Below are 54326 nucleotides of genomic sequence, written 5' to 3'. Positions count from 1 at the left end.
AAATACGGGACAGAGAGACAGCGGATATTGCTGTGCGTGCAGCCATGACCGGACATCTCGTGTTGTCAACCCTGCATACCCCGGATGCGCTGAGTTCCATCACCCGTCTGCTCGATATGGGGGTAGAGCCGTACCGGGTGGCGGCCACGCTGATCGGCGCCGTCGCCCAGCGATTGGTTCGGCGGGTTTGCGGTTCATGCGTAGGCGAAGGATGTCCGGATTGTCAGCAGACAGGGTATCACGGGCGAACGGGAGTGTTTGAAGTGGTCACGGTGGATGAGTCATTGAGTCGCGGCATTGCGGAAGGATGGCCATCGGAACGGATGCGGAAACATCTGTTGCACCGGGGTGTGCGTACCATCGCCGACCATGTGAAGGAACGGGCAGCAGCTGGTATCACGACGTGGGAAGAGTGTCTTCGGGTGGTGGAGTACATTGAGGAAATGGAAGTGGACGGCGGAACGGTTGGCGATGTTCAGTCGGACGCTCGCTCACCTGCTGGATAGCGGATTCCCGCTGTTGCCCGGCATTGCGATTCTGGCGGAACAACGGGTGATCACTTCCGCACAGGCCGAACGGATCCGGCAAAAGTTGAATGAAGGAGTCAGTTTCTCACAAGCCTTGCGGGAAGAAGGGATGCCACCGCTTTTTCTATCGTTCGTCAGTGCGGCGGAAGAGCACGGAGATTATGGGCAGGGGTTGCATCAGTGCGAAGCGTACTATCACGAGCTTGCGCGCAGGAGACGGGAAATCGGGCAGGCCGTGATCTATCCCGTAATCGTGTTCGTTTTGGTGATTCTTTCGTTTCTTTTTCTGATCACTACTGTCATTCCGCGATTTGCGGTCTTATATGAAACAATGGGTTTGGAATTACCCCCGTTCACGGTCGGAATGATTCGCCTCTATACCTGGCTGAATGATGCTCTGGTGTGGGTGGTGTGGAGTGTTGCTCTCTTGAGTGTGATAGGGATCGGTTTGCGCATGCTGCCTTCCCGGGGACGTACACCGTGGATCGAACGGCTAGTTCGATTGCCGATGGTTCGGCGGATGTTTCGCTATCGTTTTACACACTATTTTTCCATTCAGCTGGGATTGTTGCTGAGGGCGGGCGTTCCGCTCTTGCGCGCATTGGACATCATGCGGGAGTTGACACCATGGTGGTCGTTAAAGGCATCCATTGACCGGGTTCGATCTTGCTTGTTGTCGGGAGAATCCCTGCACAATGCGTTGAAACACGGTGGATCCGATCTGTTATTGCCGACGCTTTCCCAATGGGTCGCTCTGGGAGAGGAAACCGGGCGACTGGATCAAGCCCTGTTGTCGATGGCCAAGGGAACGGAAGTATTGATGCATGAACAAATTCGCCGATTTACACGAAGTTTGGAACCCGTACTCATCTTTTGCATCGGTCTCATGATCGCTGTCACGGTGATGGCGCTGTTTTTACCAATGCTACAGCTGGTGAAAGCCATATAGAAGGGATGTGGACGCATGCGTTCCCCGATCGGGAACCAACGGGGATTCACCTTGGTGGAAATGTTGGTGGTGCTGTTCATCATCGGCGTGATCATCGCCATCGCCTTACCCAACTTGAAATCGGCCGGAGAAAAGGCGCAGGCCCGGGCGTGTCAAGCCAACCGACAACTGATCGGCGCTCAGGCGGACAATTATTACCTGGAGATGGGAAAATACCCTCCCAACGTGGCGGAATTGAAAAAAAGAGGGTATCTCAGAACAGAACCCGTATGCCCCGCCCACGGCAAATATACGATCCAACCGGATGCACCGCCGGAAAAACGGGTTCGTTGTTCGAAACATGGTGAGTAGCCATGTGTTTGATGCTTGGGCGGACATCCATCCCCGGGAAGGAAGGCGGATGGACTTTGTTGGAGATGGCATTGACTCTGGCATGTATCGGTCTGTTGGCCGCGTTGGCATTTCCGGCCGCGGCGCAAATCGGGGAACGGGTGGATCGGGAGATGACTTTGTCCCGCCTGCAATCGGATTTGCGTATGGCACAGCGGTGGGCGGTGAGCCGCGAACGGGAGGTGGTTGTACAAGTGATGAAAGATGGTCGACATTATCGAATTCTCTCCGGTTCCACCGTATGGAGGACGGGTGAAGTGCCGCGAAGATACCGACTGGTCAGCAACTATCCGGGCGGTCGTCTAGAATTTCATCGAAGCGGGCAGGTGCGGGGTGGAACGATTCACCTGATGGAGGGAAACACGGTCCGGGGAAAGGTGATCGTCCAGGTGGCGTCGGGGCGTGTCCGTGTGGAGACGGTACCGTGAAAAAGTTTGGCGTTGAACGCGGTTTCACATTGGCAGAGGTGTTAACCGCGCTGATGATTCTCGGTTTGTTGGCTGTTACGGCCATTCCGGCATTTGCCGAGTTGCGAATCCGACAACAGGTGCAGGATGAGCGCTTTGAAGCCGTTCAGTTGATACAGGAACAAATGGAACGTCTCCAACGGGAACGGGTTGTGCCGCCGGTCAACAGGACGATGGAGATGAGCCGCGCTGGGACGATGTTTCGGGTCACTCTCCACAAAAAGTGGATTCATTCCCGTTTGTTGGAGTCGGAAGTGGTGATACGATGGCGGGACTTTCGGAAACAAGAACAACTTCTTCGTCTGCGCGCCCGTCAGTTTATGCCCTGAAGCGGCAAGCCGGATTTACTTATGTGGAAATGGTAGTGACAACGGCGTTGTGGATGTTGATGCTCCCGATCGTGTTTACCCTTGCGTTTACAGTCGAATCCTCGCTGAAAAAACAGATCGGCCGGGAGCAGTTGCAGATGGAAGCCAATGCGTTTGTCAGTGATATCCGGGATGAAATTCGGGGAGCGGTCAGGGTTCGTTCTGGAACGGACGGTGCTTTGTGGTTGGAGCGCCCCGAAGGGAGTATCGTGCGTTACCAGCTGAAAAAACGGCGGGTCATCCGGAATGTTCGTCATCCCGGTGAGCGTTCCTTCTCCGGGACGACCGTTCTGCTGCACGAAGTGTATTTTCTTTCTTTCGTTCCGGTGGAAGACGGAGTGAAGGTGGAGGTGGGACTGCAAAACTGGTATGCCGACGAAGAAGTGGTTACGTTTGTTCGATGTCGCTCAACTGCAGACAGTCCGTAGTCGGCAAGACGGCTTCGCGTTGCCGGTGGTATTGGCTGTGACGATGACGCTATTCCTGTTGCTGACCGCTGCTGTGAGCAGCTTGTCCGACAACAGGGACGATACGATGTGGCAGTGGGAAATGACGCAGGCGCAGTATGCGGCGGAAACAGGGATTGCCCGGATTCAGACGATGCTGGCCGAGCGGAGAACCGTTCCAGAGACCCTGTCTTTTAACTGGGATGGGACGAAAGTGCAGGTTCGGGGCCAACCGGGCCCGTCCGGTTATTGGAACGTGACGGCCGTTGGAGAGCGGAAAAACGGAGTCGTCCAAACCGTCCGCGCTGTGCTGGAAAACCGGAGATGGACCATCGTCCGATGGGAACGATTACCAACGTCGTCGACACGCTGATGCGAACTTGACTGTCCTGCCGTACAGAGACTCTCATTCGACGGGCCAAGTAAATGCGATTTTGCCGACTGGAAAGTGGAGATCACTGGGCCAAACGCTAATGAAGTGGCAGCGGAAATGGAACAGCCAGTGGTGTCGGGAGATAGACTCGTGTTTAAACACGCCCCCTTGCGGTCATGCTAAGACCGTGGGGGGTGTTGTTTTGTCTTCCAAAGATTTGATACGCATGATGTTGGAACGGATGATCTGGTATGTGGAAACACCGAAGCAGGAACGCAAACAATTGCAGAAAAAGAAAGAGCCGTGGACTTTACGATGGTTTGGCATGCTTCCCATTTCGTTGAGCATGATGATGAACAAGCGAAAGGAACGGATCAGGAGATCATGAACACGTATGATCAAAGCAAGGAAAGTTACCGATTGATCAACCTGGAAGATCGTCCTGATGTGATGCGGACGATCTCACAGGCGGAACAAGAGTTACACCGCTTACTGCAGCAGGACGTCGCATTAGTCGCCTACGTTCGTCAGGCTGATTCGTTATAACGGATCCGAAAATCACCCGCATATCACGGGGCAGTATGTGAAAACCTATGGTCCATGAAGGAGGTGTCCGTCATGGCGAAACGCATCGCTGTGGAAGATGATTTGAAACACGTACAAGAATATCTGCGTCACAATGGTTATGAAGTCGTTCCGTTGAACGCGTCGACTCAGCTTGACACTTGCGATTGCTGTGTGATTTCAGGTGTGGACAAAGATGTGATGGGAATGCAAAACATTGACACGGGCGCACCGGTGATCAGTGCCAAGGGACAGACGGTGGAAGAAGTGTACCGTGCAGTCCAGGAACGTGCGGGAACCTGATACAACACTTCATGCTGTGAATAGCTCAGGTTGACAAACGTCTTCTTCCAGCCAAGCGACCAGGTGTGTCTGGTATTAGGGATTGATGGAGACACCTTGGTGGTCTGTTTGAATAACTTAATGACCGTTTACATGGAGCCAAAGGCTCTTTTAGGTTGTTGACAAATTGCGCGTGTTCCGAAATCGCATGGTGATCACGTAGTCATCAGACCCGGGGAGCCAAAAGGCTCCCTTTTCGTCTGTCTGAAATATGGTATACTCGTATAGGTGGAATGTAGAGAACTCATCCATTATTGTCATAACGCCATCATTTGAGGGATCGATACAAAGGAGCGATCAGATCCATGTTCCATCGAACGGAAACCAGACCCGTTAAAGTTGGGAACATCCAAATCGGCGGGAATGATCAAGTGGTCATTCAAAGTATGACCACCACCAAAACGCACGATGTCAAAGCAACAGTGGAAGAAATCAATCGACTGGCGGAAGCGGGTTGCCAAATTGTCCGTATTGCGGTGCCGGACATGCGGGCTGCGGAAGCCATCCCGTTGATCAAAAAAGAAGTAAACGTGCCGTTGGTGGCGGACATTCATTTTGATTACAAATTGGCGTTGAAAGCGATTGAAGGCGGGATCGACAAGATCCGGATCAACCCCGGTAACATCGGTCGACGTGAAAAAGTGGAAGCCGTGGTCAAGGCTGCAAAAGAACGGGGCATTCCCATCCGGATCGGAGTTAACGCAGGTTCATTGGAAAAACGGATTTTGGAGAAATACGGCTATCCGACCGCAGAGGGAATGGTCGAAAGCGCCCTCTACCATATTGGCATTTTGGAAGAGCTCGATTTCCACGACATCGTCGTATCGCTCAAAGCGTCTGATGTGCGTCTCGCGATCGAGGCTTACAAAAAAGCGGCTGAAACATTCCGCTATCCGCTCCATCTCGGTATTACCGAATCGGGCACATTGTTCTCAGGCACAGTAAAAAGCGCCGCCGGCTTGGGTGCGCTTTTGGCGATGGGGATCGGCTCCACCATTCGGATTTCCTTGAGCGCTGATCCGGTGGAGGAAGTGAAAGTAGCGCGGGAATTGCTCAAAGCTTTCGGATTGGCCGCCAATGCCGCTACGTTGATCTCCTGTCCCACTTGCGGGCGCATTGAGATTGATTTGATCAGCATTGCCAATGAGATTGAGGAATACATCTCCAAAATTCAAGCACCGATCAAGGTGTCCGTCTTGGGTTGCGCGGTCAACGGTCCAGGGGAAGCCAAAGAAGCGGACATTGGGATCGCCGGTGCGCGCGGAGAGGGATTGTTGTTCCGGCATGGAAAGATCATCCGCAAAATCCCGGAAGAGAAAATGGTGGAGGAACTGAAGAAAGAGATTGATAAGCTGGCGGAAGAGTATCGCAAACAGCAAACAGAACAAGGTGCTTAAGTTTCTTCTCTTACGAACTCCGGAATTCCCGGAGTTTTTTTGTTATACATCCTTTCAAATATTGAAATACTGAAGCTGAATTGGTAAAAAGGAGGAAAAACGGTGGGGCGCTTGGCTTTCATATTGGTGATTGTCGGTGCTTTGAACTGGCTGCTGGTCGGACTGTTTCAATGGGATATGGTTTCCGCCATCTTTGGAGGAGACGCCACGCGCGAATCCTCGATTGTCAGTCGGATCATTTATAGCCTCGTGGGGTTGGCGGGAATTTACTCCATCAAATACTTGTTTGAAGATCGGGCACCCGTACGTCAAACAGAATAAATGGGAGTCTCACAACACCGAACACACCCGGTGTTGTTTTTGTTTTGAACGGTTATTCCTGCAGTACAGTTGCCGCTTGTTGATGCGTATATTGAAACAGCAACTGAATGGGTTATCCGGATCGAATCAAAAGGGGGAGGAAACATGAGGCCGTTGATCGGGTTGACGATGTCCCTTAAGGAAGAACGGCGGCAGACGTTGTCTCGGGATTACAGCGATGCGGTCCGAAACGCGGGAGGAACACCTGTGGCGATTCCGTACTGTAATGATCCGGAGGCTGTATCTGAGATGGCAAGTCGTTTAGACGGTTTGGTGTTAACCGGTGGAGGGGATATCGATCCATCGTTGTTTGGGGAAGAGCCGTTACCCGGACTGGGAGAGATTGTGCCGGAACGGGATCGCATGGAGACGGATCTGGTCTGTCTTTTATTGGAAAGGGATAAACCGCTTCTGGCTGTCTGTCGGGGATGTCAGATATTGAACATCGCTGTGGGAGGAGACATGTATCAAGATTTGTATACCCAACGCGACGGTCTGCTTCAGCATCGTCAGCAATCGCCCCGTCACCATGCCACACATGCGATCCAGCTCGTGGAAGGCACCTTGTTGCATCGTTTGGCTCAGGCGGATACTGTCCGGGTTAACAGCTTTCATCATCAAGCCGTTCGCAGAGTTCCCTCTCCGTTGCGGGTTGCCGCACGGACGGTCGATGGTGTGATCGAGGCAATCGAAAGCGCGCGACACCGGTTTGTCGTGGGTGTACAGTGGCATCCCGAATGCATGGCAAAGACGGACGCTTTTTCCCGGAGATTGTTTGAAGCATTGGTGGAAGCAGCGGAACGTCGCTTCGGTCGGAGCGGAAAAGGTGGTGTGATGTCCGTGGGAGAATGAATCCTAGTGGAGGACGACGTCCCGTCACCATCCTCTTGCGACCTCTTTCAGAGTGTGTCGGGTAATTGGATCAAGCGCAACAGATTTTCAGGTGAGTGCCCAGGTTAAACATCATTGATCTCTTTCTAACCGGTCCCCCCAACCGTGCTGCCGTGAAAAGCAGGAAACCGCCCAACGGTTGAACCAGCCGCTGTAGAGCCCCCACCTTTAAGAGTGAGGGCCTCCTTTTTCACCGCGGACGTATTTTGCATTGAACAGAAACAACCGCAACAAGAGATACAATGATGGAACGAGCAAAAACAGGCCCGCAATAAACGCCGTCACCAACGCCACTCCCATCGTGGAGTTGGTCAATGCGGAGTGTATCGTCACATACGGGTACAACAGGTACGGCAGGTGGGAGATACCGTAACCATAGAAAGCGAATGCATACTGCAGCATGACGAGGACGAACGCCCATCCCAACGCTTTACGCTTCCAGATCAGGGTGACCGCTCCGAGGAAGCAGCCCAGGGATAAGGCAAACATCCACCACAGCTCCATGGTTTTGGCAAAATGCTGGGGATTGTGCTGAGACAAACCCACAAAGACGAGAAAACTGGCCAAAATCGTCGGTCCGCTCCAGGCGAGTGCATATTTGCGCAACAGTTCCATGGCGGGACGGTCTTCTGCACGGTGTGCATAAAACGTCAGGAAGCTGGCACTGATATAGAGTACACTTACCAAGGCGAGAAAGACGACTACCCAGGAATACGGGCTGGTCAACAGCCGATCCGGCAAAAAGATGACATCATCGCCTTCTTTGCGGATGAACCCCCCTTCGGAGATGGTCAATACTGTAGACAGAGAGGCGGGGATAAACAACCCGGTCGCACCGTACAGAAACAGATACAACCGACTCTTCCGCGCTCCGTAGTTGGCAAAGGCGTAAAACGAACCACGGATCGCCAGCAACAAGAGGGCGATTCCGCCGGGGAGTAGTAAGGCGGTTCCGTAGTAATACGCTGTTTCAGGAAAAAAACCGACCAATCCGACGAAAAAGAACACCAGAAACACGTTGGTGACTTCCCATACAGGGGATAAATACCGGTCGATGATCTTGTTGATGATGTGTTCCCGTTTGGTTACCGCACTGTAATAGGAAAAAAATCCAGCTCCAAAGTCGATGGACGCCACGATCAGATAGCCATACAGAAAAGTCCACAGCACCATGATCCCGATCCATTCCAGATGCACGGTCATCCACCTCCCTTTCTACAGGATGATGTTGCGGTCGGCCAGTTCCGATTCCGGTGTTTTGTTTCTGAACAGACGGATCAATACGGTCACCGCGATGATGCCCAGAGCGAAGTAGAGGAATGTGAAGATCCAAAACACCGGCAGTGTGTGTTCCGATGTGGTCACACCTTCCTTCACTGTCATCATCCCGCGGATCATCCATGGTTGCCGTCCGACTTCCGCGTAGATCCAACCCGCTTCGATGGCGAGGAAAGATAAGGGTCCACCGGCGAGAATGCCGCGCATCACCCATGGGTGCCATTCATTCCATCCTTTTTTTGCCCATAGGAAGAGGAATACAGCGGAGATAAAAATCAGGTAGAAGCCGATCCCCACCATCAAGTCAAACAGGTAATGAACATACAGCGGCGGCCAAAGGTGTCGAGGGAAATCATTCAGCCCGATCACTTCCGCAGAAGGACTTCCCTTTGCCAAAATGCTCAGGGCCGACGGAATCTCTATACCATATCGGACTTCCAACGTTTCGGGGTCCAGAATGCCGCCCACCACAAGCGGTGCATGGCGTTGCGTCTCAAAGTGCCATTCGGCGGCCGCCAGCTTTTCCGGTTGATGTTTAGCCAGGAACTTGCCGGACAGGTCCCCGGCGATCAAGGTGGCGATGGCGAGGATGAATCCGGAGACCATCGTCAATCGGAGCGCTTTTTGAAAATAGACGTGTTGATGTCCCTTCAAAATGGAATATGCCGCGATGGAAGCCAGCAGAAACGCGCCTGTCAGGTAAGCGGAAGACAACACGTGTGCCACTTTGGTCGGTGTGGCCGGATTCAGCATGGCCTCCAACGGACGGATATTGGTCAACGTACGATTTTTGACGGAAAACCCGGCCGGTGTATTCATCCAAGCATTCACTGTCGTGATAAATACAGCCGACATGGTTGAACCAAGGATAATCGGGATCGATGTCAACCAGTGATAGATCGGTGTTCGGAAACGGTCCCAAGTGTACAGGTAAATGCCGAGAAAGATCGCTTCAAAGAAAAATGCAAACGTCTCCATAAAAAGGGGCAAACTGATCGTGTTGCCGGCCACTTGCATGAACCGGGGCCACAAGAGGCTGAGCATCAAGCCGATACACGTTCCCGTCACAACCCCTACGGCGACGGTGATAACAAACCCACGTGTCCATCTGCGGGCCATGAGGATGTAATGGGGATCTTTCTTGTAAATTCCCCATGCTTCCGCGATGGAGATAAAAATGGGCAATCCGACGCCGATGGTTGCCCAAATGATGTGAAAACCCAGCGTTTCAGCCGTCAACAGCCGACTGATCGTCAATCCGTCCACGCGGTTCCCCTCCTTTGTGATCTCTGATTTATCATACCCTTTTTTTCATATTCTCAGGCCGATGTCACCGAATCGAAAAAACGTTGGCAGATTTGTCACAGATGATTGGTGATTATTTCTTCAAGTATCTTCCTGGGATTGATGCACACTAAAAGACGAAGAGAGGGGGATCACCATGAAACGAGCGGTGATGATCGCGGTGGTGCTACTGTGGGTGTATGGCTGTGGCATCGCCCAGGAACCTCTAAAGTCGGGTCAGTCACATCCGAAAGCGACCCCCACACCGCAAATGTTCATTATGGAAACGGATGGACAACAATGGTCTGTGGATCTGCGCAGGTTTGGATATGATGGAGTCGATCCGACAACGTTGAACCGAGGAGAGTTCCATGCGTGGTTAAAACCGATTGAGGAACGTGTATACCGAGCACCGAAAAACGCCCGGTTTGTCAGCCGGACCATTCAGCCTCACCAGAACGGTCGCAAATTGGATCAACAGAAAATCGACGACTGGCTTGACAACATCCATGAATATGTAAACCAATCTTTGCCCGTACCGTACCGAACGCTGTATCCAACCATCACCACGGAAATGTTGGAACAGATTAAAGAAAAACGCATCGGACGTTATTCCACCTTGTACAATCCGAATCACACCAATCGATCACATAACATCTGGTTGTCAGCCAAGGCTATTGACTATCATGTGGTGGATGTGGGGGAAGTGTTTTCCTTCAATCAAGTGGTCGGACCACGGTTGGTATCCCGCGGCTACAAGCCGGCGCCGATTATCGTGCGTGGTGAGTACACGGAAGGCATCGGCGGAGGCATTTGTCAAACGTCCAGTACCTTGTTCAACGCTGTCGACCAAGCGGGATTGCGTATCATCCAACGAGTGAGCCACAGTAAAGAGGTAACTTATGTCCCGATCGGCAGGGATGCAACCGTCTCGTGGGGTGGACCCGATTTCCGGTTTCAAAATCAATTGAATCAACCGGTACTGATTGTGGCACAGGCACGGTACGGCAGGTTAACTGTGTCGATTTACGGTCCGGAAGAAATTCGGAACCAGCCACACCCTGTACCCGAAGCGCCACGGCAGATACCGGAATCGGAAAAAGTGCCACCGACCCAGCCGCAGCCGTTGGAAAAGAAATCGGAGTATGAAGAAGCACCGATTCCGCCGTCACAACTTCCTCGCTCCTATGGCGAAGGGATGGAAAGTACCTCGCCGGGAAACGCCACCGTGGCTCACTAGATATGTGTCTGGTCATTTCCGTAAGGAGGCAATGTTTTCCCAGGTAAGCGAAGACCTAAGCCAGGCACAGTGAAGACACGGAAAGCGCAGGAATGGAATCGAGTCGCGGTCAATTTCCGCTAAGCGAATCGCACTTTCCCCGGTGTCATGCGCTTCGTGTTGGAGCAGTCATGATCTGCTTCCTTGCAGGGTGCAGGTGTTGCGCGAGCCGGGAAAGCGATGTGTGCTATTACCGTGTGAAAACGACGCATCATGGACAACCCGCCCAAACTGGGCGGGTTTTTTGTTTCTGTTTTTCCATCAGGTGAATTTTGAAGAATCAGTGAGAGATCGTTCTTTTCTGGCCGCATCAGTAAGGAGATGGAAACTCAAGGGGAAAATTTTCATGGCTGGACATTCGTCGTATCTGCTATAATAGTTAACGTGTTTTTGGGTATTTTTCAGCAAAGGAGGCGTTGGATGAAAAAAATCCTTTTGATCGGTATCGGGATTGTGTCCATCCTGCTCCTTTCCGGAACACTGGTCTATGCGATGCAAGAAGATGTGACCATCACCTTCAGCGATAAAGATCAGCCCTTGGTCACCAGTGTGATGGGGGGCACATTGGAAGAGGCATTGGAAAGCGAAGGGTACGACATCCAAAAACTGAAAAAGAAATATATTCCCAGTATTCCGTGGAACCAAACGCTTCCCGACAATGCCAAGGTCCAACTGCTGTGCCAATGCAAAGTTCAGTTGGAGGTCGGCGGTCAAAAAACGGGAACCTATACTACGAAGCAACCTACAGTGGGACAGTTTTTGGCGGAGCGCCACATTGAGCTGAATCGGTGGGATCAGGTGAACGCCCCACTGAATGCCAAGATCACAGACAACATGTTGCTGGTCGTAGACCGAATCGAGAAACGGATCAAAAAGAAAGTGGAGCTTACGCCCTATAAGACGGTGAAAAAAGAAGACCCCAAATTGCAAAAAGGCAAAGAGCAAGTGCTCAAAGAAGGCGTCAAGGGCAAAAGGATCTACGAAGTGGCGTTGATCTACAAAAACGGCAAACCTCTAGTAACAGATGAACGCTTAATTGAAGAAATTCTCCCAGTACATATGCTCGTCGCCGTCGGCACAGGAACGGAGATACCAAAAGAACAAAAAGAGGATACGCAAGTGGCTGAAGAGCATGGCTCTTCCAAAATCGCCGGTTTGGAATATACCAAAACGATGGACGTTGAAGCGACAGGATACACTTCCAGCGGCAACGCCAAAACCGCGACCGGGACCACACCTCACCGCGGAACGGTTGCCGTCGACCCGGATGTGATTCCATTGGGGACCAAAATGTACATTCCGGGTTACGGTGTGGGTGTGGCCGAAGATACCGGCGGCGCCGTCGACGGGAACATTATCGATCTGTATTTCGATTCGGAGCAGGAGGCAATCCAATGGGGTCGTCGAAACGTGACGATTTACATTCTAAAAGATTAGACGTGGGAACCTGCGGCAAAGTTGCTGCAGGTTTTCTTTTTTTATGAAAAACATTGTCGAGAGCATACTGCAATGCTTCCCTGAACCGTCATTTCATGGATTTTTTTGCAATTTTCTTTTGTCTCTTGTGCCCATTTCCGATATACTGAGTGTAAGGAATATCCTTTTGGAGTGTGAACCATGGTTGGTCGAAATGATCCATGCCCCTGTGGGAGTGGAAAAAAATACAAGAAATGTTGCGAGCGTGTCGTTGCCATTCAGGCGGCCGAACAACTTCGTGAAAAGCGGGAAATCCAGATCAAAAACGAGATTCTCAAGGATCTGAAGGAATGGTTTGAACGACACGTTTCGAGGGAAGAGGAGAAAAAATGGGAGGAACGTTTTAAAGAGATTCTGCGTTTTCCATCCTCCAAACCTCTTCCTTCGAGATATTCTCTCGCTTATCGATTTTGGTTGATGCTGGATACACCGTGTGTCGACGGGCGTCGACCGATCGATGTGTGGAGAGAGGCGACGAATCTGCCATCGGATCGGTTGGAAGTGGCCGATCAGTTGCGAGATGTTCATCTCGGATGCTATGAGGTGTGTCACACCGGAAATCAGGAAGTGCTGCTCCAACCGATTCTCGGTGAGGGAACATACGTAACCAAGGTATTTGAACCTTTACATAAAGGTGCTGTATTGATCGGACGCCTCTCTCGGCTGGGAAACCGCTACGAATTGTTTGGCCCCTACACCGTGTTTACACAACAAATGAGAGGGGAGATCTTGATGCATCTGGAGAATCAAGTGCCCCGGGATCCGGCGGGAGAGCGGGAGTTCTGGCGGCAAAATGGGTTGCATGTATTGGGTTGGGCCATACATCGTGCCAAAGAATGGGACCAGCTCTCCACTCAAGCACAGGCATCCCAGGAAGAAGCGGCTCCAACTGCTGAAGTCCGTGCCCTGCCTTCTCTGCCGTCGTTGAATGAAGAAGAAAAAGGGCTGCCGGATTTGGTCACCCAGCATTTGGAGCTGTTTTTTATGAACGAGGTCTCCAAATACCAACCACGCACCCAGACGTTGTTTGCACGCTCGTTGGAGTACTTGGTGGAATACATTTCCCTGTATTTTGGGAAATCGTTCACCTGGTCCCGGTTCAATGAGGACGTGCTCGCCCATTTTTGCGGTGTCTGGTATGTTGATCGTGTTGGCGGCAATGCAGTGAAAGCCAAGATTTTTCTCAACACGATCAAACATCTCTTCCGCTGGTTGGATGGCGAAGGGATCGAGACCGTGTATGCCGCTTATCGCAGAGTGTATCCTTCCTTGATCCAGTCGTTGCCCTTGGCATTTGAGGTGAGAAAATGGCTGGTTCAACACGGGGTTCAAGAGCGAACAGCAGAAGAAACAGCCATGACGGGAACCTATTTGTTGGCTGTTCCGCCGTCCGGTCCTGTGTTGTTGGTGGGGAAAAAGTGGTTGCCGCTCAATTTGCGGGGCTTTCCACCGAACTGGGCGGAATACCGTTTTTGGTTGAAGGGAACAGTCGCCAACGACGGATCACTTCATCGGGTGGAGGCGATATATCCGGTGTTGTTGGAGGATTGGGATCAAACGGTGGAGCAAACGATCGAAGAACGGTGAAAAAGCGGCCAAAGGGGAGTGGGCCGCTTTTTTGCTGTGTGAATCAGTAATGGATGGGCAATTGAATGCTTGCGAAAAAATGTGAAACCCTGTCGTCCTATGCGTGCATAAAGTAGGGTATGATGAAAAGGGGAGGGGATCGATTTTTGTCTAATGAGGAACACCATGTCGATTTTTTGCGGTGGAGAAGCATCCGCCAGCGGCAAAAAGAAAGGCAGTTTTACCGGCTGTTGGAGGATGTGCTGACATATGCGGAAAAGCAAACGCTGTTGCGGGAAAAAGTGCGTGCCCGCCATATTTTTCAGCAACTGACCTGTCGGAAACCGGATCAGCCTGAATCATTTTCCGGGTTGGCTGAACAGGTATTCCGTATTTGGTATGCGTTGGATTATTTGAATATCCGTCATCGTCGCCTGATCCAAGAGTATCTCGACGCCGGTGGTGGAATATGGTTGGACAAAAAAAGTCGATTGGTCTGGGCGAGTACACTGATCGCTTCTTTTTACTCTGTTTTTTTCTTGACACGTGCAGGTGAAAACTGGATTCTCCAAGAAATGGCATCGGACTTGCCGCCGTTGACAGCCGATCCTCGTAATTGGCCGACAGAGGAATGGCAGGAAGGGGCGTCTGTAATCGCCCGACCGGTCAAAGTGGGAGTCCAACATTTGCCCGTCGGACCGATACGGGTGATGTCGCCGGAAGAATCGGATGATGTGCGAAGTTGGTTGGAGCGGGTTTACGCCACAAAGAGATCACAACAAACCCATTTGCCATGGCGTGTATTCATGCAACGCCAAGGTATGGGATGGTTAAGTCGAATAGAATCGGGAGGATGTGTTGAATCATGAGTGCAGATTTACATATACATACGACAGTTTCAGACGGACTGTTTTCCCCGGAAGAGGTTGTAAGAATGGCTAAAGATACAGGACTTCGGGCGATTGCGATCACCGATCACGATACAGTGGGCGGCGTGGCTCAAGCTGCGGTAGCGGCGGCCAAACTGGGAATGGAGCTGGTGCCCGGAATCGAAATCAGTACGTTGGCGGACGGTCAGGATGTTCATGTGCTGGGTTATTTCGTGGATACGGAGCAGGAATGGTTTTTGAAGCGGTTGCAATCTCTCCGGAATACCAGGGTAGAGCGCAACCGCAAAATCATTGAGAAGTTGAACGAATTGGGTATTGCGATCACGTGGGAAGAAGTGCAGGCCAAAAAGCGAGGCGCCTCACCCGAGAAGAATATCGGGCGGCCCCATATTGCCGAATTATTGGTGGACAAGGGGGTCGTTCGCTCGATGGATGAGGCGTTTGAACGATATCTGGGTAAAGATGGAGCGGCCTACGTCACCACCAAACGGATTACCCCGTTTGAAGCGATTGACTTGATTAAGGAAGCTGGCGGCGTTCCTGTACTGGCACACCCTGGATTGTATGAAAACGACGCGTTGGTAGAAGAGATTATCAGCCACGGCTTGGCAGGATTGGAAGTGTACCATCCAGATCATGATGAGGAGCGCACTGAACGGTACAGGAAGATGGCGGAACGTCACGGATTGATTATAACCGCCGGATCCGATTTTCATGGTGAACGGCACGGTTCCATGTTTCACGCACCGATCGGCACGAAAACGGTGGCCTATGATCAGGTGGAACGACTCAAAATGGCCGCAAGAAAGTAAAATGAGTGCGTATGATCAATATCTTCCTTCCCCCGTGAATGGTTCCGTCATCGGCACCCGGGCCACTTATTGGGTACCTTTCCCGGTCAAATGTTACGCCAGCTTTTTATTCATCCATATGTGTGTCACGCCCAGCTCCTCATAAGGATTTCCTTCAGCACGGTATCCCAACTTTTCATAGAACGGCCGGGCATGCCATTGGGCACTCAACACCAGACGTTTGGCTCCTTTCCGCTTCGCGTAGGATTCAACGGACTCCAGCATGGAACGGCCGATCCCGGTGCCGCGAAGTTCCGGAAGCACCGCCACACGTTCGATTTTAGCCGTTTTTGGATCCATCCAGCGAAGTCGCAAAGTGCCGACCGGCCGGTCCGCATCATAAGCCAATAGTTGCGTGGCGGACTCATCATGCCGATCCTTTTCCATGATGCGGGGCATCTGCTGTTCATCGACAAACACCTTGCGACGGATACGATGCACTTCTTCGAGTTCTTCGGGTGTTCGCGCTTCTCGAATGTCGGTTTCTGTCTGTTTCAAGTTGAAATACCTCCTTTTTGCTCGTTATTGGTATTCCCGATCTTTCACGGCATCCAACAGGAAAAATCAGATAAAGAAAGAAAAAACAGGGCATCCGCCCTGTCAGGTTGTTGACAAAAGTCCTCGGGATCCGATTTCCCGTCTCCGCTCCGCACTCGACGGGAAGTTCGGACCCGCTTCTCTCAAAAGGGTGGCGTTTTCCCACGAGCGACCTTTGCGCTTGCAAAACAGCAGCAAGAGGGAAAACGCTCTGAAATCGCAGGTTCGCTACCGTGGAAGGTGTCGCTTGCTCCTTCAAACAACTACCCTTTAAATAGAAAGCTTTGATAGACGCTCCAGGAACCGTTTTCAAGCTGATACAACAGGTGAAAACGGTCCACTTCCGTATGAAGATTCAATGAGCGCATCCGCAGACTTCCATAAACATCATGCAATTCGTCTGTGGACATATTTTGCCCGATGGTCAAATGAGGGGTGAACGGATAGCGATGGGGGTGATACAGTATACCGGAGTTGATTTTTTCATGCAGTGTGCGGAGCGGTTGATCATTCTTCACAGCTAAATAGATGACGTTGTTTGTCGGATGGAAGCAACTCACTTTATGAAAACAAATTTCGAAAGGCTGAGACTCTCTTGCCACCTTTTCCAGATGGTCGACCGCCTTATCCAGATTGGCCTCATCCATTTCAAACGCTTCTTTTAACGTGATGTGCGGTGGGATGAGTGTATAGTGCGGGTCATATCGCTTCCGGTAGGAGTTGGCAAAATCTTGGACGTGTTTTTGCGGGAATATTGCAATGCCGTATTTCATTCAAACTCCCTCCTTTTGACAAATTTGCAGGAGCTGTCTACCGTCTGCAGTAGATGAAGGCGAATTTCTTTCCGAAATTTCGCACGAATAAAGAGGCAAGTGAACATGCAACACGATGTATATCCATTATACCCCCTTTTCCTGCTGATAATAAAGGACGTGCGAAAGAAAGGTTTCGCGCGTACACGTTGATCACGGTGTGTGTTATCATGAACATAGGCTCCCGTGAGGGAGAAGGAGAGGAGGGAACCGGATCGTGAAGCGTGTTCACAGTCGTGAAGTGAAACAGGCAGTGATGGAACGGCTGCAGCAACGCGGCGTTACCATCGAAGGGATTGCCGAAATAGTATATCAGATGCAAGCTCCCTACAATGAAAACCTGACGATCGATCTGTGCGTGGAAAGCGTACAGGCCGTATTGGAAAAACGGGAGATCCAGCATGCCATTCTTGTTGGAACTGAATTAGATATTTTGGCGGAAAAGGGGATGTTGTCAGAACCCCTTCAAACCTTGGTGAGAACAGATGAGGGATTGTTTGGATGCGATGAAACACTGGCCCTTGGGTCGGTGTTGGGATATGGAAGTATCGCTGTCACCACTTTTGGCCATCTCGACAAACAAAAAATCGGATTGATCAAACAACTGGATACGAAAAAAGATGGATCTGGTCCTGTCCACACATTTATTGACGATTTGGTCGCCAGTGTGGCGGCCGCCGCATCCAGCCGCCTGGCGCACCGGCTGCGTGATGAAGAGGAAAAAGCGTTTGTGTCACCATCCAAGTAGATATCAGAGTCTTGCTCCGCGTGAAAAAGCGCGGGGCTTTTTTGTTCGGAATCAAAAAGACCCAAGCGCCGCCTGGCACCCGGGTTGATTAGAGGAGGGAACATCTGTCCAATGGCAGATCAGATGGCCTAAACAAACGGGGGAACCGTTTGTGCTATATCTTATGCGCCAAGACGAGTCTTCGTATCCTTCGCGGAAAAAATGTGCCTTAGCCCGCCTGGCATGAATGGAGCCTGGTTTAGGCACAATACCTGAAGAAACTCTTCCGCAGGAGGGAACACCGATGTCTTGCTGGATTTATTGGGCCAAATTGTATGATACGCGTTTTCAGGCACGCTGTTTGGCTGCCCGCATCCAGGAGGATTGGTGGGTCTACGGCTATGACAGCCCTGCCGAGGTTGAAGTGTTTCAATCGAGGCGCGGTCGTTACGGTGTACGTTACTTGTGGGACAGAACTGAGGTTCGGAAAAAAAAATAAAAAAACCTCTTGCATTCCTCTCGAACCTGTTGTATAGTTATAGTTGTCGTCAGCGAAAACGACATAAACGAAAAGATGACGCGGGGTGGAGCAGTTGGTAGCTCGTCGGGCTCATAACCCGAAGGTCGCAGGTTCAAGTCCTGCCCCCGCAACCAAGTATGGAGCTGTGGTGAAGTTGGAGTTCACGCCGGCCTGTCACGCCGGAGGTCGCGGGTTCGAGTCCCGTCAGCTCCGCCATCTTTCAATGGGCCTATAGCTCAGTTGGTAGAGCGGTCGGCTCATAACCGATTGGTCACAGGTTCGAGTCCTGTTGGGCCCACCAGTATGAATACTTTCACTTGGGCAGTTAGCTCAGAGGGAGAGCGCTTCCTTGACACGGAAGAGGTCGTAGGTTCGATTCCTATACTGCCCACCAAAAACACCTCGTATAGAGGTGTTTTTTCTATTATGTGAAAAAATTCCCCGTTCTTGATGGTAGGGGCGAGTCCTGTGATACAATGGGATTGTCCATGCAGGGGATCTTTTGAATACAGTAGAGGGAGACCGTCATGGGAAGACCAATCGTCCTCATCGCAGCCTCATTGTTGGCGGTGTTGTTGATCGTGTTCACACAGCAGGGGGACGAAGTTGGGTGGCGTTCATGGTTGCGGGAATGGCATCAACAGGCGGAAGAACATTCCTCGATATTTCGTTTACCCGCTTCCAAAGCCAACCGCTCCTCCTCCGAAGTCGCTCTGCCGTTCCGGTCAGTGAATGGAACGGTCTATTTTCGTTTGAACGACCTGAAACGGCTACATATTCAAGTCTCTTATCAAGCCAAGGAAGGCATCATCACCATCCGTGAAGGCAATACGGTTTTGGAGATGTTGCGATCAGCACCTGTGTTGAACCGCAACGGAATCTACCTGCCGATGACGGAGCGGCCCGAAGTGTGGGGAAATGAGGTGTGGATTCCCTCGTCCGCTCTGAAGGAGGGCTTGGGAAAAACCATCCGCTTCCAACGAACCGCTGCTTGGATCAGTGTAAGGGATGCGGTGCCGGTTCAATCGGCTCCGATGAAAGATCCGAGCGCATCGTTTTCGCCCGACCAAATGGTTCGATATTTGTCCTTCCTGCAAACACCCATCCGGGGAGCCAAAGTGAGTGAGCGCGAATCGCATTTGCCGGGGGCGCCGCGAGAGTATCGTCACGGCGTACACGAAGGGATCGACTGGTACGGTTATGCGTGCGGGGTGAAGATCGATTCCCGGACCCCTGTCTACGCAGTGGCGGACGGAATCGTGGTCAGGGCGGACAAGGATTATCGAGAAATGTCCGATACCGAGCGGGATCGATTGTTGCGGATCGGTGAGAAAAATAATGGGCAGACACCTCAGTACATTTTGGATAAAATGCGGGGCCGGACGGTTTGGATTCAGCATGACAAAGGTGTGATGTCCCGTTATGCGCATTTGAGCCGGATTGCGGATGGCCTCTACGTAGGACAACACGTGAAAAAAGGTCAACTGATCGGCTATGTCGGCAATTCGGGCACGTATTCGGGAGTGGAACACAACGGCAACGATCTTCACCTGCATCTGGATCTCTTGATTTACGGGGACTGGTTTTGGAAGTATTTCACGCCGGCTGAGCGCCGGTACATCTTGGAGCACGTGTTCAACCACTGAATCTAGGCTCCATAAAATGTTCACATGTTGTTCATCATTTCTTCATCTGTGTCGTTTAGGCTGAATAGGAAGACGCTTGACGGGGGTTGGGCGATAGATGCAACGTCTGGTCCATCGGATTCAGCGGATGGATGTTTGGTTGGTATGTTATGTCAACCGCCAGTGGAAGTCTCGGGTGATGGACTGGTTGATGTGCCGGTTGACCCATTTGGGCGGTGCATTTTGCACGATCACGTTTTTGGTTGTTTGGTGGTTGTTTACTTCCTCTCCGATAAAGCAATGGGCGGTAGAGGGGTTCGCTGCACTGGCGGGCAGTCATTTGGCCGTACGGGTCTGCAAACATTATCTTCCCCGCATCCGGCCTCATTTGCGATTGAGTGAGTTGTATGCGTTTCCTGATGCCTTGACGGACTATTCCTTTCCTTCCGGGCACACGACGGCCGCATTTTCCATCGCCACCGTGTTTGTGCTCCATGTGCCATGGTCGGCAGTGATTTGGTTGCCGTTGGCCTGTCTGATCGGTCTTTCCCGGATGTATCTTGCGCTCCATTACCCCACGGACGTGGTGATGGGAGCTGTGTTGGGTACGGGATTCGCATTGGGTGCCTATACGTTGCTGGGCGCGGGTTGAGGTATTCGGATGGAGTGAGTGAAGAACCGAAAAGTGAGATACGGCTAATCATAAGTCAATTTCGATCCTGAACTGCACCCGCAATGGAGAAGGGTGCGCTTTTTTTATTTGCGGTGGCCACCGATTTTGCCCGCGCGGTCGTAGAAAACACTGGCGGGCGTGAGTGAACGGGCGTACAAAATACTCGTCGTGCCGAACCGTTCCCGAATGTGGTCGATCGCATCGGCCAGCTGTTGGTCTTTGGCCGTACGCCCGAACAGGTCCAGCTGCAGGTTGCGCGCCGGTTCCAAGTTTCCCAAGCTGATCCCAACCAGCCGAATGGGAGTATGGTTCCAATGCCGGTGGAGCAGATGCAAGGCTCCTTCAAAAATCACCCGCCCGATATTGGTGGGTTCCGGCAGGGTATACGAGCGGTGAATGGAAGTGAAATCCATCCCCTTCAAGGTGAGTGACACCGTTCGTCCGGTGGCACCTGCCCGGCGCACCCGACTGGCAACTTCCTCCGCCAGCTCCCGCAAGACGACGCGAATATCCGACTCAGTTTCATAATCCCGGGGCAAGGTGAACTGATGTCCGATCGATTTATTTTCATCCAGTGAATGGGGATCGACAGGGCTGTGATCGATACCGTTGGCTGATTGGTGCAACACGCGTCCGATCACGCCGAAGCGGTGTTGCAGCAGTTCCGGATCGGCATGGGCCAAATCACCGATCGTCCGGATCCCCATTCGGTGAAAATGCCGCTCCATACGCGGTCCGACACCGAACAGCTCGATCACCGGCAAGGGCCAGATGCGACGGGGAAGATCCTCCATCGTCAGCACGGTTAATCCGTCCGGCTTTTCCAACCCTGCAGCCATCTTGGCCATCAGCTTGTTGGGACCGACCCCGATGGAGCAGCGGAGACCCGTTTCCCGAAAGATGCGTTCCTTGATCAGCCGGGCCGTCGTCTTTCCGTCACCGAAAAGGGCTTCGCATCCGGTGGTTTCCACAAATGCCTCATCTATCGAAAAAGGTTCGACCAGCGGTGAAAATTGTTTCAGAATTTCGACGATCCGTACCGAAACCTGCAAATACCGTTCCATGCGCGGTGGAACCAGACAGGCATGGGGACACAGCTCCTTGGCCTGATGGACAGCCATCCCGGTTTTCACACCGTATTTTTTTGCTTCGTACGAAGCGGCCAGCACAATGCCGCGCCGACGGGCAGGATCGCCACAGACAATGACAGGGCGTCCGCGAAGATGTGGGTTGCGCATCTGCTCCACGCTGGCGTAAAAGGCATTCATATCGGCCAACAATACGGTGCGTCGGGCAGTCATCCCGTTCCCTCCTCACGAACGTTTGTTCTTATTTTACCACGGAACAAACAAATGAGGAGAGGAAATTGATGGATTTCCATGCCTATTTTCTGGGATTGAAATACATGACCCGTCCGTTGAACAGGTGCAGTTCAGCTTTCAGGGAACGGGCGAGATATCGAGACAATTCATTGGCTTTGGCTTTGTCTCCATGAGTTGAATCTGCGGGGAGGATGATTTGGACCTGGTCCGGTTCTACCACTCCGATTACCAGGTATTTGTACAGGTTGGGATTGGTTCCCGTCAACACCAACCACGACCGTCCGTCTTTGGATTTTTCCTCGATCTGGTACGGAAACGCAGCAGCGGCGTAGTCCCAGTCCAACTGTTGACCGGTATAAGCGCTCATCTTCCGGTAACGTTCCAGATGTTCCATCACCTGATGCAAGTCGATTTCCGATTGGATTGAACCTTCTACCAGGCGGATCGTCGCCACTTGGTTCATATACGTCACCTCTGCTATATATGATCTTCTCCGGCTCTTGCAACATAATCATCTTAGCACGTTCCGGGATGTTTAAACAAACAAATCAGAATCGTGCCACTCCTATTCGTCTGGATTATTCAAAAAAAGACAAAACAAGATGTTGGTTTATTCGTAATAAAACTATAAAATATTGTGAAAATATGTTGTCTTGCTCACTCCCTTATGATACACTAATATCTAACTTTCAGTGTCCGATGGGGGATAGATGTGCATGCGAAAATCGGACCTGTTGGATGAACTCCGCTCAGAAATCGGTGTCATGTCGGACAAAATGGACGGAGGAATTGAAGAACTGTACCATTTTGTCATCGAATGTTTATATGAAAAAGTGGCGGCATATCAATTTGTCGGCATTTACCTCACCAAACCGTACATGTTTGAATGTCTGGGATATGCAGGAGCCAATCCGTATCCCTACCGGGTTCGTTTCGGCGAAGGGCTTCACAGCCTGGCAGCCGCCCGGGGCGGTGTCGTCCGGGAACAGAGAGGCAAGCGCACCGAAGTGTTCGTCCCGTTTTATCGTGGCCATCATTTGATTGGTGAGCTGGTGGTGATTGGTGAGCCGAGCGACCAGATCGATGAGGAGGATATCGCGTTTTTCTGTGAATTGGCTTCTTTGTTTGAGTCAAAGTCGGAAGAGTGCAATTCATGATCACGTCGTGAACGCAGGACAGGTTCTACGGCCTTGATCAAATCCCATCAGAAGTCCTCACGCCTATCATTTCAACCCTGTATCCGTCTCTATGAGAGAAGGCTGAGTAGGTTTGAAGATCACGAGAAACGGGTAATACACCCCTAACCCTGTCTTTTTGTCGATAAATACCGCTTTTTTTCTCAACAGCAGTATCAATATCGGTAGTGAGTCATATTATAAAGGATATGGCTTCCTTTTGTCGTGACAGACTTTTGCAAAGGAGGAGATCAGTATGAGTCTCTATGAACGGCTGTACGATGAAGCGGAACAAGTCAAGGTGCGTTTTGTCGGATTTGTTTCGGAACACGGTCGCTATGATTTCGGGATCGTGTATACCAACATGTTTTTCGGAAAGCCATTGGTCGTTTGTATGCAGACGGGACGCTCCTCTCTGTTGTCACAAGATGATGTGGAGAACCTGGAATATCTGCAGAAGGTGTACAATTTGAGGTCCAAGGAAGAAGCGGAGGAGTTGGCTGTCTTTTTCAGTAACAACCTTCCGGGACTGACCTTGGAAGCCGAGGCCGAGCATTAAACGGAGATGACCGACATGTCAGATTTGGTTGAACCACCACATAGCGCCGCTGATAACAGGAGTGAAACCGACCGCGAGGTATAACGGGAGAAAGTGTGGATCAATCCCGTGCCTCGCGGTTTCATTTTGGTGAAATAAGCCTAATCATTCAAGGTGCATTGACATAAATATGATATCACATTATACTAATAGTGACACATTAATTGAAGCGGTTACAATTCCGCGTGAGGGGGATTTCTCATGGAAGTGATTGTCTGCCAAACGTGCGACAAGATCATCGCCTTCACGGAAGCCGAGAAAACTGGTGTGTTGTACGGCAAATGTCCTGGATGCGGTGAGGAAAAGCAGCGCGGACAACGTAGGGCATCGCAAACCGCATGACTGAATATCTGAAACCGACAACACTTGTGATACACCACTCATCCATACAGCTAGTCCGATTTTTGTTGACATGTGAGCTTCAATCTAAAGCACGACACCCGACGAGAGATTCTGACCTTCTTTTGAAGAGCGTGACCGTTTTCCTCCCAACAACCTTTGCACTTGATGAAATAGATTCCAGTGAATGGCTCGATCACTTTGTCAACAGTCTCGCCGCCCGTCACGGGCGGTGTTTCTTTTTTTGTACGAAATAAAAACCCACCCGTTTATCATGGGTGGGTTTCAGCGGATCACACGCACCATTCGGATATCGGGATCTTCAGGCCCCTGTACGGGCAATCCCACTTCCAAATGTTCACGGATGTAGTCGATGTTTTGTTGCGTGATCCGTTCACCGGGCAACAACACCGGGATTCCCGGCGGATAAATCATGATAAATTCGGCAATGATGCGACCGACCGACTCCTCCAGCGGAACGGCAACCGTTTCCGCATAAAACGCGTCCCGCGGTGATACCGCCAATTCCGGGATATCCGGCAGGCGGATCGGACCGCCGTTTTTCCGGTCGGGCGAATAAAAATGCCGGGACAAATCCTGCAGACCCTCTACCAGCAAGCTGATCGTTTCTTCCGAGTCACCCGGGGTGATGAGGCACAGGATGTTGTACAAATCACTCAGTTCCACTTCGATATTCCAGTTCTCACGCAGCCATTTTTCCGCTTCATAACCGGTGATGCCCAAATGTTTGAGGTGGATGGTCAGCTTGGTCTCATCCATGTCGTATGTGGCGTCCGAACCGAGGATTTCCCGGCCGACACAGACGATGCCCGGGATTTCGTTGATTCGTTTACGCGCCTCATCGGCCAATCTCAATGCCCGTTCGAATTGAGCATGACCTTGCGTGGCCAAAAAACGCCGTCCCGTGTCAAGCGAAGCCAGGAGCAAATATGATGTCGATGTGGTCGTCAGCATGCTGATGATCGATTGCACCCGATTGGGATTGATCCGCTTGCCCTTGACGTTGAGGACTGAGCTTTGCGTCAGCGATCCTCCCAGTTTGTGCATGCTGGTGGCGGCCATGTCTGCCCCGGCCTGCATCGCGGACATGGGGAGCCGTTCGTGGAAATGCGTATGAATGCCGTGTGCTTCGTCCACCAGCACCGGAATGTCCCAACGGTGCACCAAATCGACGATTTCGGCCAAGTTGCCGGCAATACCATAATAGGTCGGGTTGATTAACAACACCGCTTTGGCATCCGGATGGGCGCGGAGGGCTTTTTCCACATCACGGGCGGTGACGCCGTGGGCGATGCCCAACTGATCGTCCATGGCCGGATGCACGAATACCGGGTGGCCGCCGGCGAGAATGATGGCGGACAACACGGATTTGTGAACGTTGCGCGGGACAATGATTTTGTCTCCCGGCGTGCAGACGGACATCACCATCGTCATGATGGCACCACTGGTTCCTTGAACGGAGAAAAAAGTGTAATCCGCCCCGAACGCTTCCGCCGCCAATTCCTGCGCTTCCTGGATCACGCCGTGCGGATGGTGCAGATCATCCAGGGGCGCGATGTTGATCAAATCGATGGAGAGCGCGTTGGGACCGATGAAATCGCGAAATTCGGGGTCCATGCCATGCCCTTTTTTGTGTCCGGGTATGTGAAATTGGATCGGATTTTTTGCCGCGTGTTCTTTCAGCTTGGTAAATAGCGGTGTTTGATACTGTCTGGGCATCATGGTTGCATGCCTCTCTTTACATAAAGATTCACTCGGCAAGTATAACAAAAACAGATCACAAACTGAAGAGAGAAAATGCAGGATGGGAGGAATTTTTTCGTTGGAATCGGAATCCCGTGGGTAAATAGGATGATCAGGACGAATCGTTGGCTCTCGGTGTTGATTGAATCGATGATGACTGAAGCGTACGGATGTGGAACGGTTGCGTTTGTTGAGATTTTTTGCCAAAATAGATGGAGGAAAATTACTTTTGCGATTCCTCTTGAAATTTCTGATTGTTTTAAGTAGCATCAGTAATAAAACCATGTGGAGGGGAGAGAGGACCAAGCGATGGGGGCGATTTATTGTGACCAAAATGAATAAACATGTAAAGGGGTGAATACGTTGGCGACATTGACATGGAAAGTGGGCGGCGCCCAGGGTGAAGGGATTGACAGCACCGGGGACATATTCGCCACCACACTCAACCGTTTGGGTTATTATCTGTTTACGTACCGCCATTTTATGTCGCTGATCAAAGGGGGCCACACCAACTACAAAGTGAGGGTGGCGGAAAGCCCCGTGAGATATCATGGCGACGATTTGGATATTTTGGTCGCATTCGATCAACGGACCATCGACGAAAACGCCCATGAACTTACAGAAGATAGCGTATTGATTTATGATTCCGGCAAGTTGAAATCCCTTGTCATCCCGGATGGAATTCAGGTAAAACTGTGCCCCGTTCCCGTGACGGACATGGCCAAAGAGCTGGGAAGCCCGATTATGAAAAACATGGTGGCCAGCGGGGTCTCTGCGGCGATCGTCGGGTTGTCGGCGGATGCATTTGACTCGCTGATCGAAGAGCGGTTCGGTAAAAAAGGGGACTCTGTGGTAGAGAGCAACAAGGCGGCTGTCCGAGCCGGATTTGAATTTACCATGGAACGGTACGGCGTGCTGAAGCAGTTGCCCAACCCGCAACCGGCTGATGACGGCGGCGGTCATTTGTTCATCTCCGGAAACGAAGCCGTGGGATTGGGTGCGCTGGCCGCGGGGTGCCGGTTTTTGGCGGCGTATCCCATCACACCCGCCACGGAGATCATGTACACCGCATTGGCTCATTTCCCCAGATACGGTGGAAAAGTATTGCAGGCCGAAGATGAAATCGCCGCCTGCATCATGGCGATCGGAGCCAACTATGCCGGTGTGCGTGCGATGACTTCCACCTCGGGTCCTGGAATTTCACTGATGCAGGAAGCAATCGGCCTGGCGGGGATCTCGGAGACGCCTTTGGTGATCGTCGATGTTATGCGGGGCGGTCCTGGAACCGGTTTGCCGACCAAAACGGAGCAGTCTGATCTGAATGAACTGGTCTACGGTTCGCATGGGGAAATTCCGCGCATTGTGTTGACGCCCTCGACGGTGGAGGAGTGTTTCTACTACACGGCTGAGGCCTTCAACCTGGCTGAAAAATACCAATGCCCGGTGATTGTGGCCACCGATTTGTATCTGGGAATGTCCAAACAATCGGTGCCGGTTGGCGCGATTGATTTCGAAAAAGTGACCATCGACCGGGGTGAATTGATTTCGGACGAAGAGTTGCTGGCCTTGGCGCCCGGCGAATACCGCCGTTACGCCGTCACCGAGTCGGGGATTTCCAAACGCTCGATTCCCGGTCAGAAAAACGGTCGGTTTGTGGCGATGAGCAATGAGCACGACGAGGGAGCCAATGAGGAGATCGAAGATCCGGAAACCCGCGTCCAACAAATGGCCAAACGGATGCGCAAACTGAATGCTTTCGACCCGTCCGTGTTGAGTGTGGAATACGACGGCCCGGAGACGACGAAGTGGACGCTGGTCGGTTTCGGCTCCACCCGTGCGCAGATCGGAGAAGCCGTCAAACACTTACAGGATAAAGGAGTAAAGGTGGGTCACCTGCAGATCAAGGTGGTCAAACCGTTCCCGGATGCGTTGGTTAAGCGGTATCTGTCCGGTGCAGAACGAATTCTCGTCGTGGAAAACAATGCCACAGGACAACTGGCGGAGCTGATCCGCGCACGCGTCGGGTTCCACGACAGAATTCAATCCTGCCTGAAATTCAGCGGAGACCCGTTTACGGTGGAGGAGATTTTGGCGCATTGCAAACTGGAGCAGGGGGTGGGGTTGTAAGATGGCGACCATGAAGGACTTCCGAACGAAAAACAAACCGACGTGGTGCCCGGGTTGCGGGGATTTCACGGTCTTGGCTGCCCTGCAGAAAGCCGTTGCCGAGTTGGGGTTGGAGCCGGAACAAGTAGCCTTGGTATCCGGAATCGGATGTTCAGGGAAAATATCCCAATATTTCAACAGCTACGGTTTTCACAGCCTGCACGGACGGTCTTTACCCACGGCTACCGGTTTGAAACTGGCCAACCAGGATCTGACGGTGATTGCCGCCGGGGGTGACGGGGATGGCTACGGCATCGGTATGGGGCATTTTGTCCACACGGTCCGTCGCAACATCGATATCACCTACATCGTGATGGATAATCATATTTATGGGTTGACCACCGGTCAAACTTCGCCGACCAGTGAGCGGGGCTTTCGTTCCAAAACCTCGCCGCAAGGTGCCGCTGAAGAGCCGGTCAAAGCGGTGGAAACAGCGATCGTGAACGGTGCCAGCTTCGTGGCCCAAGCGTTTTCCGGCGACGTGAAACAGATGACTCGGATTTTCAAAGAGGCGATCAGCCACAAAGGATTTGCGCTGGTCAACTGTTTCAGCCCTTGTGTCACCTTCAACAAAGTTAATACGTACGAATGGTTCAAAGAACAATTGGTCAATGTGGATGAGTTGGAGAATTACCAACCGGAAGACGCTGATTGCGCTCTTCGCGTGCTGGCTGAAGCGAATGGGACGGTGACAGGCATCTTGTACAAACAAAAGCGACCGGTATATCACGAAGTGATGTCAGGCGCCAGCGATGTCGCCGCCGCCAAGTTGGATTTGCGTTTGCCAAAAGAAGAACAACAGGCCCTGTTGCAGTCGTTTCGTTAAGATCCGGGGGGTAGCAATGGGATTTTCCGTTCCGTTCAACGGAGCGGTTTTTTATTTTTGAAAACAGGGCCTGTTATATAATTTTCAGATATATTATAGTACTGTTATAGTACAAAATCAACCGTCAGTGCAAAAAAATCGTTCATTTGTCGTGTATTTGCGATTTGCTTTGGTTCCGTTGGCCAATGCCAATGTTCCGTTAAACGTCCATCATCATAGACGTTAAACAGGATGGCCACTTGGAGAGTAAACATTCCTGCAGGAATCCCTGAATATGTACTATTCTGATAATTTGTTATATGATGTATTGAGAAGTGTCATACCTTTACTTCAAGGAGCGGAAACGACTTGAAAACACGATCCCTCGGTTTTGGATTTGTGTCTTTGTTTCTTTATCTTCTTTGCGTCAACACACTGACAGCTGCATTGATGTTTTATCGGACACCCGGTCCCATTGACAACGGTTATTTCTATTATTACCAATTTATTCATACCTCCACAACCAGTGTGTATTGGTTTGGGTTGATCCTTGCGAAGTGGTTGTGTTTGGTGGTGGGAACGGTTCTGATTATAATACGTTCCCGACCAGTGTCACGGCCTGTAATATTCAGCTTTTGGTCCCTTTCAAGCGCTGTTGTGCTCTATGGAATTTATTATTGGATACATGTTCTTCTCTATTTGAAAAATGTGACTTACCCTCAATTTTCTTATGATCGAATGATTCATGAACTGAAAGGTACAACACCTGCTTATGAATTGTTTGTGGTGGTCATGATCTGTTTGCTGGCGGTTGGTTTGGTTTCTTTATTGGTTGCATTGTTTCGGAAATGGTCGAAAAAGGAGTGAATGGTGAACCCAACACGGAGTGATCGCGTGTTTGAGCAAGATAAGCAACTGATTATCCACCGCTATCAGGTGGATGTTTTTTGTTTGTCCCATTCCATGGATCGAGGGATGTTGGGAATGAATGGGCACAAAAAAGGGTGAGCCTTTTCCCATTTGCTCCTGTCACGCAAAAGCGCAAGGGTCGCTCGCGGGATACAGGCCACCCTCTTTTTAAGGAGCGGACTTCAATTTTCCGTCGAGTTCCTCCACTCAGTGCCCGGCCGTTTCCGCCAAACGATACAACGGCATAAGCTGTTGAAATGTCCTTTGCACCGAACGGAGGAACGCCTGCCCGTCCTGAACAACCGGATCATGACGGTCCAACAGGACGCCGCACAGAAACTCCGCTTTTTTCACCTTTTCCAATCGCTCCAACACACGGCGTATTCCATCACGCCCCAATTCATATTTCGCTGTGGTTTCCGGTCGTGTATGATCTTCCGAAATGACGAACCCATCCGGTACAGTCGGCCACACCTCATCCAGTTGTTCCAGAAGGCTGCGCGCAAACGCGCTTTTGCTTTTGCATTCCTCGATCATGGCCAACATGATGAAGGCGTGCGCTTGCCTGAGACCGACTTGGAAGTGGGGATACGCCTTGTAACCGCGTTTGTTGGTTGACCAGGCCACCCATGTTTCATCCGGCGGGTTGACGGTACGACGTGCGTGTTTCGCTACATGTACGTAAAAAGGCTCGCCGATCGTTTGTTCCAACAGCGGGACCGTCGCTTCACCGATCGCCTCCAATTTAGGACGGATCCGCGCTCTCAGCGCCTCCATTCTCGGTTCCAGACCGGGTATGGCAAACACGTCAAAATCCTGATCAGTAAATCCGGGAAACATCAATGTTCATTCACCATCCGTGGATTCATTCATAGAAGTCAGGCTTATTCTTCATCATAGCACAATGATGATAGAATCACGAAATGGTCCATACCTGATTAGATAAAAAATTGCGAAAAATTAATCATATCAGCGAAGAACCGTGACCGAATTAGGAGAACCTGCGTACGTTATAGGTAACAAGTTCGATTGGTGGAATCGAAAACTGGATCGGAACGGACAGGTTTATTTCCTAGATTGGAAGGGCATCCTGTAGCCAGATTCCCTTCCGTCCCAAAATATGGAGCACCGATGGCGTTTCCTTCATCAAAAAACGGGGTGGGATCTCATGGGAAGATACAAGCGAGAGAAGGGGTGCAGCGTAACCGTGGAAGAAGTGATCCGTGCGTTCAAATGCCGGGAACCCGAGAAGCGCATACCGGTTCTGAGAATGGAGTTGGATTACGAACTGGCCCTGTTGCATGAGGCAATGGTTGAAAACGATCCCCACCGGATCGATCAATGCAAGGCGCGCTTGCGTGAACTTCGTCGTGAAATGATGATGTTGGAGGCATTGTGAAGGAACGTCAGCTGAAAAGGAACATTTCAGGCTTTTGTCGAAGAATATCGGTGTATCTCCTATGGGGATGCACTTTTTTCTATGTCCAAAAAGGGGGAAACGTCATGAAAATCGCTCGATACCTTTACCAAAAACAGATCCGGTATGGCATTGTCCGCGGGAATGTGATTCACCCGATTTCAGGCTCTTTGTATGAGACATGGGAAGAAGCGGGTGAGCCGGTAGTGGCGGGGGATGTCCAATTGTTAGCGCCGCTCATTCCCAACAAACTGATCGGCATCGGTCTCAACTATGCCGCACACGCGGAGGAGACCGGTAAGCCCATTCCGGACGAACCGATGATGTTCATGATCTCCCCCACCGCGGTGATCGGACCGGAGGCGTCGATTGTGTTGCCCAATGTGGATGACCGAATCGACCATGAGGCCGAGCTTGCCGTGGTGATCGGAAAAAGAGGCAAGAACATCCCTGCAGAACGTGCGGCGGATTATATATTGGGGTATACTTGTGCCAACGATGTTTCCAATCGGGTCCTGCAGAAGAAGGATGGTCAATTTACTCGCGCCAAGTCATTCGATTCATTCAAACCGCTCGGCCCGGTCATCGAGACAGAACTGGATCCGTCCGATCTGGAAGTCGTCTGCCGTGTCAACGGCGATGTCCGGCAGAAGGGGAGAACGTCCGACTTGATCCATTCCGTTCCGGAGTTAATCGCACATATTTCATCGGTTTTTCCGCTGGAACCCGGTGACGTGATCCTGACCGGCACGCCGAGCGGTGTCGGGCCGCTTTCACCGGGAGATCAAGTAGAGGTGGAAGTGGAGGGAATTGGTGTGCTCACCAATCGTGTATTGGGACCGTTGGATGACATGGCGCTGTGACAAAGGGGGGGAGAAAAGCTGAAGCGGAACTGGGTCATGCTTTATGAGGCATTGCGCGAGTGGGAGCCGGATCTGACCGTGGATGGATGGTGGGGAGTGACGGATCCGTTTTTCAAAAGTGCCGGGTGCGTGTTGGTGCAAAACACCTCGTGGCACAATGCGCGTCTTGCCATTGATGGGCTGTGTGCACGGGGCATGACCACACCTTCGGCTTTGCTCCAGGCATCCGACGACACATTGTGGAAGGCGATTCGCCCGGCAGGATTTTATCGTGCCAAATCGGCCGCGTTGCGAGGGTTGTACACGTGGCTGAACACCGCTGGAGGATGGGAGAAGGCCAAGAAACAATCCGCTTCCACTCTACGGGTGCAGTTGCTGGCGATTCGGGGAATCGGACCGGAGACGGCGGATATGTTGCTGCTGTACATGTTGGAGAAAAAGACATTCATCGGTGACGCCTACACCCGACGCATCGCCGCTCGCTGGTTTGGCTGTCCACCGCCCACTTACGAATCGGTTCGGGCGGAGGTCCTGGAGGCACTCCCCGATTTGCCGGCATTGCAGTTGTTCCATGCCTTGTTGGTGGAATTGGGCAAGAAACACTGCAAAAAGAACGTCCCCGGTTGCACCACCTGTCCCGTTCGCGGAAATTGTGCACAACATCAATCCCGCAGTGCGTAATACACCTCATGAGCGATTATGGAGTAGGGAGTGGGAGAACCAGCATGCAGGTATTGATCAGCAAAGAAGCGGAACAGGCGATCCAAAGAAAAATACCGCAAGAGTCGCCCGCCGTGTTGCGGCTGTCGGCGACGGACGATGGTTGCGGTTGCGGAGCGACCGTATTGTATGAGTTCAATTGGGACTATCCCCGGCCGGAGGATGTGCAAATTCCTTTTTACGGGTTCACATTGGTGTATGACCCGGACAGCGAAGTTTATTTTGATCCGCGGGTGAAGATCGACTACGATCCTTCCCGGGATTCGTTTACAGTGCATAGCGATGGACAGATCTATCTGATGAACATTCGCTTATAGGACGTGTGGGTCACCCGAGTCAAAGGAGGAATCGCATATCGAACCCCTCGTGTTTGCCCATCGCGGAAGCTCTGCGGCGGCGCCGGAGAATACAATGGCCGCGTTTGAACTGGCGGTCAAAGCTGGTGCGAGCGGGGTGGAGCTGGACGTACAACTCACCCGGGACGGCCGGGTCGTGGTGATCCATGACGAGACGTTGGATCGTACCACGAACGGCTCCGGCTGGGTGAAAGACCATGAATGGGAAACATTGCGACGATTGGATGCGGGATCGTGGTGGAACCCCCGTTTCTCATCGGAACGAATCCCGCTGTTGGAAGACGTGCTGGACTTGTTATCCAACACAGATATGATCATCAACATCGAGTTAAAAAACGGTTGGGTCCGGTATCCGGGGTTGGAAGCCGCGGTGTTGGCGTGTATTGATCGGTTCCGTATGGCCGATCGCGTCATTCTGTCGTCGTTCAATCATTACAGTTTGCGCATGTTGCACGGGATGAGACCGGATCTTTCATTGGCGGCATTATATGAATCGGGCTTGTTCGAACCGTGGGTCTATGCCCGTTATCTGGGAGTACATGCGATCCATCCAGATTGGCGTGCGATCGACAAAAATGTGATAAAAGGGTGCCAATCGGTGGGAATCGCCGTACGGCCATATACGGTGGATGATCCCGAAGTGATGCAACAACTCATAAAATGGGGTGTGGACGGCATCATCACCAATTACCCCGAACGATGCCGCCAAGTATTAGATGGCCAGCTCAAGAAAAGTTGAAGCTCGATTTGCAAAAATGGTATGATGAAAGAGGTTCATGGCGCCCGCAATTGGAAGCAGGCGCTTTTTTGGTTTCGGGAGGCGAAAAACATGAAAATCGGTTGTCACATCAGTGTGGCCAAAGGATTTTTGAAAGCGTCGCAACGGGCGAAAGAGCTGGGCGCGACTGCATTTCAGGTGTTTACGAAAAATCCGCGCGGACTTCGTCCCAAAAAGGTGGACGTCAAAGATGCGGAAGCGGGTGTCCGATTTTGCCGTGAAGCCGATATCACATTGGTGGCGCACACACCGTACATCACCAATTTGTCCACACCCAAAGCGGATCTGCACGAGGTGACGATCCGCTCTATCCGCGAGGATTTGCGGATTGCCGAAGCATACGGGGCCATCGGGGCGGTCGTCCACTGCGGGAAGCATGTGGGTAAAGGCGTGGAATATGGCACGCAGCGAATGATCGAGACACTGAACCTCATTTTGTCGGAGTATGACGGACCGGTAAAACTGTTGTTGGAAAACACCGCCGGTCAGGGATCGGAATTGGGTCTTACCATCGAGGATTTGGTGGCCATTCGAGAAGCGACCGACCATCCGGAGAAAATCGGCTTTTGCTTCGACACGTGCCATGCGTTTGCAGCAGGTGTCTGGTCGGAAGAGACGTTTGACCAGTTGGTGGAGACGATGGAACGAACCGGCTATCTGGATCATCTGATCGCCATTCATTTCAATGACAGCAAAGCACCGTTCAACAGTCGGAAGGATCGGCACGAAAAAATCGGAAAGGGTGAAATCGGTTCCGCCGCTTTGGCCCTGTTTCTTCATTGCGACCGGTTTGAGGGGTTGCCGATCATCTTGGAAACGCCGGTGGAAGACGAAGCGGAATATGCGGATGAAATCCGTTACCTGCACGAGCTGAAGGCACAGGCCATCGGGACATGAGAAGGGGGAACCAAACATGGCGGCGATCAACGCGTGGCTGCATCAATCGTTTTGGGGCGCGTACGGAGTGATTCTCATTTTGACGGCGATCGTGTACAAAGTCGTATTCGCCAGACCCCTCCCACTGCTGAAACAGTTGGTCGTCTATCTGGCACTGGTGGCGGGATGTTTCCTGTTATTGGTGTTTCATCTCCTCGGGTTTCCGATCATCCCCATCCTGATCGGCACGGTCATCCTGATGATCGTGGCACGGATCCGCATGGCGATGACGGCCAAACAAAATGCCGAGCAGCACAACCGGGAGAGTTCCTGATGACTGCGCGCTACTGGCTGGTGCCAGTGACACGCCTCACACCGTTGACATTGGGAGAAGAACGCATCCGATTGGATCAAACGGCGGCGGAGCGATTGATATGGATCGCCCGCAGAGCGCACCCACGCCTGATTTTGCCAATGAAAATCACCCGCATGATTCAACAGGAACAAGATACGTGCGGGATGTTTCGACAACGGCTGGAAGTGGACGGTCCCATCGTGCTGAACGGAAAACCTTGGTCCCTGTCCGGTTGTGCATGCCGATGGGCTGAATCGCTGTTGGGAGGTGAGGATGCGCTGGCACTGGCCCGTCATTTTGACGGACATGCTCTGGGGACAACATTGGTTCGTTGGTGGAGTCAGGGTTTTCGAACGGGATTGTTGGTGGAACCGGAAGGAAAGAGGGTGTCGGAGAACAGATGCAGTTGATGGATACCTTGTTCAATTGGTTGCAGATCAAGGTGGTGTGGGATGCTCGTCCGGCGGATCGTTCTGCCAAGGACACGGTGGAGTTTTTTGCACAGATGTTGCGGGAAGACCATGGTGTGGAAGTGACGGGTGTCACTCTGGAAGGGGATCATTATCTTGTCCAATTTGAAAAGGACGGGCAGACGAGCGAACAGCGATTCGAACGGGAAGCGGTGGAGCAATTGCTGTCGTTCATCGAGTCAGAGCCCAAGTTCAATCAGTAGTAGGCGAAGCTCCTGATTTTGCCCGGCGTTCAAGAGCTTTTTTTCCCACCCGTTCGTAGCAGTCCGAACAAATGATGATTTTATGCGGGTGTTTGCGGAGTTTTTTCACTTGCAGCTTGGTTGGTATAAACGGCTGTTCACATAAAATACAAATCACTTTCATGATTCTTATCTCCTTTGCCTTTCCTCTCCCGTCAACGGGTGTGAGGGGAAGAATGGTCCACGATCTTCTTCAATTGCTGGATAGTGTCGCTGATATAGGGGATATGAGAGAGTTCAGACAGCAAAATGCTGAGCAGACTGATCACAATCGCTGTCCCCAGTGTCAGACCGAGTCCCCTGCTCAATCCGGCGAGCAGGTTGAGCCAAAACACACGTCGCGGTTGGGTGTAGTTCATCAGCAGATCTTGCAGGCGAGATTGTTCCATCCACAAGGTGATCCGGTCCAGCCGGGCGTTAAGGTGCTCCGTGTGGTTGGCCAGTTTCTCCACCCGTTCGATTAAGTTGGGATGGTAAGTGACGGTTTTCTGCCGCTTCATGGTTCGATCTTCCCCTTCCTTCCACACTAGTATACTACGAAAAGGGGAACATTTTTAGAATCCACGTAACAGGTCCGTTTGCAAACATTTTGCAAACAACGGGCCGATTTTTGTTTTCATGGACAGTGTATCACATTTTCAGTGGTTCAACCCAAAGAAATGTTGGGCCACGGTGATGACGGGATCGAAGTCCAATGGGATGATTGATTGGAAAGATATTGATTCGATGATGACCAAACCAGCTGCTCAACGGCAGCTGGTTTTATATGTCGAGAAAAGGAAGAATAGGGTTGTGACCAGCTTTTTTCTTGTGTATGCTGATGTCGTCCAATATCGTATACGATTCCGAACGAGCAGTATGTTAAAGTGGGGAATATTAGAAGTCAGATGGCTGGCTTCGAACATTTTTCCGCCGGTCTGATCGGATGTAGTAAATCAGGAATCAACAGGAGGAGATGCAGATGTCGGATCTGGTGGCGAATGAACTGCCTGAAACGCTGCTGGCCAAATTGCAGAAGGAACATTACGTGTTGTTGGCCACTGTGGATGTGGAAACTAAAGCGCCCAGTGTCCACACCGTATCCTGGGTATTTGCGCCTAATCCGAACCAAATCCGGTTTGCGGTGGGGCAGCGTTCCCGCATCGTGGAAAACATCGAGGCGAACCCGGATGTGAGCATCACGCTGATCGGAGCTGGTTCCACTTATGCGATCGAGGGAAAAGCGCGTGTGGTGGAGAAGCCGATGGCCAATGTTCAGATCAAACTGGCCAAAGTGGAAGTGGATGTGACGGCAGTGCGTGACGTAATGTTCTACGGAGCCAAAATCGATCAAGAGCCCACCTATGTAAAAACCTATGACGAAGACGCTGCAGCCAAATTGGACAACCAAGTGATGAGCGCGTTGAAAAAAGACGGAACGGCTTGATAGAGGAGGAGACGAGGTTGGCACGCCGATGGGGAAACATCGCGTTTTGGTTAGTGAACGTGGTGGCGTTTCTCGCCATAGGTCCGGTGGTGAACATGTGGGCCTTTTTCCAAGAGGTGCACGCATTCATGGCCCAAGCATCCAAACCGTCGGGATGGATGGTGACAGGCTTGTTGGCTGTGGCGGTGGTGATTTTACTGATGGTTCATGCTGTGATCAATGCAGTGATGCAGGTAAAGCGCCCGCCGCGGACATTGATCCTGACCAGTGTGATCATCCCCGTCCTGTCTTACGTGGTGTTTGATTACCTGATATTCCGTTTGTGAGAGAGGAAAGGACCGTGTCCGTTTTTTCGGGCTGCTCGACGGATACCGGTCCTTTTTATAGAATGGATGAAGTTCCCTCATTGACGTGGTGAGGGGGCGGACGGAGATTGATCGATTTTTTCCTGATTGAGTTTGGTGTTCTGCTGTTCCCGTTTGGGAACGGTTTTGGACGGTTGCGGCATCAAACGGTTGACGATTTCGGCCAACTCCTGCGCCACACCGACAGCCGGTCGTCCTTGGCGAACGTCTTCGCTCAATTCGCGCAATCGTTGCACCAGATCCACATCGGCAGTAACCAGCGCATGCGCACCATAGGGGTCTTTACGCAGGGCCTGGGCGACAGAGTACTTGATGGTGCCAACGCGCCCGCGATCCAAGGCGGGGTCGATATCAATGCCAACAACTGTATACCGCCCTGCAACGACGGCCGTAGCTCCACGTACCTGGGGCTGGCTGATGGCGATTTGTGTCAATCTGCGGGCGATCGCTTGCGGATTGGCGGGTCGGCCGGCTTCCGGCGCCGTTTGTTTGACATGGATGGTTTCGGGAATGTTGGGCGGCGGTGCCGCTTGGTTGGCCGGCGGCTTATTGGCCGGTTGACACCCGAAGGTTAAAAGGCCGATCGTACAAACAATGAACAACAGACGGATCAATGGCGTTCCTTCCTTTCCGTGAACGTGATCAGTTGCTGTTAGTGTATCCGCAGACATATGATCCGATGTATGCAACAATGTATCTGTCAATTGCCCCGTTTTCTCTCCGTGTCATCGTATGAAGCAAACATTTCGGTGTAGAATGAAAAGTATCCCATCTATTCATAGGGGAAGGTGAAAAATCATGAACGTGCGTTCCTTTACGCTTGGCCCCGTGGCAACCAATTGTTATGTGTTGTATGAAGGACGGGAAGCAGTGGTGATTGATCCGGGGATGGGCCCTGATCCGGTGCTGGAATGGGTGCAGGCGGAACAATTGAACGTGCAGGCCATATTGCTGACCCATGCGCATTTTGACCATATCGGTGGGGTGGAAGACGTACGGGCAGCGACCGGGGCACCGGTTTATGTGCACCGTGCGGAAGCGGAATGGCTTGCCGATCCGCAAAAAAACGGATCCAGCCTGTTTCCGGGGTTGGAGCTGATTCGCTGTAACCCGGCGGATCACTTGTTGGACGGTGGGGAAACATTGAAATGGATCGGCAGGGAATTCCGCGTCTACCATACACCGGGCCATTCGCCGGGCAGTGTGACGTTCCATCTGGATGATCAGGTGTTCAGCGGTGACGTCTTGTTTGCCGGGTCGATCGGCCGAACCGATCTACCTGGGGGCGATTACGAAACATTGATGCGTTCCATCCATGACGTATTGATGGAAATGCCGGAAGAGACGCGGGTATATCCCGGACATGGCCCGACGACCACGATCGGCCGTGAGCAGGCGTCCAATCCGTTTGTGACGGGGATGATGGGCTGAACAAGCAAACGTTGGAGTAGAGAGACGTATCATCTCATCTGATTGATACAGACTAGTTATTTAATAAACCCGAAACACACAGGATTGAGGAGGCCTGTTTCCCGCGCGTGACCATTGATCTGAAGGGAAACAGGAGCGAAAGGGAAACAGGCTCGCCCTCTAAACGAAGGATACAGAAGAAACATTGATTGCGGAAATCTGTCGGCAGTCTGTACATGTTGATCATTTGGTTTCGTACGGTGGCACCAGCCACCGTCCCCGTTTCCAAATGAAGAATCCCAGTGCCAATATGATCAATGTAATGCCCAATCGGATATAGTTGGATTCTACGTGGGTCAGGTTATAACTGATCAGCACCTCAAGTGAGATGGATGGGATTTTTCCAACGGCAGTCGCTGCCAAAAAAATCCACGCGGGAATGGTAGTCAGGGCAGCTGCCATGTTGACCAATCCGGATGGGACGAACGGGGTGATCCGGATCAGGATCAGGGAAAGCAGTTTCTGTTGTCGGGTCATCCGGTTGAGAGAACGAACCCATTTCCAATCCAGGTGCCGGGTGAGGCCCGCTTTTTTTACCCCTAAGCGATACAGAAAAAAAGCAGCAGCTGAACCCAGCATTTCCCCCAACCATGAAACGATTCCCCCCAGCCAGGGACCCCAGACGAGTGTATTGGCCGCAGTAATCGCGACGGAAGGCAGAAACCCGATCAAATTGATACCGCCGTTGACCACGATACTGACCAGAACAGCCCACCATCCCCAGTCGGTAAATCGATCCACCCAGTATGAAACCATCATATCTCCCTTTCTCCACCCATTTACATACATCTGTACCGATAGGGTTTGATATCCCGGTTCCATTGTAACGGAATTGTGAAGGAGAACGAATGGGTATCCATGTCATCTCATTTTCCGCTTTACATACTATAGGGGGGTATAGTATAATGCAACTGAGATCGAACATGTGGGTGTAGAAACAAGACCATCAGGGGAATAGTACCGAACAAGGATACGGATGCCCAGTATCCTATCGAGGTGATAAACGTGAAAAAGCAAGTCGTGGTCCGAATCACAGGGATGACATGCGCCGCATGCGCCAATCGGATTGAAAAAGGATTGAAACACTTGGAAGGGGTACAGGATGCCAACGTCAATCTTGCGACAGAACAAGCCACAATCCATTATGATCCGGAACGGCTGGATGTGAAGAAAATAGGGGAAAAAATCGAAGCGTTGGGATATGGGACGGTGAAGGAGACCGTCGATCTGGCTATCACGGGGATGACATGCGCTGCGTGTGCTACCCGCATTGAAAAAGGGTTGTCCCGTTTACCGGGTGTGTGGGAAGCCCATGTCAACCTGGCGACGGAGACTGCGCGGGTGACGTACTCCCCTGCATCGGTGAACGCGGACGATATGATGCGGAAGGTGGAACAGCTGGGTTATCGGGCAAAACTCCGTTCGGCACAACCGGAAGATCATGACCATCGGCAGTTGGACATCGCCAGGCGCAAACGCCAATTCGTCTGGTCTGCTCTGTTGTCGCTACCGTTGTTGTGGGCGATGGCAGGACATTTTGCGTTTCTCTCTTTTCTGTGGGTGCCGGAGCCGTTGATGAATCCGTGGGTTCAGCTGGTTCTGACCACACCGATTCAGCTGGGGATCGGATGGCAATTTTATAAAGGGGCATTCAAAGCATTACGCAACCGCAGCGCCAACATGGATGTGTTGGTCGCTCTCGGTACGTCGGCCGCCTATTTTTACAGTCTGTTTCAGACACTTCGCACCATGGGAGGCGGTCATGCGGAGCTGTATTATGAAACCAGTGCCGTGTTGATCACCTTGATACTCCTTGGCAAATGGTTGGAAGCCCGGGCCAAGGGGCATACGTCGGAAGCGATCCGTAAATTGATGAACCTGCAGCCGAAGATGGCAACGGTCATCCGGGATGGGAAAGAACTGCGCATTCCGGCAGCTGAATTGGAGGTTGGCGATCAAGTGCTTGTCAAACCGGGTGAGAAGGTTCCGGTAGACGGCGAAGTGATGGAAGGCAGCTCTTCCGTGGATGAGTCGATGTTGACGGGAGAAAGTATTCCCGTTGAGAAAACGATCGGGGATAAGGTGATCGGCGGTACAGTGAACGGCAATGGGTCATTGACTTTGCGGGCCAACCGAGTCGGAAAAGACACGGTGCTGGCGCAGATCATCCGGGTGGTGGAAGAAGCTCAGGCGGCCAAGGCGCCCATTCAACGCATCGCCGACGCTGTCTCGGGCGTGTTCGTACCGATTGTCGTCGGAATTGCGTTGGTCACGTTTGGGTTGTGGTATGTATTGTTGGAACCCGGTCAATTCGCCTCCGCTCTGGAAAAAGCGATCGCCGTACTGGTTATCGCTTGTCCCTGCGCATTGGGCTTAGCCACCCCCACCTCGATCATGGCGGGATCGGGACGTGCCGCAGAATGGGGGGTTTTGTTCAAAAGCGGCGAGCATCTGGAAACGGCCCACCGAGTCCAAACGGTGGTGTTGGACAAAACGGGTACGATCACGGAAGGAAAACCGGTATTGACGGATGCGATTGCAGAGGTGCTGTGGGACAAACAAGAATGGTTGCGTCTGGTGGCTGCGGCGGAAAAGAAGTCGGAACACCCTCTGGCCCGAGCGGTGGTAGCCAGTGTTGATGAAAACGGAGAGGGGCTTCCGGATGTGGAATCCTTTGAAGCGGCTCCTGGTCACGGTATTCGTGCCCAAGTGGAAGGGCGCGATGTTTGGATCGGTAATCGTAAATGGATGGAACAGCACGATGTGGATTTTTCCACGGCGGAAACCGTGTTGCAAAAATGGGAGGAAGAAGGGAAAACGGCCATACTGACGGCGATTGACGGCAAATATGCGGGGGCGCTCGCAGTGGCTGATCCGGTGAAACCCACTTCCCGGCAAGCGATTGAACGCCTGAAGGCGATGGGACTGGAAGTGATCCTGCTCACGGGAGACAATACACGTACCGCTCAGTCCATTGCCCGCGAAGTGGGGATCAAGCGAGTCATCGCGGAAGTATTGCCCGAAGAAAAAGCGGAAACGATCAAACAGTTGCAGGCGGAAGGGAAAATAGTGGCCATGGTGGGCGACGGCATCAACGACGCTCCCGCTTTGGCGGCAGCGGACGTAGGCATGGCGATTGGTACGGGGACCGACGTGGCCATGGAAGCAGCGGATATCACGTTGATGCGCGGTGACCTGAATGGCATCGTCGATGCGCTCGTCATCAGCCGTTTGACGGTGAGGAACATCCGGCAAAACTTGTTCTGGGCTTTGGTCTACAATGCCGTCGGTATTCCGGTGGCTGCTGCCGGATGGTTGGCACCTTGGCTGGCGGGGGCGGCGATGGCCTTCAGCTCGGTGTCCGTCGTTCTGAACGCGCTTCGTCTGCAACGGGTCAAACGCCCTTCCCATCACGGAGACTCTTCTTTCCAAGGGGGGAGGGGGTATAGTATAGTGAAATTGGCGAAAGGAGATCGATGAGATGGACAGGACGGATGCAAGCCGGGAATCCCCCGTGTCGAAGTCGCCAAGGAACAGTCATCATACGGAAACATTCAAAAACAATCTCATCACCCGTCTGAACCGCATTGAGGGGCAGGTACGGGGAGTACGCCGTATGATCGAGAATGATACCTATTGTGATGATGTGCTGAATCAAATTGCGGCGATCCAATCCGCTTTGAACGGCGTGAGCAAGCTGTTGTTGGAAGGACATATGAAAAGCTGTGTGGTCGAGCGGATTCAGGAAGGCGATCTGGCGGTGATCGAAGAGCTGTTGACCACTGTTCACAAACTGATGAAAAAGTGAGGAGGATCTGACGATGCAAACGATCACGCTCCGAGTGGAAGGTATGTCGTGCAATCATTGCAAGCAGGCGGTCGAAGGCGCACTCAAAAAATTGACGGGTGTAGAGCGGGCGGAAGTCAACCTCGCCGAGAAAAAGGTCACCGTTTGGTATGATGAAACCGGGGCGACGGTGGAGCAAATGAAAGAGGCGATTGAAGACCAGGGCTATGATGTTGTGGACGGATGAGGTTGTCTCGCCGGTCTCTGTAGGTAAGGCTCGGGGGGATGCCCCCCTTTTTTTCTGTTATCCCCTTTTCGGGCAAATTTTCGTAGATTGCTGAGATATACTGGTTACAGGGGATGTCCCCTGAGCTAAAGACACGCCCTAGTGAGATAAGGAGGCGAAGCCATTGGCAGGGCAACCTAAAGCTTGGCGAAACGGGCTGATCGGGCTGTTGATCGTCGCAGCGTTGATCGGTGCCGTTTGGTACGGCGGAAAACAGGATTCCGCTCAGACGACACACCCATCGTCAACGTCACTCAAGCAGCAGGTCGAAAAAAAATCAACGCCCCCTCAAAAGAATACGGGATTGAAAAATGGGGACGTCGCACCCGTTTTTGCCTTGCAGACATTGGACGGGCAGACGATGGACTTGGCCAAACGGAACGGCAAGCCGGCCTTGATCAACTTTTGGGCGACATGGTGCCCGCCGTGCCGTGAGGAAATGCCGATTTTGCAGTCGATGTACAATCGGTACGGGAAACGTGTGGACTTTTTCATGGTGAATCTCACCACAGAGGAAACAAATGTGGAAGGCGTCGGCCAATTTCTCCAACAACATAAGCTGACCTTCCCCGTGTTGAAGGATGAAACGGGAGAAGTGGCGGAAGCCTATTCGATCTTGGGCATTCCGACCACCTATATCGTGGATGCCAACGGGGTCATCGTGTGGAGTAAAACAGGCGCGGTTACCGAGAAAGAAGTGACGGACGTGCTGGATTCGCTGATCAAACCGGAGGGATGAGCATGTCGGATTTGTCATGGTGGCTGGCATTCGGAGCGGGTGTGCTTTCGTTCATCTCCCCCTGTTGTCTTCCGCTGTATCCGTCGTACCTGTCCTACATCACGGGGATCTCGGTCAGTGAACTGAGGGAGAAACAAACGGTGGATGTTCGTAGGGCGGTCGTGTCGCACACCTTGTTTTTCATCTTGGGCTTTTCCATCATTTTTTACGTGCTCGGTTTTTCGGCGACGTGGCTGGGGCAGTTGTTCGAGTCGTACAAAGAGACGATCCGTATGCTGGGCGGCGTGCTGATCGCCGTGATGGGCCTCTTTTTGATGGGGGTCTTTCAACCCGCTTTTCTTATGCGCGAAAAGCGACTGGATATTTCGGGACGAAAAATGGGCTATCTCGGCTCGACTTTGATCGGGATCGGCTTTGCAGCAGGATGGACACCGTGTGTTGGACCCATTTTGGCTTCGGTATTGACATTATCCGCTTCCAACCCCAGTGCGGGGATTGGATATATCACCGCCTATACACTCGGGTTCGCCATCCCGTTTTTTGTCATGGCGTTTTTCCTGGGCCGAACGAGGTGGATACTGCGCCACTCCGCACGTATCATGAAAGTGGGCGGGGGCGTGATGGTGGTTTTGGGAGTGTTGTTGTATTTTAACCAAATGTCCAAGATTACGGTTTGGCTGATCCAGCTGTTCGGCGGTTTTGTCGGGGTATGAAGCGCGGGATTTTCCCGCTTTTTTTATGCTCCGACGACGAGACATGCTTGATTATCCATGGACGATGGGTGAATATTCGGGCAATATATACCTATAGTGGTATATGTGTATCCGATGGGATCCTTGAACACGAAAACGGCCATCATTCTGGTGTCATTCACTTCATAGGGGAGGGCATGATATTGGGCGGATTGGTGTGGATACTGGTTATCGGTTTGGTGGGTTGGATCGGGATGCGATGGATCCAGTCCCACGGAGTGAAAGCCCTCTCTCCGAATGCTTTTTATCAATTGATGCAGCAGACGGACAGTCAACTGATCGATGTCCGGGAGTCGGAGGAGTATCGGGACGGGCATATTCCGAGGGCGATCAATGTGCCCATCGGTCGTCTGCCACATCATCTCCCGCTGTTGTCCAAGGAGAAACCCGTGCTTCTCTACTGCCAGAGCGGCAATCGCAGTGGGATCGCAGCGCGGATGTTAAAAAAACAAGGGTTCAAGGAAGTGTATCATTTGCGGGGAGGTCTCTTCGGATGGCCGTACCAAACGACGCGCGAATCATAAGCGAAGGTTACAAGTGAAGGAGGGATCAGCCCATGGAGTACACGACGGAGATGCGAAACCGTTTGAAACGGATCGAGGGGCAGGTGCGCGGCGTACTGCGCATGATGGAACAGGAAGCGCATTGCAAAGACGTGGTCGCCCAGTTGTCGGCTGTGCGCTCCGCCGTCGACCGTGCCATCGCGGTCATCGTCAGTTCCAACATGGAACGGTGCATCCGGGAAGAGTTGCAAAAAGGCGATGAAGAAGGAACGAAAAAAGTAGTGAAAGAAGCGATTCAACTGTTGGTGAAAAGCCGCTAGGATGGTTCTATCCGAATAATTGCCTGGAGGATGTGTCGCCGAAGAACCCCCCACGGGTCCGTATGTGGAAACCGCCTCGCAAGAGCGAAGGAGAAAAGTCGATATGGGCTTCACGAAACAACAGCCGATCGGTTTCACCCACTAAAAAACGCAAGCCCTCTCGTTCGATCACTTGATCCTTTTTCTGTGGGGAGGTTTCTACTTGAAATCCGAACCTCCCGCCGCAAGCAACCCCGGAGTGCGTAAAACGAAGGTAAACTTCTTGAGGATTCAAGCCCTGCTCTTGAAGCAATGCATGGAGTTGGCATGCGGCGGATCGAGTCAGTTCCAGCATAAACGGGTCTCCTTTCTTTGTCTGGGACGTGTTGGGTCATTCCCATCAGGCGGCAACGGATCTTGTGGTCCTTCCAAGAGGTATTATAGACGGGGACTGTCCGTTTCAACAATACATTGAACAAAAGATGTTTGTATCGAAAAGACAAGTCGAGCGGGTGTCGGGTTATTCCTTGTAGGGAAGCGGTAAATTCGATACAATCGGGTTGCTTGCGGTATCCTCGCAAGATGTTGCCAACGAGTGGGTGATTGGATTGAACAATCAGGCCAGATACTGGACCCGTCGCATCCTGTTTTTGATCATGGCAGTGATGATCGGATTTGCCGTCTATCAGACAGTGAATCAGAAAGACGATGATGCGCCGGAAGTCGGTGATCCTGCACCGGACTTTCAGCTGACTTCTTTGGACGGAAAGCCTGTCAAGCTGAGCGATTATCGCGGCCGGTACGTTCTGCTCAATTTTTGGGCCACGTGGTGTCCACCCTGTCGGGAGGAAATGCCCGCATTGGAGGAGACGTACCGTGCATATCGCGATCGGGGTTGGGTCGTCCTGGGGGTCAACATTGCCGAAACGAAGGTGACGGTAGGCGGGTTTGTCCGCCAGCAAGGGGTCACGTTTCCGATCGTCCTCGACTCTGATCGGAGTGTGACGGAACGCTATCATGTGGAACCGATTCCTACTTCTTATCTCATCGGACCGGATGGTCGAATTCGGAAAAAAGTGGTCCGACCGATGGATACGGGCTATGCCCGGTTAATGGTTCAGCAAATGATGTCTCAAGACAAATGAGCTTTTTGGTAAAGGAGGAGCACCATGAGCGAAAAAGTGTATCAGGATATTGCGGCCGAAGAGTTGAGCCAAACCTTTGCGCGTGAGAAAGAACGATTTGTGGTCGTTGACGTCCGAACAGACGAGGAGTTTCAATCCGGCCACATTCCTGGGGCAATTCACATCCCCCACGATGAAATGGAAGAGCGGGCACACGAGCTGGAATCGGTCAAAGACCGGGATATTTTGTTGGTCTGCAGAAGCGGACGCCGTAGCGTCATCGCTGCGCACGTTTTGGCAGACAAAGGATTTCGCCGACTGTTCAACTTGGAGGGAGGCATGTTGGAATGGACCGGACCGGTGACAACGGAGTAAAGATGGGGATGAAGGGGCCGTTTTCCCGGGCTGTGGACAATATTACCGATCTGATCGGGAAGACGCCGTTGGTCCGGCTCAATCGGCTCCCCTCGCCCGGTGACGCCGAAGTTTATGTAAAGCTGGAGAAATTCAACCCCGGCGGCAGTGTGAAAGACCGCACCGCATACAGCATGATCCGGGCTGCCGAAGAGGCAGGGAAACTGAAACCGGGTGCCACCATCGTTGAACCCACCAGCGGCAACACCGGCATCGGGTTGGCACTGGTAGGAGCGGCGCGCGGGTATCGGACCATCTTGGTGATGCCGGATACGATGAGCCAGGAACGGATCAACATTTTGAAGGCGTACGGGGCGGAGGTGGTCCTCTCTCCCGGTCATGAACGGATGCCAGGTGCGATCCGTGTCGCCAAAGAAATTTTGGAGAAAACGCCCGGTGCATTCATGCCGTTGCAGTTTGAAAATGAAGCCAATCCCGAAGTCCATCGGCGGACAACCGCTCGGGAAATTATCGAGCAGATGGGGGATCGTCTGGATGCGTTCGTGGCGACGGCGGGAACCGGGGGGACAATTACCGGTACGGGTGAAGTGTTAAAACAGCACTATCCCAATCTGTATATCGCCGTGGTCGAACCGAAGGGATCGCCCGTGTTGGCTGGCGGACAACCCGGGCCGCACAAAATTCCGGGAACGAGCCCCGGTTTCATCCCGCCGATTTTGAACCAGGACATTTATGACGAGATTTTCCACGTGACGGACGAGGATGCGGCAGAAACAGCCCGGAAACTGGCCCGACTGGAAGGCATCCTGGTAGGCCCCTCCTCTGGCGCATCGGTATGGACTGCATTGCAAGTGGCCAGACGGTTGGGCAAAGGCAAGCGGGTCGTTTGCATCGCTCCGGATACTGGTGAACGGTATTTGAGCACCGACCTGTTCTCCTCGGAATGAGGGATTGTGGATGATGCGACCTCTGGAGAAGGTATTGGTGGAGGAAATCAGCCATGCGCCCGGCGGTTCGATCCCGTTTATCCGGTTTATGGAGCTGGCGTTGTACCATCCGCTTTGGGGTTATTATCAACAGGAGCGGCCGAAATGGGGAAAACACGGAGATTATTACACCAGTCCGATGGTGGGGGATGTGTTCGGTAGTGTCATGAGCGGTGTTCTTGAAACGATGCACCGCTCTTTTTGCGGAAAAGGATCTTGGGCGATTGTCGAATTTGGCGGAGGGGACGGCCGCTGGGCGGAACAGTTGCTGGAAGGACTAAGAGAAACGGCGGTATTTTCTTCTCTCACCTATGTCATGGTGGAGAGAAGTGCGGATCATCGACGCAGGCAACGGGAGCGGCTGGCACGCTTCGGTTCAAAGATTATGTGGACACAGCGACCGGAACCTGTGTTGAACTCCGTACCTTGTGTCGTGCTCAGTAACGAGCTGATCGATGCATTTCCGGTGCATCGGTTGCGCAAAGAAAACGGACATTGGTGTGAGATTCACGTCTCCTGGGATGAGCGGCGCCGCCTGCATGAAGTCACGCGTCCGATCACCGATCCCGCATTGTTTTGGTACGTTGAAAAATGGCGGGAATCGTGGCCGGACGGAACGGAAACTGAGGTCAACACCCGGGCACGGGAGTGGCTCAATCAAGTGGCTGTCAGCTTGCGGGAAGGGTTTGTCGTCACCTTCGATTATGGCGGTCGGGAAGAAGAAGTGCGCGGACCCCATCGACCGGAAGGAACGATTCGTTGTTATTCCCGGCATCATGCGCATCGACGCTTGTATGATGCTCCCGGCGAATCGGACATCACCGCCGACGTCAACTTTGACGATTTGATGCGGTGGGGAAAGAAAGCAGGGCTGGAGACGGTCTGGTACGGTCCACAATCGCGTTTTCTTGTCGCCGCCGGCATTTTACGTTTACTGACCGAACACCATGACCCGGATCCGTTCAGTGCATCCGCCCGTCGGAACCGGGCCATCCGTCATCTCGTCCTATCCGAGGGGATGGGGGAACGGTTCCGCGTGCTGATTCAGGCAAAAGGGGTCCAGTTCGATGAGCTAGCAGAAGTCCTGCATGCCGGAGAATGAAAAAAGCCCCCGGTTCGGGAGCAGGTTTGGTGTGCAGATGCGTCAACCTTGCGGCATGAAAAAGAATGAATAGGTGACCATGCCGATAAATGCGACGACCATATAACCACAGAACAGGTACATGTACGTCCGTTCGGTGAAACCCATGAAGCCCAGCACGACGAACAGGACGGTTTGGGCGAAAAAGAGCAACGCCAACGAGTACATGCCGCCGGCCAAGAACATGATGCCCATGGCCAAGCACCAGAACCCGAGTACCCGGAACATCCGATCCATTTTTCCCACTCCTTCCGCGATTCAGTACGTTCTGGACGCGTGCCCGTCAAGCCTGCGATCGAACACTTTACGGCACGGTGTCACTGTTCGGAACTATCATACCACAGAGGTTATTATATACGAAGTAAACGTTTTTTAAAAGCGGATACATCCTGTGATGATGAGCATATGGGAAAAAAGACAGGGGATGAGAACATGCAGACATTGATCACCGAACAAAAAAATGGCGTCGGTTGGATTCGGTTTCATCGTCCTGATGTGCGCAATGCGGTCAACCTGCAAATGATGCAGGAGTTGGAAGAGGTGTTGGCAAAGTGGAAATCGGATTCCGATGTGAAAGTGTTGGTGTTTACGGGGGATGAACGAGCATTTGTTTCAGGCGGCGATTTGACAGAGTTTCACAGGCTGAAGACAGCGGATGCGATTTATCCGGTGCATGCGCGGATGGGACGGCTGTTGGATGTTTTGGAGCGATTGGGAAAACCGACGATCGCTGCCGTCGGGGGAGCGGCGGTGGGAGGCGGATGTGAAATTGCAGTCAGCTGTGATTTCCGGTTTGCGTCAGATACTGCAAAGTTCGGATTTATTCAAGCTGGTTTGGGGATTACGACTGGATGGGGAGGCGGTTCACGCCTGATCCGCCTGGTGGGGCGTAGTCGCGCATTGGCATTGCTTTTAACCGGGGAGCGAATCGACAGCACCCAGGCGTTTCAATACGGGTTAGTCGATCGGGTGGTACCGTCGGAACAGCTGGAAGAAGAAGTCCAACGGTTCGCAGAAACCATTGCCCGTACACCGTTGCCGGTTATTGAGGCGTATATGGAATTGGCCAACCGGGTACGCGACGGCGCTGATCCGCAGGAATTGACGGAGTGGGAGAGCCGGACCTGTTCCCGGCTGTGGGAGTCGGATGTACACCATCGGGCTGTTGAAATTTTTTTGCGTCGGACCGGCCGATTGTAGTCATCCATCTTAGGAGACGGAACTCTCAGAAAAACCGCCCATCATGGGCGGTTTTTCTCATGTCTGGGGACGGCATGTATACCAAATGGACAATTCGGTTATAAAATTTACTAGTTACATATACTACGTTTTATACCAAATGCATACAAATAGAACAAATTGAGTTGTGGGAAGCTTGATCAGGGAGGGTTATCATGGTGGTGAAAAGACAAGACGCATGGACGCCGGACGACGATCTTGTCCTTGCAGAGGTGACATTGCGTCATATTCGTGAGGGTAGTACACAGTTGGCCGCTTTTGAAGAAGTGGCTGAGAAGCTGGGACGGACGCCGGCGGCATGCGGATTTCGCTGGAACAGCTTTGTGAGGAAAAAGTATGAGGCAGCCATTCAAATTGCCAAATCGCAGCGGCAAAAAAGGAACAAAGAAAAAGGCCGCATCTCACGTGTACGTGTGTTGAGCGAGCAATTGGATCATGGGGAAGATCATCTGTTGTCCCTGGATTCCATCATTCGGTTTCTGCGCACACATAAAAACGAAGTGGCTGAGTTAAAGCGTCAACACAAGCTATTGGAGCAAGAAATCAAGGAGCGGGAAGAACAGATTCGGCAATTGTCGAAAGAAAACGAAGAGATGAAGAGCCAACTCAACAACGTGCAGACCGACTACCAAGTCGTCAATGACGATTACAAAGCCCTGATTCAAATCATGGACAGGGCGAGGAAATTGGCGCTGTTGGAAGAAGAGGACGACGAAAAGCTGAAAACCAAGTTTAAAATGGACGAAAACGGGAATTTGGAACGAATTGACAAATGAGCGGGTTGTATACCTGCGATGAGCGAAAGCCTTCTTCCATCCGACCGATTCCAACGTAAGGATACGGAACGGAGGCGGGAGACGGCTTTTCGTGGACGTTGGCAGCAGTTTTAATGAGGGACCGTTTAAATGAAAACGGTCCCGTATTTGTTTTGCCTGGAAGCGATGGTCGGATTCTCCAGATACCGGTGCTCACGATCAGGAATCATGTGACCTTTGCCCGGTTATTCCTTGAGACTGACACCAGGTGGTGTCCAGACATAAGGGTTCTCTCCCCGATCTCGTACGGGATCGTATTTGACTGGTATGAAACCCATCTTTTTCCAAAATTCATCAGATCGACAGCGGGCGTTGGTCTTAATCGGCAAACCCAGGCTTTTGGCGTGTTCCACCAGTGCTGTGCCGCATCCTCGATGTCGATACTGGGGGAGCACTTCCAACTTCCACAACTCATAGTAATCTTGCGGTGGATCGAAATAACGGTCGTATTTGGCATCGATGCGGTACAAGCTGGCGCGGGCGATCAAGTTCCCGTCCAAGTAAATGCCGTAAAACGGGGAGTTGCTGTCGTTCTCGATGATGTTGGCTTGCAAATCTTCCAACATGGATAACTCCTGTAGTCCGTACTCACGAAACTTTTGGAATTCTTCCAGTGTTTTGTAATTGATCTTGAGCCGTTCCACTTTGTAATGGCTCATCGTGGCAGACGCCTCCTTTCCCCTCCTCAAATTCGGTCCGGCTTCCCTTTTCATTATACACGATTTCAAAAGGATTTGACGAAACGGGTATCCCCCAATTGCAATCCGATGTTGAGGAAGAGATGCACTTTTCGGTATAGTGATAATGGAGAGAAAATTACATCCCCATCTCCCTTAGAAATGAAAGCACATACAACAACATGAGAGGTGGATTATGGGTATCAAAACCATCCTCATCGCTAATCGTGGAGAGATAGCCAGACGAATTGCCCGAACATGCCGTACGCGCGGTTTACGCGTCGTTGCGGTGTATTCTGAGGCGGATAAGGACATGCCCTTTGTTCGGGAGGCCGATGTAGCGGTTTCCATCGGTCCCCCTCCGGTGGCGCAAAGTTATCTGAACATGGACGCCATCATCCAAACGGCAAAGCAAACGGGAGCAGATGCGATCCATCCGGGTTATGGTTTGCTTTCCGAAAATGCAACCTTCGCGCGAAAAGTAGAGGAGGCAGGCCTGGTTTTTATCGGTCCGCGGCCGGCTGTGATCGAACGAATGGGCGATAAAGTGACGGCACGTCGCACGATGGCTGAGGCCGGCGTCCCCGTGGTCCCCGGAACGGAGAGGGGCATCAGCGGGGAGGAGGAAGCGCTGGCCGAAGCAGAGCGCATCGGGTATCCCGTGATGATCAAGGCGAGCGCAGGTGGTGGCGGAATCGGTATGCAAGTGTGCCGAACGCCGGATGAACTGAAGAAAGCGCTCCCCAGCGTACAGGCTAAAGCAAAAGCGTATTTCGGCGATTCCGCCGTGTTTTTGGAGCGGTTAATCGAACGGCCGCGTCATGTGGAAGTGCAGGTGGCCGCCGATTCGCAAGGGCATACGGTTCATCTGTTTGAGCGGGAGTGTTCCGTCCAGCGACGCAATCAAAAAGTGGTGGAAGAGTGTCTCTCCCCGTCCGTCCGTCCCGAAACGCGGGAACGGCTTTACGATGCGGCGGTACGGGCCGCAGAGGCAGTGGGATATACCGGAGTTGGTACGGTGGAGTTTCTGGTTGATGAACAGGAACGCATTTATTTTCTCGAGATGAACACGCGTCTTCAGGTGGAACATCCGGTGACCGAGATGGTGACGGGTCAGGATCTGGTGGATTGGCAACTGGATATTGCGGAAGGAAAACCCCTCCCGTTGAGGCAACACGAGATCAAGGCTCGGGGGCATGCAGTGGAATATCGGATTTATGCCGAGGACCCAACGACCTTCCTGCCGTCGCCAGGAAAGATCCGTTCGATGACGGTTCCGGAGGGGGAGGGCATCCGCGTGGATGCAGGTGTGGAAGCCGGCAATGAGGTTACCCCGTTTTATGATCCGATGATCGCCAAATTGATCGTTAGTGGACCAACGCGAGAAATGGTGTTGGAAAAAAGCCGCGCGGTGTTGGAAGAGTTTCGAGTGGAAGGCATTCGTACCAATTTGCCCTTGTTGCGTGCGTTGCTGGATCATCCTGATTTTGCCGACGGTCGGTACGATACACAATTACTGCAATATTTTCGAGTGGATGGAGGAGTCAGACGATGAAAACGATTCAGGCGAACATGGCTGGGACCGTATTGCAGGTGTTGGTGAAACCAGGTGACGAAGTGAAATCGGGTCAGGACGTCATGATTCTGGAATCGATGAAGATGGAGATCCCGATCGCTGCCGAAGCCGACGGTACAGTGAAATCCGTTCCCGTGGAGATCGGATCCTTTGTTGGCGAAGGAGACGTGTTGGTAGAGCTGGAGTGACCGGGGATGGTAGGGCAACCATCGAGAGTGTCAGGTTGTTGGTGGTAAAGAGAGAAAGACGTCTCCCAGCCACGCGACTCCTCGGGTCTGTCTGATGGGACAGCAACATTCTTTCTAGTGCTGATGAAAAAGGGCTCAAAAATTTGCGGGCAATTTTCTCTAAGCGAAGCGCACTTTTTCTGAGTCCTGAGCTTGAAGGTATGGAGTGGAGGCGGGAGACGATTGTTCTCTGGGTTTGTCAAAAGCTTTGGTGAATGAGAGGTGACGACGTGACTCGAGTAACCATCGTGGAAGTGGGGCTGCGGGACGGATTGCAAAATGAATCGGTCATCCTGCCCGTCGAGGTGAAGCGGCGCATCGCCGAGGGATTGATTCGGGCGGGGGTCAAGGAAATTGAAGCCACTTCATTCGTTCACCCTCGCTGGGTTCCCCAATTGGCCGATGCTGCAGAGTTGGCCGCCCAATTGCCGAGAGAACAAGGCGTTCGTTACCGCGCACTGGTTCCCAATGCCAAAGGGTTGGAACGGGCTTTGTCCACCCCGATCGACGAATATGCCGTTTTTCTTTCCGCCAGTGAAACCCATAACCGGAAAAACATCAACAAATCAATTGACGAAACCTACCCGGTGCTGGCGGAAGTGGTGGAACGGGCCCAAGCGGCGGGTAAACGGGTGCGGGGATATGTGTCGACGGTGTTCGGGTGTCCTTACGAGGGGGACGTCCCGGTTTCGCAGGTAGTGCGAATGTGTGAACGCCTGATCGAAATGGGCGTCTACGAAATCTCCCTCGGGGATACGATCGGAGTGGCCACACCCAAAAAGGTGAAAGAAA

General features: G+C 52.2%; 71 protein-coding genes and 4 tRNA genes (2 of these 75 cut by a window edge). 60 read left to right on the top strand and 15 right to left on the bottom strand.

Annotated features, from left to right (window positions below):
- The 13 genes from KI215_RS10490 to KI215_RS10430 all read left to right on the top strand — a co-directional run.
- A protein-coding gene (locus KI215_RS10490) for a GspE/PulE family protein (RefSeq protein WP_212772685.1) crosses the window boundary here: on the top strand, positions 1–506 show its 3' portion. Its footprint begins 640 nt before the window's first position; only the last 506 of its 1146 coding nucleotides appear in the window; the start codon falls outside the window, past its left edge; its stop codon occupies positions 504–506.
- Positions 436–1476 (top strand): type II secretion system F family protein, encoded by a 1041-nt coding sequence (locus KI215_RS10485; RefSeq protein ID WP_212772684.1) that lies wholly within the window; start codon positions 436–438, stop codon positions 1474–1476. Before KI215_RS10490 ends, KI215_RS10485 begins: the two co-directional genes overlap by 71 nt.
- Before the next feature lie 15 nt (positions 1477–1491).
- Positions 1492–1827 (top strand): competence type IV pilus major pilin ComGC, encoded by a 336-nt coding sequence (locus KI215_RS10480; protein ID WP_212772683.1) that lies wholly within the window; start codon positions 1492–1494, stop codon positions 1825–1827.
- Between the two features lie 2 nt (positions 1828–1829).
- Entirely contained in the window at positions 1830–2294 is a 465-nt protein-coding gene (locus KI215_RS10475; protein WP_212772682.1) for a GspH/FimT family pseudopilin, read from the top strand.
- A complete protein-coding gene (locus tag KI215_RS10470) occupies positions 2291–2662 on the top strand; it encodes a type II secretion system protein (RefSeq protein ID WP_212772681.1) in 372 nt (123 codons plus the stop codon). Before KI215_RS10475 ends, KI215_RS10470 begins: the two co-directional genes overlap by 4 nt.
- Positions 2599–3129 carry a hypothetical protein gene (locus KI215_RS10465; RefSeq protein ID WP_212772680.1) on the top strand — a complete coding sequence of 177 codons (531 nt, stop codon included), beginning with the start codon at positions 2599–2601 and terminating at the stop codon, positions 3127–3129. The genes KI215_RS10470 and KI215_RS10465 overlap by 64 nt, the downstream gene beginning before the upstream one ends.
- Positions 3095–3520 (top strand): hypothetical protein, encoded by a 426-nt coding sequence (locus tag KI215_RS10460; protein ID WP_212772679.1) that lies wholly within the window; start codon positions 3095–3097, stop codon positions 3518–3520. The genes KI215_RS10465 and KI215_RS10460 overlap by 35 nt, the downstream gene beginning before the upstream one ends.
- Before the next feature lie 202 nt (positions 3521–3722).
- A complete protein-coding gene (locus KI215_RS15980) occupies positions 3723–3908 on the top strand; it encodes a YqzE family protein (RefSeq protein WP_246512086.1) in 186 nt (61 codons plus the stop codon).
- On the top strand, positions 3905–4066 hold the full coding sequence (locus tag KI215_RS10450; protein ID WP_212772677.1) for a hypothetical protein: 162 nt from the start codon (positions 3905–3907) through the stop codon (positions 4064–4066). Before KI215_RS15980 ends, KI215_RS10450 begins: the two co-directional genes overlap by 4 nt.
- A 72-nt stretch (positions 4067–4138) precedes the next feature.
- Entirely contained in the window at positions 4139–4387 is a 249-nt protein-coding gene (locus KI215_RS10445) for a YkuS family protein (RefSeq protein WP_212772676.1), read from the top strand.
- A 344-nt stretch (positions 4388–4731) separates the two neighbouring features.
- Complete coding sequence (gene ispG / locus KI215_RS10440; RefSeq protein ID WP_212772675.1) at positions 4732–5823, top strand: flavodoxin-dependent (E)-4-hydroxy-3-methylbut-2-enyl-diphosphate synthase; 1092 nt, start codon at positions 4732–4734, stop codon at positions 5821–5823.
- Between the two features lie 102 nt (positions 5824–5925).
- Positions 5926–6144 (top strand): DUF378 domain-containing protein, encoded by a 219-nt coding sequence (locus KI215_RS10435; RefSeq protein WP_212772674.1) that lies wholly within the window; start codon positions 5926–5928, stop codon positions 6142–6144.
- A gap of 144 nt (positions 6145–6288) precedes the next feature.
- Positions 6289–7035 carry a gamma-glutamyl-gamma-aminobutyrate hydrolase family protein gene (locus tag KI215_RS10430; RefSeq protein WP_212772673.1) on the top strand — a complete coding sequence of 249 codons (747 nt, stop codon included), beginning with the start codon at positions 6289–6291 and terminating at the stop codon, positions 7033–7035.
- A 207-nt stretch (positions 7036–7242) separates the two neighbouring features.
- Here KI215_RS10430 and KI215_RS10425 read toward each other — a convergent pair whose 3' ends face one another.
- The gene (locus tag KI215_RS10425) at positions 7243–8271 is read right to left on the bottom strand and encodes a cytochrome d ubiquinol oxidase subunit II (protein ID WP_212772672.1); all 1029 of its coding nucleotides are present in this window, start codon (positions 8269–8271) and stop codon (positions 7243–7245) included.
- A gap of 18 nt (positions 8272–8289) precedes the next feature.
- Complete coding sequence (locus KI215_RS10420; RefSeq protein ID WP_212772671.1) at positions 8290–9618, bottom strand: cytochrome ubiquinol oxidase subunit I; 1329 nt, start codon at positions 9616–9618, stop codon at positions 8290–8292.
- Between the two features lie 175 nt (positions 9619–9793).
- Here KI215_RS10420 and KI215_RS10415 point away from each other — a divergent pair, with 175 nt between their 5' ends.
- The 5 genes from KI215_RS10415 (at position 9794) to KI215_RS10395 (ending at position 15659) form a co-directional block, all read left to right on the top strand.
- Positions 9794–10876, top strand: coding sequence for a VanW family protein (locus KI215_RS10415; RefSeq protein ID WP_246512085.1), 1083 nt, complete (start codon positions 9794–9796; stop codon positions 10874–10876).
- 459 nt (positions 10877–11335) lie between these two features.
- On the top strand, positions 11336–12352 hold the full coding sequence (locus tag KI215_RS10410) for a 3D domain-containing protein (protein WP_212772670.1): 1017 nt from the start codon (positions 11336–11338) through the stop codon (positions 12350–12352).
- A 180-nt stretch (positions 12353–12532) separates the two neighbouring features.
- Positions 12533–13978: a YecA family protein gene (locus KI215_RS10405; RefSeq protein ID WP_212772669.1), complete on the top strand. Its 1446-nt coding sequence runs from the start codon at positions 12533–12535 to the stop codon at positions 13976–13978.
- 146 nt (positions 13979–14124) lie between these two features.
- The gene (locus tag KI215_RS10400) at positions 14125–14826 is read left to right on the top strand and encodes a hypothetical protein (protein ID WP_212772668.1); all 702 of its coding nucleotides are present in this window, start codon (positions 14125–14127) and stop codon (positions 14824–14826) included.
- Positions 14823–15659 carry a PHP domain-containing protein gene (locus KI215_RS10395; RefSeq protein WP_212772667.1) on the top strand — a complete coding sequence of 279 codons (837 nt, stop codon included), beginning with the start codon at positions 14823–14825 and terminating at the stop codon, positions 15657–15659. Before KI215_RS10400 ends, KI215_RS10395 begins: the two co-directional genes overlap by 4 nt.
- Positions 15660–15752: 93 nt before the next feature.
- On the opposite strand, the gene KI215_RS10390 is transcribed toward KI215_RS10395, so the two are convergent.
- Positions 15753–16196, bottom strand: coding sequence for a GNAT family N-acetyltransferase (locus KI215_RS10390; protein WP_212772666.1), 444 nt, complete (start codon positions 16194–16196; stop codon positions 15753–15755).
- 302 nt (positions 16197–16498) lie between these two features.
- Positions 16499–17008: a YjcG family protein gene (locus KI215_RS10385; protein WP_212772665.1), complete on the bottom strand. Its 510-nt coding sequence runs from the start codon at positions 17006–17008 to the stop codon at positions 16499–16501.
- Positions 17009–17264: 256 nt separating this feature from the next.
- Here KI215_RS10385 and KI215_RS10380 point away from each other — a divergent pair, with 256 nt between their 5' ends.
- The 8 genes from KI215_RS10380 to KI215_RS10345 all read left to right on the top strand — a co-directional run bounded on the left by KI215_RS10380 (position 17265) and on the right by KI215_RS10345 (position 20571).
- Positions 17265–17795 carry a phosphatidylglycerophosphatase A family protein gene (locus KI215_RS10380; protein ID WP_212772664.1) on the top strand — a complete coding sequence of 177 codons (531 nt, stop codon included), beginning with the start codon at positions 17265–17267 and terminating at the stop codon, positions 17793–17795.
- Between the two features lie 283 nt (positions 17796–18078).
- Positions 18079–18273: a hypothetical protein gene (locus tag KI215_RS10375; RefSeq protein WP_212772663.1), complete on the top strand. Its 195-nt coding sequence runs from the start codon at positions 18079–18081 to the stop codon at positions 18271–18273.
- Between the two features lie 79 nt (positions 18274–18352).
- A tRNA-Met gene (locus KI215_RS10370) sits at positions 18353–18428 on the top strand.
- Positions 18429–18433: 5 nt separating this feature from the next.
- A tRNA-Asp gene (locus KI215_RS10365) sits at positions 18434–18510 on the top strand.
- A gap of 9 nt (positions 18511–18519) precedes the next feature.
- Positions 18520–18595: transfer RNA gene (locus KI215_RS10360), tRNA-Ile, on the top strand.
- Positions 18596–18613: 18 nt separating this feature from the next.
- A tRNA-Val gene (locus tag KI215_RS10355) sits at positions 18614–18688 on the top strand.
- Between the two features lie 133 nt (positions 18689–18821).
- A complete protein-coding gene (locus KI215_RS10350; RefSeq protein ID WP_212772662.1) occupies positions 18822–19940 on the top strand; it encodes a peptidoglycan DD-metalloendopeptidase family protein in 1119 nt (372 codons plus the stop codon).
- 97 nt (positions 19941–20037) lie between these two features.
- Positions 20038–20571 (top strand): phosphatase PAP2 family protein, encoded by a 534-nt coding sequence (locus tag KI215_RS10345; RefSeq protein WP_212772661.1) that lies wholly within the window; start codon positions 20038–20040, stop codon positions 20569–20571.
- Between the two features lie 104 nt (positions 20572–20675).
- Here KI215_RS10345 and dinB read toward each other — a convergent pair whose 3' ends face one another.
- Both dinB and KI215_RS10335 read right to left on the bottom strand, forming a co-directional pair.
- A complete protein-coding gene (dinB, locus tag KI215_RS10340; protein WP_212772660.1) occupies positions 20676–21893 on the bottom strand; it encodes a DNA polymerase IV in 1218 nt (405 codons plus the stop codon).
- 82 nt (positions 21894–21975) lie between these two features.
- Positions 21976–22377, bottom strand: coding sequence for a DUF1885 family protein (locus KI215_RS10335; protein WP_212772659.1), 402 nt, complete (start codon positions 22375–22377; stop codon positions 21976–21978).
- Positions 22378–22630: 253 nt separating this feature from the next.
- Between KI215_RS10335 and KI215_RS10330 the strand changes: the two genes are divergently transcribed.
- The 3 genes from KI215_RS10330 (at position 22631) to KI215_RS10320 (ending at position 24029) form a co-directional block, all read left to right on the top strand.
- Positions 22631–23071: a hypothetical protein gene (locus KI215_RS10330; RefSeq protein ID WP_212772658.1), complete on the top strand. Its 441-nt coding sequence runs from the start codon at positions 22631–22633 to the stop codon at positions 23069–23071.
- 274 nt (positions 23072–23345) lie between these two features.
- Entirely contained in the window at positions 23346–23648 is a 303-nt protein-coding gene (locus tag KI215_RS10325; protein WP_212772657.1) for a DUF3055 domain-containing protein, read from the top strand.
- A 240-nt stretch (positions 23649–23888) separates the two neighbouring features.
- Positions 23889–24029, top strand: coding sequence for a GapA-binding peptide SR1P (locus KI215_RS10320; protein ID WP_212772656.1), 141 nt, complete (start codon positions 23889–23891; stop codon positions 24027–24029).
- A gap of 282 nt (positions 24030–24311) precedes the next feature.
- Here the strand turns inward: KI215_RS10320 and KI215_RS10315 are convergent, their stop codons facing one another.
- Complete coding sequence (locus KI215_RS10315) at positions 24312–25769, bottom strand: aminotransferase class I/II-fold pyridoxal phosphate-dependent enzyme (protein ID WP_246512084.1); 1458 nt, start codon at positions 25767–25769, stop codon at positions 24312–24314.
- Between the two features lie 375 nt (positions 25770–26144).
- On the opposite strand from KI215_RS10315, the gene KI215_RS10310 reads away from it, so the two are divergent.
- The 3 genes from KI215_RS10310 to KI215_RS10300 all read left to right on the top strand — a co-directional run bounded on the left by KI215_RS10310 (position 26145) and on the right by KI215_RS10300 (position 29628).
- On the top strand, positions 26145–27917 hold the full coding sequence (locus KI215_RS10310; protein ID WP_420830114.1) for a 2-oxoacid:acceptor oxidoreductase subunit alpha: 1773 nt from the start codon (positions 26145–26147) through the stop codon (positions 27915–27917).
- Position 27918: 1 nt separating this feature from the next.
- The gene (locus KI215_RS10305; protein ID WP_212772654.1) at positions 27919–28782 is read left to right on the top strand and encodes a 2-oxoacid:ferredoxin oxidoreductase subunit beta; all 864 of its coding nucleotides are present in this window, start codon (positions 27919–27921) and stop codon (positions 28780–28782) included.
- A gap of 348 nt (positions 28783–29130) precedes the next feature.
- Entirely contained in the window at positions 29131–29628 is a 498-nt protein-coding gene (locus tag KI215_RS10300; protein ID WP_212772653.1) for a hypothetical protein, read from the top strand.
- A 249-nt stretch (positions 29629–29877) separates the two neighbouring features.
- Here the strand turns inward: KI215_RS10300 and KI215_RS10295 are convergent, their stop codons facing one another.
- On the bottom strand, positions 29878–30513 hold the full coding sequence (locus KI215_RS10295) for a YktB family protein (protein ID WP_212772652.1): 636 nt from the start codon (positions 30511–30513) through the stop codon (positions 29878–29880).
- A gap of 325 nt (positions 30514–30838) precedes the next feature.
- Here KI215_RS10295 and KI215_RS10290 point away from each other — a divergent pair, with 325 nt between their 5' ends.
- The 9 genes from KI215_RS10290 (at position 30839) to KI215_RS10250 (ending at position 35708) form a co-directional block, all read left to right on the top strand.
- Positions 30839–31069: a hypothetical protein gene (locus KI215_RS10290; RefSeq protein ID WP_246512083.1), complete on the top strand. Its 231-nt coding sequence runs from the start codon at positions 30839–30841 to the stop codon at positions 31067–31069.
- A gap of 104 nt (positions 31070–31173) precedes the next feature.
- Entirely contained in the window at positions 31174–31950 is a 777-nt protein-coding gene (locus KI215_RS10285) for a fumarylacetoacetate hydrolase family protein (RefSeq protein ID WP_212772651.1), read from the top strand.
- A gap of 36 nt (positions 31951–31986) precedes the next feature.
- Positions 31987–32631, top strand: a complete 645-nt coding sequence (locus KI215_RS10280) for an endonuclease III domain-containing protein (RefSeq protein ID WP_212772650.1) — start codon at positions 31987–31989, stop codon at positions 32629–32631.
- 44 nt (positions 32632–32675) lie between these two features.
- A complete protein-coding gene (locus tag KI215_RS10275) occupies positions 32676–32987 on the top strand; it encodes an iron-sulfur cluster biosynthesis family protein (protein WP_212772649.1) in 312 nt (103 codons plus the stop codon).
- A 49-nt stretch (positions 32988–33036) separates the two neighbouring features.
- Positions 33037–33765: a glycerophosphodiester phosphodiesterase gene (locus tag KI215_RS10270; protein WP_275956699.1), complete on the top strand. Its 729-nt coding sequence runs from the start codon at positions 33037–33039 to the stop codon at positions 33763–33765.
- Between the two features lie 90 nt (positions 33766–33855).
- Positions 33856–34701, top strand: coding sequence for a deoxyribonuclease IV (locus KI215_RS10265; protein ID WP_212772647.1), 846 nt, complete (start codon positions 33856–33858; stop codon positions 34699–34701).
- 16 nt (positions 34702–34717) lie between these two features.
- Positions 34718–35014 carry a YlaH-like family protein gene (locus tag KI215_RS10260; RefSeq protein ID WP_212772646.1) on the top strand — a complete coding sequence of 99 codons (297 nt, stop codon included), beginning with the start codon at positions 34718–34720 and terminating at the stop codon, positions 35012–35014.
- Positions 35014–35445 (top strand): hypothetical protein, encoded by a 432-nt coding sequence (locus KI215_RS10255; protein WP_212772645.1) that lies wholly within the window; start codon positions 35014–35016, stop codon positions 35443–35445. The genes KI215_RS10260 and KI215_RS10255 overlap by 1 nt, the downstream gene beginning before the upstream one ends.
- Positions 35436–35708 carry a hypothetical protein gene (locus KI215_RS10250; protein ID WP_212772644.1) on the top strand — a complete coding sequence of 91 codons (273 nt, stop codon included), beginning with the start codon at positions 35436–35438 and terminating at the stop codon, positions 35706–35708. Before KI215_RS10255 ends, KI215_RS10250 begins: the two co-directional genes overlap by 10 nt.
- Here KI215_RS10250 and KI215_RS10245 read toward each other — a convergent pair.
- Both KI215_RS10245 and KI215_RS10240 read right to left on the bottom strand, forming a co-directional pair.
- A complete protein-coding gene (locus KI215_RS10245; RefSeq protein ID WP_212772643.1) occupies positions 35698–35871 on the bottom strand; it encodes a DUF2197 domain-containing protein in 174 nt (57 codons plus the stop codon). The genes KI215_RS10250 and KI215_RS10245 overlap by 11 nt on opposite strands.
- A gap of 31 nt (positions 35872–35902) precedes the next feature.
- Positions 35903–36247, bottom strand: coding sequence for a DUF5665 domain-containing protein (locus KI215_RS10240; RefSeq protein WP_212772642.1), 345 nt, complete (start codon positions 36245–36247; stop codon positions 35903–35905).
- Between the two features lie 461 nt (positions 36248–36708).
- Between KI215_RS10240 and KI215_RS10235 the strand changes: the two genes are divergently transcribed.
- Together KI215_RS10235 and KI215_RS10230 are read left to right on the top strand one after the other, a co-directional pair.
- Positions 36709–37173, top strand: coding sequence for a pyridoxamine 5'-phosphate oxidase family protein (locus KI215_RS10235; protein ID WP_212772641.1), 465 nt, complete (start codon positions 36709–36711; stop codon positions 37171–37173).
- Between the two features lie 17 nt (positions 37174–37190).
- A complete protein-coding gene (locus KI215_RS10230) occupies positions 37191–37499 on the top strand; it encodes a hypothetical protein (RefSeq protein ID WP_212772640.1) in 309 nt (102 codons plus the stop codon).
- A 77-nt stretch (positions 37500–37576) separates the two neighbouring features.
- On the opposite strand, the gene KI215_RS10225 is transcribed toward KI215_RS10230, so the two are convergent.
- On the bottom strand, positions 37577–38242 hold the full coding sequence (locus tag KI215_RS10225) for a YhcN/YlaJ family sporulation lipoprotein (protein WP_246512082.1): 666 nt from the start codon (positions 38240–38242) through the stop codon (positions 37577–37579).
- A gap of 94 nt (positions 38243–38336) precedes the next feature.
- Between KI215_RS10225 and KI215_RS10220 the strand changes: the two genes are divergently transcribed.
- Positions 38337–38969: an MBL fold metallo-hydrolase gene (locus KI215_RS10220; RefSeq protein WP_212772639.1), complete on the top strand. Its 633-nt coding sequence runs from the start codon at positions 38337–38339 to the stop codon at positions 38967–38969.
- Between the two features lie 222 nt (positions 38970–39191).
- On the opposite strand, the gene KI215_RS10215 is transcribed toward KI215_RS10220, so the two are convergent.
- Positions 39192–39767: a TVP38/TMEM64 family protein gene (locus tag KI215_RS10215; RefSeq protein WP_212772638.1), complete on the bottom strand. Its 576-nt coding sequence runs from the start codon at positions 39765–39767 to the stop codon at positions 39192–39194.
- 246 nt (positions 39768–40013) lie between these two features.
- On the opposite strand from KI215_RS10215, the gene KI215_RS10210 reads away from it, so the two are divergent.
- From KI215_RS10210 to KI215_RS10180, 7 genes are all read left to right on the top strand, one after another.
- Entirely contained in the window at positions 40014–42488 is a 2475-nt protein-coding gene (locus KI215_RS10210; RefSeq protein WP_275956698.1) for a heavy metal translocating P-type ATPase, read from the top strand.
- A 1-nt stretch (position 42489) separates the two neighbouring features.
- A complete protein-coding gene (locus KI215_RS10205) occupies positions 42490–42816 on the top strand; it encodes a metal-sensitive transcriptional regulator (protein ID WP_212772637.1) in 327 nt (108 codons plus the stop codon).
- A 13-nt stretch (positions 42817–42829) separates the two neighbouring features.
- Positions 42830–43042, top strand: coding sequence for a copper chaperone CopZ (gene copZ, locus KI215_RS10200; RefSeq protein WP_212772636.1), 213 nt, complete (start codon positions 42830–42832; stop codon positions 43040–43042).
- A 163-nt stretch (positions 43043–43205) separates the two neighbouring features.
- Positions 43206–43820, top strand: coding sequence for a TlpA family protein disulfide reductase (locus tag KI215_RS10195; protein WP_212772635.1), 615 nt, complete (start codon positions 43206–43208; stop codon positions 43818–43820).
- Complete coding sequence (locus KI215_RS10190) at positions 43817–44533, top strand: cytochrome c biogenesis CcdA family protein (RefSeq protein WP_212772634.1); 717 nt, start codon at positions 43817–43819, stop codon at positions 44531–44533. The genes KI215_RS10195 and KI215_RS10190 overlap by 4 nt, the downstream gene beginning before the upstream one ends.
- Before the next feature lie 182 nt (positions 44534–44715).
- A complete protein-coding gene (locus KI215_RS10185) occupies positions 44716–45096 on the top strand; it encodes a rhodanese-like domain-containing protein (RefSeq protein WP_212772633.1) in 381 nt (126 codons plus the stop codon).
- Between the two features lie 32 nt (positions 45097–45128).
- Positions 45129–45395, top strand: a complete 267-nt coding sequence (locus KI215_RS10180) for a metal-sensitive transcriptional regulator (RefSeq protein ID WP_212772632.1) — start codon at positions 45129–45131, stop codon at positions 45393–45395.
- A gap of 7 nt (positions 45396–45402) precedes the next feature.
- Here the strand turns inward: KI215_RS10180 and KI215_RS10175 are convergent, their stop codons facing one another.
- Positions 45403–45729, bottom strand: coding sequence for a HesB/IscA family protein (locus tag KI215_RS10175; RefSeq protein ID WP_212772631.1), 327 nt, complete (start codon positions 45727–45729; stop codon positions 45403–45405).
- A 253-nt stretch (positions 45730–45982) separates the two neighbouring features.
- Here KI215_RS10175 and resA point away from each other — a divergent pair, with 253 nt between their 5' ends.
- Genes resA through KI215_RS10155 form a run of 4 tightly spaced genes read left to right on the top strand, consistent with a single transcriptional unit; the run spans position 45983 to position 48961 of the window.
- The gene (resA, locus tag KI215_RS10170; RefSeq protein WP_212772630.1) at positions 45983–46519 is read left to right on the top strand and encodes a thiol-disulfide oxidoreductase ResA; all 537 of its coding nucleotides are present in this window, start codon (positions 45983–45985) and stop codon (positions 46517–46519) included.
- Positions 46520–46543: 24 nt separating this feature from the next.
- Entirely contained in the window at positions 46544–46873 is a 330-nt protein-coding gene (locus KI215_RS10165; RefSeq protein ID WP_212772629.1) for a rhodanese-like domain-containing protein, read from the top strand.
- Between the two features lie 8 nt (positions 46874–46881).
- Positions 46882–47820, top strand: a complete 939-nt coding sequence (gene cysK, locus KI215_RS10160) for a cysteine synthase A (RefSeq protein WP_420830193.1) — start codon at positions 46882–46884, stop codon at positions 47818–47820.
- A 10-nt stretch (positions 47821–47830) separates the two neighbouring features.
- On the top strand, positions 47831–48961 hold the full coding sequence (locus KI215_RS10155; protein WP_212772628.1) for a class I SAM-dependent methyltransferase: 1131 nt from the start codon (positions 47831–47833) through the stop codon (positions 48959–48961).
- Between the two features lie 42 nt (positions 48962–49003).
- On the opposite strand, the gene KI215_RS10150 is transcribed toward KI215_RS10155, so the two are convergent.
- Positions 49004–49237 (bottom strand): DUF2626 family protein, encoded by a 234-nt coding sequence (locus KI215_RS10150; RefSeq protein WP_212772627.1) that lies wholly within the window; start codon positions 49235–49237, stop codon positions 49004–49006.
- Positions 49238–49432: 195 nt separating this feature from the next.
- Here KI215_RS10150 and KI215_RS10145 point away from each other — a divergent pair, with 195 nt between their 5' ends.
- Both KI215_RS10145 and KI215_RS10140 read left to right on the top strand, forming a co-directional pair.
- Positions 49433–50200, top strand: coding sequence for an enoyl-CoA hydratase/isomerase family protein (locus tag KI215_RS10145; protein WP_212772626.1), 768 nt, complete (start codon positions 49433–49435; stop codon positions 50198–50200).
- 194 nt (positions 50201–50394) lie between these two features.
- Entirely contained in the window at positions 50395–51015 is a 621-nt protein-coding gene (locus tag KI215_RS10140) for an RsfA family transcriptional regulator (RefSeq protein WP_212772625.1), read from the top strand.
- 224 nt (positions 51016–51239) lie between these two features.
- Here KI215_RS10140 and KI215_RS10135 read toward each other — a convergent pair whose 3' ends face one another.
- Complete coding sequence (locus KI215_RS10135) at positions 51240–51713, bottom strand: N-acetyltransferase (RefSeq protein ID WP_212772624.1); 474 nt, start codon at positions 51711–51713, stop codon at positions 51240–51242.
- A gap of 220 nt (positions 51714–51933) precedes the next feature.
- On the opposite strand from KI215_RS10135, the gene KI215_RS10130 reads away from it, so the two are divergent.
- The 3 genes from KI215_RS10130 to KI215_RS10120 all read left to right on the top strand — a co-directional run.
- Positions 51934–53286, top strand: coding sequence for an acetyl-CoA carboxylase biotin carboxylase subunit (locus KI215_RS10130; RefSeq protein ID WP_212775158.1), 1353 nt, complete (start codon positions 51934–51936; stop codon positions 53284–53286).
- Positions 53283–53495, top strand: a complete 213-nt coding sequence (locus tag KI215_RS10125) for an acetyl-CoA carboxylase biotin carboxyl carrier protein subunit (protein WP_212772623.1) — start codon at positions 53283–53285, stop codon at positions 53493–53495. Before KI215_RS10130 ends, KI215_RS10125 begins: the two co-directional genes overlap by 4 nt.
- A gap of 254 nt (positions 53496–53749) precedes the next feature.
- Positions 53750–54326 carry the 5' portion of a hydroxymethylglutaryl-CoA lyase gene (locus KI215_RS10120; RefSeq protein ID WP_212772622.1) on the top strand. Its footprint extends 356 nt past the window's final position, so only the first 577 of its 933 coding nucleotides appear in the window; the start codon lies at positions 53750–53752; the stop codon falls past the right edge of the window.

It is taken from the genome of Polycladomyces abyssicola (genome assembly GCF_018326425.1).
GTDB lineage: Bacteria > Bacillota > Bacilli > Thermoactinomycetales > JIR-001 > Polycladomyces > Polycladomyces abyssicola.
Note: the sequence above shows the minus strand (reverse complement) of the source record. Positions and strands in the feature narration are given on the sequence as shown.

What these genes read in the sequence shown, in the direction of transcription:
- dinB (WP_212772660.1), bottom strand. Translation starts at nt 21,893, where the DNA reads ATGACTGCCCGACGCACCGTATTGTTGGCCGATATGAATGCCTTTTAC.
- KI215_RS10320 (WP_212772656.1), top strand. Translation starts at nt 23,889, where the DNA reads ATGGAAGTGATTGTCTGCCAAACGTGCGACAAGATCATCGCCTTCACG.
- KI215_RS10280 (WP_212772650.1), top strand. Translation starts at nt 31,987, where the DNA reads ATGCTTTATGAGGCATTGCGCGAGTGGGAGCCGGATCTGACCGTGGAT.
- KI215_RS10405 (WP_212772669.1), top strand. Translation starts at nt 12,533, where the DNA reads ATGGTTGGTCGAAATGATCCATGCCCCTGTGGGAGTGGAAAAAAATAC.
- KI215_RS10465 (WP_212772680.1), top strand. Translation starts at nt 2,599, where the DNA reads ATGGCGGGACTTTCGGAAACAAGAACAACTTCTTCGTCTGCGCGCCCG.
- KI215_RS10395 (WP_212772667.1), top strand. Translation starts at nt 14,823, where the DNA reads ATGAGTGCAGATTTACATATACATACGACAGTTTCAGACGGACTGTTT.
- KI215_RS10150 (WP_212772627.1), bottom strand. Translation starts at nt 49,237, where the DNA reads ATGGATCGGATGTTCCGGGTACTCGGGTTCTGGTGCTTGGCCATGGGC.
- KI215_RS10175 (WP_212772631.1), bottom strand. Translation starts at nt 45,729, where the DNA reads ATGCTGGAACTGACTCGATCCGCCGCATGCCAACTCCATGCATTGCTT.
- KI215_RS10145 (WP_212772626.1), top strand. Translation starts at nt 49,433, where the DNA reads ATGCAGACATTGATCACCGAACAAAAAAATGGCGTCGGTTGGATTCGG.
- KI215_RS10290 (WP_246512083.1), top strand. Translation starts at nt 30,839, where the DNA reads ATGGGAAGATACAAGCGAGAGAAGGGGTGCAGCGTAACCGTGGAAGAA.
- KI215_RS10385 (WP_212772665.1), bottom strand. Translation starts at nt 17,008, where the DNA reads ATGAAATACGGCATTGCAATATTCCCGCAAAAACACGTCCAAGATTTT.
- KI215_RS10215 (WP_212772638.1), bottom strand. Translation starts at nt 39,767, where the DNA reads ATGATGGTTTCATACTGGGTGGATCGATTTACCGACTGGGGATGGTGG.
- KI215_RS10350 (WP_212772662.1), top strand. Translation starts at nt 18,822, where the DNA reads ATGGGAAGACCAATCGTCCTCATCGCAGCCTCATTGTTGGCGGTGTTG.
- KI215_RS10475 (WP_212772682.1), top strand. Translation starts at nt 1,830, where the DNA reads ATGTGTTTGATGCTTGGGCGGACATCCATCCCCGGGAAGGAAGGCGGA.
- KI215_RS10330 (WP_212772658.1), top strand. Translation starts at nt 22,631, where the DNA reads ATGCGAAAATCGGACCTGTTGGATGAACTCCGCTCAGAAATCGGTGTC.
- KI215_RS10165 (WP_212772629.1), top strand. Translation starts at nt 46,544, where the DNA reads ATGAGCGAAAAAGTGTATCAGGATATTGCGGCCGAAGAGTTGAGCCAA.
- KI215_RS10305 (WP_212772654.1), top strand. Translation starts at nt 27,919, where the DNA reads ATGGCGACCATGAAGGACTTCCGAACGAAAAACAAACCGACGTGGTGC.
- KI215_RS10375 (WP_212772663.1), top strand. Translation starts at nt 18,079, where the DNA reads ATGTCTTGCTGGATTTATTGGGCCAAATTGTATGATACGCGTTTTCAG.
- KI215_RS10205 (WP_212772637.1), top strand. Translation starts at nt 42,490, where the DNA reads ATGGACAGGACGGATGCAAGCCGGGAATCCCCCGTGTCGAAGTCGCCA.
- KI215_RS10315 (WP_246512084.1), bottom strand. Translation starts at nt 25,769, where the DNA reads ATGATGCCCAGACAGTATCAAACACCGCTATTTACCAAGCTGAAAGAA.
- KI215_RS10410 (WP_212772670.1), top strand. Translation starts at nt 11,336, where the DNA reads ATGAAAAAAATCCTTTTGATCGGTATCGGGATTGTGTCCATCCTGCTC.
- KI215_RS10325 (WP_212772657.1), top strand. Translation starts at nt 23,346, where the DNA reads ATGAGTCTCTATGAACGGCTGTACGATGAAGCGGAACAAGTCAAGGTG.
- KI215_RS10255 (WP_212772645.1), top strand. Translation starts at nt 35,014, where the DNA reads ATGACTGCGCGCTACTGGCTGGTGCCAGTGACACGCCTCACACCGTTG.
- KI215_RS10125 (WP_212772623.1), top strand. Translation starts at nt 53,283, where the DNA reads ATGAAAACGATTCAGGCGAACATGGCTGGGACCGTATTGCAGGTGTTG.
- KI215_RS10285 (WP_212772651.1), top strand. Translation starts at nt 31,174, where the DNA reads ATGAAAATCGCTCGATACCTTTACCAAAAACAGATCCGGTATGGCATT.
- KI215_RS10245 (WP_212772643.1), bottom strand. Translation starts at nt 35,871, where the DNA reads ATGAAAGTGATTTGTATTTTATGTGAACAGCCGTTTATACCAACCAAG.
- KI215_RS10260 (WP_212772646.1), top strand. Translation starts at nt 34,718, where the DNA reads ATGGCGGCGATCAACGCGTGGCTGCATCAATCGTTTTGGGGCGCGTAC.
- KI215_RS10335 (WP_212772659.1), bottom strand. Translation starts at nt 22,377, where the DNA reads ATGAACCAAGTGGCGACGATCCGCCTGGTAGAAGGTTCAATCCAATCG.
- KI215_RS10345 (WP_212772661.1), top strand. Translation starts at nt 20,038, where the DNA reads ATGCAACGTCTGGTCCATCGGATTCAGCGGATGGATGTTTGGTTGGTA.
- ispG (WP_212772675.1), top strand. Translation starts at nt 4,732, where the DNA reads ATGTTCCATCGAACGGAAACCAGACCCGTTAAAGTTGGGAACATCCAA.
- KI215_RS10155 (WP_212772628.1), top strand. Translation starts at nt 47,831, where the DNA reads ATGATGCGACCTCTGGAGAAGGTATTGGTGGAGGAAATCAGCCATGCG.
- KI215_RS10240 (WP_212772642.1), bottom strand. Translation starts at nt 36,247, where the DNA reads ATGAAGCGGCAGAAAACCGTCACTTACCATCCCAACTTAATCGAACGG.
- KI215_RS10450 (WP_212772677.1), top strand. Translation starts at nt 3,905, where the DNA reads ATGAACACGTATGATCAAAGCAAGGAAAGTTACCGATTGATCAACCTG.
- KI215_RS10220 (WP_212772639.1), top strand. Translation starts at nt 38,337, where the DNA reads ATGAACGTGCGTTCCTTTACGCTTGGCCCCGTGGCAACCAATTGTTAT.
- KI215_RS10135 (WP_212772624.1), bottom strand. Translation starts at nt 51,713, where the DNA reads ATGAGCCATTACAAAGTGGAACGGCTCAAGATCAATTACAAAACACTG.
- KI215_RS10180 (WP_212772632.1), top strand. Translation starts at nt 45,129, where the DNA reads ATGGAGTACACGACGGAGATGCGAAACCGTTTGAAACGGATCGAGGGG.
- cysK (WP_420830193.1), top strand. Translation starts at nt 46,882, where the DNA reads ATGAAGGGGCCGTTTTCCCGGGCTGTGGACAATATTACCGATCTGATC.
- KI215_RS10250 (WP_212772644.1), top strand. Translation starts at nt 35,436, where the DNA reads ATGCAGTTGATGGATACCTTGTTCAATTGGTTGCAGATCAAGGTGGTG.
- copZ (WP_212772636.1), top strand. Translation starts at nt 42,830, where the DNA reads ATGCAAACGATCACGCTCCGAGTGGAAGGTATGTCGTGCAATCATTGC.
- KI215_RS10140 (WP_212772625.1), top strand. Translation starts at nt 50,395, where the DNA reads ATGGTGGTGAAAAGACAAGACGCATGGACGCCGGACGACGATCTTGTC.
- KI215_RS10430 (WP_212772673.1), top strand. Translation starts at nt 6,289, where the DNA reads ATGAGGCCGTTGATCGGGTTGACGATGTCCCTTAAGGAAGAACGGCGG.
- KI215_RS10275 (WP_212772649.1), top strand. Translation starts at nt 32,676, where the DNA reads ATGCAGGTATTGATCAGCAAAGAAGCGGAACAGGCGATCCAAAGAAAA.
- KI215_RS10480 (WP_212772683.1), top strand. Translation starts at nt 1,492, where the DNA reads ATGCGTTCCCCGATCGGGAACCAACGGGGATTCACCTTGGTGGAAATG.
- KI215_RS10235 (WP_212772641.1), top strand. Translation starts at nt 36,709, where the DNA reads ATGTCGGATCTGGTGGCGAATGAACTGCCTGAAACGCTGCTGGCCAAA.
- KI215_RS10190 (WP_212772634.1), top strand. Translation starts at nt 43,817, where the DNA reads ATGAGCATGTCGGATTTGTCATGGTGGCTGGCATTCGGAGCGGGTGTG.
- KI215_RS10415 (WP_246512085.1), top strand. Translation starts at nt 9,794, where the DNA reads ATGAAACGAGCGGTGATGATCGCGGTGGTGCTACTGTGGGTGTATGGC.
- KI215_RS10445 (WP_212772676.1), top strand. Translation starts at nt 4,139, where the DNA reads ATGGCGAAACGCATCGCTGTGGAAGATGATTTGAAACACGTACAAGAA.
- KI215_RS10265 (WP_212772647.1), top strand. Translation starts at nt 33,856, where the DNA reads ATGAAAATCGGTTGTCACATCAGTGTGGCCAAAGGATTTTTGAAAGCG.